The organism is Rhodoplanes sp. (assembly GCF_013377085.1).
Classification (GTDB): domain Bacteria; phylum Pseudomonadota; class Alphaproteobacteria; order Rhizobiales; family Xanthobacteraceae; genus Rhodoplanes.
In genome coordinates, this window is the sequence record NZ_JACAAX010000036.1 from 1 (window position 1) to 57,671 (window position 57,671).

Genomic DNA, 57,671 nt, shown 5'->3' on the forward strand with positions numbered 1-57,671 from the left:
CGAAAGAGCTCGACACCGGAGGGGTGCCGAGCTGCTTTCGCCTCAGACAGCACCCGGTTGCGTGGACTGGATGCACGCCCAATAAGCGCCCCAGACCTTAACGAGATCTGTCCGGGCCAGCGGACCAGTGGCTCTGAAAAATCTCGCAAAATTTACGGTTCGACCGCCAACCGGCTCGATCCGTTGCCGAAACGAAGCCGTGCTGCGGCGGTCCGCCGCGCCGTGCGGCGCGCCGTCGCAGGCGTGTTGCGGGCAGGATCGCGCGTTGCCCGTGGGATCGCCCTTGCGGCGAGCCGCGCCCCGGTCCAATGCTGGGCCATTGCGTCACCAGATCGATCGAACCCATGTCGACATTTCGCGGATTTCTGCATGGCCTGCGCACCGAAGGGCTGCACAGCCTGGTGCGCTTGGCGCGCAACGAGCTCGCCGGCCCCCGCCTCGCCCTGACGCGCCGCATCCGCCGCGCGGTCACGCGGTTCGGCGACCGCTGGCACACATCCACCACGGCGAGCGCCGCCTGGTCGGACGATTGCCTGCAGGTCTGGTGGGACCTCTCGGTTGCCCCGGTCTCGATGGACTTCGCCGCGACGCTGGCGGCGGCCGAGATCGAGCGCCGCATGCGCGGCCTCGCCGGCATCAACGTGATGGTCGTGCTGGGGCCGTTCCACGGGGTCAAGCGCGAGACCCCGGCCCACGAGGTCGCCGACGATCCCGAGACGCGGCTGTGGCGGCTGCGCCACGAGCTGATCCCGATGCTCGCCATGCTGCCGAGCGTGCGCGGCTTCGCCCTGTGCGCCGACCGGCAGCAGGCCTGGTCGTTGATCACCGACGACCCGGCGCGGCTCTATCCGTCCGACTACCGGGTCTTCCTGCCGCGCCGGCCCGACCCCGCCGCGGCGCGGGAGCACGCCAAGCACGGCGGCACCGTGTGGCCGCTGCTCGCGGCGACGCGGCATGGCCACGCGCTCGCCGAGGAGTATCTGACGCGCGTGGCGCAAGGGCGTCGCGCCGTCGTGATCACGCTGCGCAACAGCGAACTTTCGCCGGGGCGCAACAGCCGCATCGCCGACTGGGTGGCGTTCGCCGACGGGCTCGATCCGGAGCGCTACGCGCCGGTGTTCATCCACGACGGCGCCCCGACCCTGCCGCCGCCGCCCGAGCTGGCGCGGCATCCGGTGTGCGAGGCGGCGAGCCGCGACATCGAGCTGCGCATGGGCCTCTACGAGCGCGCCTGGCTGAACATGGGCGTGCTGTCCGATCCGCTGATGCTCGCCTGGTACAACGAGCGCGCCCGCTACCAGGTCTTCGTGCCGGTCGGGGCCGACCGCGACATCACGGCGAAGGCGCTCACCGATGCCGGCCACCGGATCGGCGGCGACATCGAGTTCGCGCGGCCGTGGCAGCAGCTCGTCTGGAAGCCCGACGAGATCGCGGCGATCCGCCCGGCCTTCGCCGTCATGGAGGCTCGCCTCGCAGCGCTCGAGGCGATCGAGCGCACCGATCCGAGCGCGATGGCGCCGGCCGGAACGGTCGCGTCGCCCGCGTGAGCCGATCGAGGCGGCCGGGCGACAGACGGCGCGCGCGGGCCGGGCCCGCGCGGTCGATCTAGCGGCGTTTGGTGTGAGAGCGGCGCCTTTGTGCGGCGCCCAATGGAAGTGCAGCGCCCTATGGGACGCGGCCCGACGACCTGCGAGCCTGCGTCACCCCCGGCAACGAGAGTTTGCCGCGACGAGAGCAGGTGTGGAGGGCAGCGTCAGACCAGGAACGTCAGAAGGGTCGAGATCAGACAGCCGCTCACGAACAGCGTCCAGTCGCCACGATCGAAGCCGAGGAAATGCATGGAACTGGCGGTGTCGTCGTACATGACCGTCCCCGTAAAATACGCATGGCCCATGCGACCTGAACGCACGGGGGCGGACAAAGTTCCATCGTACCGTCGATTTCGGGAGGTCGGGCCGGCCGGGAGAACCGCGACGAGGACAGGGCCGGCCGATCGATCGCCGCCGCCCGGCGGGGCGGACTTATGCGCGCCTGATTATACCAGCCGTCACATACTCCGACTCGTCATACGCGGGCTCGACCCGCGTATCCATCTCTAGAAGAGATCTTATTTTCAGTAGCTTGATGGATGGCCGGGTCAAGCCCGGCCATGACGCGAGGGGACGAAGCCGATGAGGGCTGGTATTACGCCCCCGCTGCGCCCTGGCGGACACTCGTCGCCCCGGGTCACCCGACCGAACGAGATGTCGGCTGCCGGCCCCGTCCGCGCTCTAGGCCTTCGGCCGCCAGTCGACCAGGAAGGCGTCGATGGAGTGCAGCCAATCGGCGTTCTTGGCGAGCAGCTCGGAGGTGCGGGCCATCATGGCGTAATGATCGCGTTCCTGTGCCGATACCGTCGTCTCGGCGCGACCTGCAAAGCTCAATGCATTTCGTCTGTGCTGCTCGGCATCGAGTAGCACGTCTCGCGGCGACCGACGCATGACACGACCCGCCTGATGACACTGACTGCAACTGCGCCAGACTAGCTCGAACCGGCGCGCAGATCCACGGGAAGGTTGTGTCTTTCCACAATACAGCCGGCGCCACGACGAATTCGCGAAATGCGCGAACGCTGTCTTGATCTCGCGAAAAGGTCCGGCTCAAATGGTTTTCATGGACCCCGGCCGGCGCCAAGGGGCCATCTATAATTCATCTGGATCAATCAATCAGTACTTTTGATTTGCTTTCCTGATGAAATGCCGGCGGAATTTGCCCGGGTCCGGGCCCCGCTGCGTGCACGGCCGGTGCACTTCTCGACGGAGACTCCGAATGCTCATCCTTGGTCGTCTGGCCTGCTGCGCCGCCGGGCTGGCGGCGCTGTCGCTCGTCGCCTGGTCCGAGCCGGCAGCCGCCCAGCGCGTCATCCGGGTCGGCCAGGCCGACACCCTGACGGGCCAGAACCTGCCCGAGCTGATCGCCATGGCGAACACCGAGAAGCGGCTCGGCGTGAAGTTCAACGTCATCGCGCTGAAGTCCGACGACGTCGTCTTCCAGGCGGTGATCAACAACGAGATCGATATCGGCATCGGCGACGCCTACAAGGGCATCGACACCCTCAAGGCCCCGGTGCGGCACTTCTTCCTGCTTCGCCGGATCGCCTATTTCCCGGTGGTCAACAGCGAGTTCTACAAGACCTGGAAGGACCTGAACGGCGCCGACATGGCCGTCCACGCGCGCGGCTCGGCGACCGAGGCGATGGCCCTGCAGATGCAGAAGGTGAACGGCATCAAGTTCGGCCAGATCAGCTTCGTGCCGGGCTCCGAGGTGCGCATCATCGCCATGCGGCGCGGCACCATGAAGGCGACGCTGCTCGACCTGCCCAACACCCGCAAGCTCACCGAGGAGGACCCCAAAAAGTTCATCGTGCTGCCGGTGGAGACCCAGTCGGCGAGCGACGAGATCTTCTACGCCACCACCAAGTTCATCGGCGACAACAAGGATCTGGTTCAGGCGCTGTGCGAGGAGCTGCTGCGCTCGCTGCGCGCCGTCAACGCCGACCCGCAGACGCCGGCCCGCCTGCGCCAGCAGCTCGGCCTGCTCAAGGACCTGCCGAAGGCGCTGGTCGACGACATCACGCCCTATTTCGAGATGGCGGTGCCGGGCGGCCTGTTCCCGACCGACGGCGGCGGCGCCGCGGCCGCCAAGGCCGACTTCGACTTTTTGATCGCGGCTGGCCGCTTCACCGGCCAGGGCTCCGACTACAAGGTCGAGGATTTTTGGGATCTGGCCCCGCTGAACTCGGCGCTCGCCAAGGTCGGCAAGAACTAGAGCGATTTTCGATGAAGATGAATCGGCACACGAACTCCGCTCGTCCCCGCGAAAGCGGGGACCCAGGGCGCCGGGCGTGGCCCCTGGATTCCCGCTTTCGCGGGAATGAGCGGAGGTGGGTCGAGATCGCCGGAAAATGCTCTGGGTGGCGCTCTTCCGCGCCCCGGTCATGAACCGATGACACAGATCGAGCCGTCGCGACGGACCGAAGCGGACGCGGCCGCCCTCGCACCCGCGGCTGCGGTCGCCGGGACGGCCCCGCCGATCGCCACCGAGGACGGGGTGATCGGGGCCCGCTCCGACGCCGGCTGGATCTGGCAGCTCGCCTCCTTCGTGCTGGTGCTGGGCGCCTGGGAGATCGCCGGGCGCTGGCCGATCAGCCTCGCCTTCCCGCCCTTCTCGCGCGTCATGACGGCCCTGGTCGAGATGACGGCGGCGGGAGACTTCACCCACGCCTATGCCATCACGCTGCCGCCGCTGGTCGTCGGCGTCACCGTGGTCGGCGTGCTAGGCGTCGCGCTCGGCATCGCCATGGGCCTGTCGCGCGGCTTCGAATGGATCGGCATGCCCCTGATGGTGGTGCTGCAGACCGCGCCGATCGCCGCCCTGATCCCGCTGCTGACCTATTTCTACGGCGTCAGCGCCACCTCGAAGACCGCCGCCGTGATTCTCCTGAGCGCCCCGATCGTGGTGCTCAACTCCTATCGCGGCATCCGCAACACCAACGCCTCGCTCATCGACATGTGCCGCTGCTTCCTCGGCACGAGGCTGCAGCAGGTCACCAAGATCATGCTGCCGCATGCGAGCGGCATGATTTTCGCAGGCCTTCGGCTCGGCATCTCGGCCGGCTTCATCGGCGTGGTGCTGGCCGAGCTGCTGATCTCGCCGACCGGCATCGGCGACCTGATCAGCTACAACCGCTCGATCGCCCGCTACGACAAGATGTTCGCCGCGATCGTCTCGATCCTGGCGCTCGCCACCATCACGCTGTCGGTGCTGCAGCGCCTCGAAAACCGGCTGTTCCGGCCGGATCACGCGGTGTCCTGATGCACGCGGTCCCCATATGAACGCCATGACACGGCCGCTGCCCGCTAAAAGCCCCGACGAAGGCACGCCGATCGTGCGGGTCGAGGGCGTCGCGATGCGCTACGCCAGCGGCGTCACGGCGCTCGACGGCATCGACCTCGATTTTCCGCGCGGCAAGCTGACGACGCTGCTCGGCCCCAGCGGCTGCGGCAAGACCACGCTGCTGAAAATCATCGCCGGCCTGATCCGGCCGACCGCCGGCAGCGTGCAGGTCGAAGGCCGGCCCGTGACGGGCCCGGGCCCCGAGCGCGCGCTGGTGTTCCAGGACTTCGCCCTGCTGCCCTGGGCGACGGTGTTGCGCAACGTCGCCTTCGGGCTCGAGTTGCGCGGAACGCCGAAGGCGGAGCGCGAGGCGATCGCCGAAAAATACATCCGCGAGGTCGGGCTCTCCGGCTTCGAGAACCAGTATCCGAACCAGCTTTCCGGCGGCATGCGCCAGCGCGCCGGCCTGGCCCGCGCGCTGACGGTCAATTCCGACATCCTGATGATGGACGAGCCGTTCTCGGCCGTCGACGAGCAGATGCGGCGCAAGCTGCAGGAGGACCTCCTGTCGCTCCTGCAGGTCGAGCAGAAGACCGTGATCTTCGTGACGCATTCGATCGAGGAGGCCGTCTACCTCTCCGACCGCATCGTGCTGCTGTCGCGCCGGCCGAGCCGGGTCTCCGCCATCCGGGATCCCGGCATCCCGCACGACGGCCCGCCCGACCAGATCCGCCGCGACCAGCGCTATCTCGACACGGTCGACGAGATCTGGGACACGCTGAAGCAGTATCTGCAATGAGCACGGCGCCGAAAAAAGAGTCCGTCATGGCCCGGCCCGTCCACCCGTCATTCCGGGGCGCGAACCGCAGGTTCGCGGGCCCGGAATCCATACGCCCGGTCTCGGTGGCTCACGAAAGACAGGGATTATGGGTCCCGGGCTCGGCGCTGACGCGCCGCCCCGGGACGACCGGAGCATTATCCTGGGCCCGCCCATGACTCCCCGCTCCCTCCTCGACCGCGTCCCGTCCGGCCTCTCGCTCGTGGTGTGGGCGGCCGTCTGGGAGCTGATCGGCCGTTTCGGCGGCGTCGACCTGATCCCGCCGATGTCGAGCATCGCGGTCAAGGCCGTGGAGATCGTGCAGACCGACAGCTTCCTCGAGGCGCTCGCCGTCACGGCGCAAGCCTTCGGCATCGGCATGGCGCTGGCCATCGTGGTCGGCATTCCGCTCGGCGTCGCCATGGGCGTCTGGCGGCCGGCCGAGAAGCTGCTCAACGTGTGGGTCAACATCTTCATCAGCGCGCCGCTGACGGCGCTGGTGCCGGCCCTGATGCCGCTCTTGGGCATCGGCCAGACCACCGTGATCGCCACCGTGTTCCTGTTCGCCGTGTGGGTGCTGGTGATCGACACCCAGGCCGGCATCCGCCATGTCGGCTCGTCGCTCGTCGACATGGCCCGCCTGTTCGGCGGCACGCGAACGCAGATCTTCTTCAAGGTGCTGCTGCCGGGCGCGCTGCCGGAAATCCTCACCGGGCTGCGGCTCGCCGTGGTGCGCGGCGTCAAGGGCGTGGTGATCGGCCAGATCATCATCGCGCTTCTGGGCTTCGGCGAGCTGTTCGAGCTCTATCTCCAGAACTTCCTCATGGAGGAGTTCTGGGCCCTGGTGTTCGTCGTCTTCGCGCTCGCCTTCGTGCTGGTCGAGGCGGTCGGGGTCGTCGAGCGCCGTTTCGATTTTTACGCCGGCTCGCGGTGAGCCGACTCATGGATCCACAATGACCACGAACAACAACCGACTGCTGATCGCCAACGGCCGCGCCCTCCTGCCCGACGGCGATCCCCACCAGGGCGAGCGTTGCGACATTCTTGTGGAGAACGGCGCGATCAAACAGATCGGCGCCGGGCTCGCGGCGAGCCTGACAGCGCAAGGTGTCGCCTTCGAGACGCTGGACGCGACCGACCGGCTGGTGATCCCAGGCTTCATCAACGCGCACTACCACTCGCACGACACGCTCGCCAAGGGCACCATGGACGAGACGCCGCTGGAGACCTGGCGGCTGCTCGCGCTGCCGCCCCAGTATCCCAAGCGCTCGCGCGAAGAAATCCGCGCCAGGACGCTGATCGGCGCGCTGGAATGCCTGCGCTCCGGCATGACCACCGTGCAGGACATGGTGACGCTCTACCCGTTCGACCCCGAGCATTTCGAGGCCGTGATCGAGGCTTACGAAGAGATCGGCGTGCGCGCCGTGGTGGCGCTGCAATACGCCGACATCCGCGGCATCGAGACCATCCCGTACTGGAAGGACGTCTTCCCGGCCGAGTACCACCCGTATCTGTCGACCGCGGCCGAGCCCGACAAGAAGATCGACCAGCTCGCCTGGTTCGAGGAGACCGTGCTGAAGCACCCGACGCCAGGCTCGCGGGTCGGCTGGGCGCTCGGCCCGTCGGCGCCGGAGCGCTGCTCGCGCGCGCTGATCGAGCGCACGGCGGCGCTGGCGAACACCTACGGCCTGCCGATCTTCACCCACATCTACGAGTCGAAGGGCATGGCCCTGCAGGCCCGGCTCGAATACCCGCAGCACGGCGGCTCGCTGATCCGCCGGCTGGAGCAGGAAGGCCTGCTCGGCCCCCGCCTCAACCTCGCCCACTCGGTCTGGCTGCTGCAGGACGAGATCGAGATTCTGGCCCGCACCGGCACCAATGTGGTGATCAACCCGCTCAGCAACATGAAGCTGAAGAGCGGCATCCCGCCGATCCGCGCCCTGCAGGAGGCCGGCGTGTCGCTGGCGCTCGGCTGCGACAACTGCTCGTGCTCGGACGCGCAGAACATGTTCCAGGCCATGAAGCTGTTCGCCCTGCTGGTGCATGTCAGCGATCCCGATCCGGGACCGGACCAGTCGAGCCGCGCGCTCGGTGCGGCGACCACGGGCGGCGCGCACGCAATTCAGCGTGACGATCTCGGCAAGATCGCGCCGGGTGCCCGCGCCGACCTGGTGCTGATCGACCTGAAAGACCCGTCCTATGTGCCGCTCAACAGCGCGACACGCCAGCTCGTCTACACCGAGGGCGGCCGCGGCGTCGACACCGTGGTGGTCGACGGCCAGGTGGTGATCCGGCACGGCCGCCTCGCCACCATGGACCAGGACGCGCTTCTGGACGAGGTGATGGCCGTGGTGCCGAAATTCCGCGAGGACTTTGCCGTCATCGCGGCGCGCGTGGAGACGCTCAAGCCCTGGATCGCCGAGGCGCACAGAAGAATCTGGGCAGCCGATGTCGGCACCAACCGCCTGTTCACGGGCCGCTGACGGGTTTTTTTAGATGAAGCTCGCCGATGTCGAGTATGTGCGGGCCGATACGGTCGAGCACGCGCTTGCGCTGATCGCTGCGCAGGACGCCGAGACCCGCGTGCTCGCCGGCGGTCAGAGTCTGATGCCGCTGCTCGCCATGCGGCTCGCGGCGCCGGCGCGCCTCGTCGACATCAACCGCCTCGCCGAGCTGGAGCGGCTGGAGGTCGTCGACGGACGTCTGGTCATCGGCGCGCTGGTGCGGCACCACCGCATCGCCACCGATCCGCTGGTCGCCCGCGTGGCGCCGCTGCTGGCGCGCGCCGCCCCGCATGTCGCCCATCCGGCGATCCGCAACCGCGGCACCTTTGGCGGCTCGCTCGCCCACGCCGATCCGGCCTCCGAGTTCCCGGCCTGCACGCTGGCGCTGAACGCAGAGATGACGCTCGCGTCCATGTCGGGACGACGAACCGTGCGGGCCGACGCCTTTTTCGAGGGGCTGTACCAGACGGCGGCGCGCCCCGACGAGCTCTTGCTGGAGGTGTCGGTGCCGGTGGCGACCGAGGCATCGCGGTTCGCCTTCGTCGAGTTTTCACGACGCAACGGCGACTACGCGCTCGCCGGCATCGCCGCCGCCGCGACAGCCGACGGCGACCGGCTGACGGGGGTGCGGCTGGCGCTGTTCGGCATCGGCGACACGCCGGTGCTGGCGAGCGAGGCCGCTGCGATCCTGGAGTCAGGCCCCGTCACGGACGCATTGGTGAAACAGGCGGTCGCCACGCTCGACGGGATAGAAGTGCGCGACAGCGCAACCGCGGGAGAACGCTATCGCCGCCATCTCGCCCGCGTCGCGCTGAAGCGCGCCGCTCTCGCGCTCGCCCGCCCCGAGGCCGCCTCATGTCGATGATCACGATCGCCTGCACGATCAACGGCGAAAGAGTGGAGACGACGGTGTCGTCGCGCGAAAACCTCGCCGACTTTTTGCGCGACCGTCTCGCCCTGACGGCGACCCATGTGGGCTGCGAGCACGGCGTCTGCGGCGCGTGCACGATCCTGTTCGACGGCCGTACCGCCCGCGCCTGCCTGCTGCTCGCCGCGCAGGCCGACGGCGCCGTGATCGAGACGCTGGAGGGCGCGACCAGAACGGGCCGCCTCGCCGCGCTCCAAAAGGCCCTCTACGAGCGTGGCGCCCTGCAATGCGGCTTCTGCACGCCCGGCATGCTGTTCACGGCGGCCGAGCTTTTGGAAGAACACCCGGCCCCGAGCCGGGAGGAGATCCGCGAGGCGCTGTCGGGCAACGCCTGCCGCTGCACCGGCTATCAGGCGATCGTCGACGCCATCGAGACGGCGGCAAAGGACGGGCGGGCCGAGCGATGAGGCGCGTGCTCGTCCAATCCCGTCATTCCGGAAACCGACCGAAGGTCGGTTGTCCGGAATCCATAGCCCCTGTCCGTGTGTATGGATTCCGGGCTCGCCGCTGCGCGGCGCCCCGGAATGACGGGCGGAATCACAGGCCATGACATCATCTCCCGCCCTCCCCGCCCCCATCGGCGAGCGCGTGCCGCACCGACGCACGCGGCGGCTGGCGCATGGCCGCGGCCGCTATGTCGGCGACATCAAGATCCCCGGCATGCTGCACGGGACCTTTGTGCGGTGCCCGCACGCCCATGCGCGCATCGACGCGATCGACATGAAGGCCGCGAAAAGTCTGCCCGGCGTCGTCGCGGTGCTCACGAGCGCCGACATCGCGAAGGTGTGCAAGCCGTGGCGCGGCGTGCACGGGCTGTTCCCGTCGCTCAACGCGCCGCTGCAGCACGCTCTCGCCATCGACACGGCGCGCTGGAGCGGCGAGCCGGTTGCGCTGGTCGTCGCGACCAGCCGGTCGATCGCCGAGGATGCGGCGGGACTCGTCGACGTCGAATACACGCCGCTGCCCGCGGTCGCCGACCCGGAGAGCGCCCGCGACGGCACGACAAAAATCCATCCCGAATTCGGCACCAATGTCTGCCTCGCGGCGTCGCACGAGAGCGGCGACGTCGATGCCGCCTTCACCGGTGCCGCGACCGTGGCCGCGGAGACGTTTCGGTTCGGCCGCCACACCGGCGTGCCGCTGGAGCCGCGCGGCCTGATCGCCGAGTTCGATCCGACCGAGCGGCGGCTGACGGTGCACCACTCGCACCAGTGCCCACACCAGATGCAGAACGATTTTGCCGTGCTGCTCGATCTGCCCGAGCACCGCGTACGGGTGATCGCCCCCGACGTCGGCGGCGGCTTCGGGATAAAACAGCAGCTCTACGGCGACGAGATCGCGGTGTGCGCCGCCTCCATGCTGCTCGGCCGCCCAGTCGCCTGGTTCGCCGACCGGCTGGAATCGTTCACGGCCGACATCCATGCGCGCGAGCATGTGGTGCAGGGCCGCGTCGCGCTCTCGGCCCACGGCGACATCCTGGCCTTCGAGGTCGACGACCTGCACGCCATCGGCCCCTACTCGCAGTTCCCGCGCTCCAGCGCCGGCGAGGGCCGCGCCGTGCTGACCCAGACCGGCGCCCCCTACCGGTTCGACGCGTTGCGGGCGCGCGCCACCGCCGTGTTCCAGAACAAGGGCATGTCGGGCCACTATCGCGGCGTCGGCCAGCCGATCGCCTGCGCCGTCACCGAGTTGCTGCTCGACAAGGCCGCGCGAAAAGCCGGGCTCGACCCGATCGACGTGCGCCGCCGCAACATGGTGCGGAGCGCCGACCTGCCGTGGCGGGCACCGACCGGCGTCGTCTATCCGCGCCTCGCGTTCGAAGAATGCTTCGCCACGCTGGAGGCTCACGTCGATCTGGTCGGGCTCCGACGCGACTGCGCCGACGCGCGAAAGAACGGGCGGCTGCGCGGCCTGGGGCTCGCCTGCTTCGTCGAGCAGACCTCGCGCGGCTCCGGCTTCTACGGCGCCGGCGGCGTCGCGGTGTCGAGCCGCGACGGCTGCACGCTGCGGCTGGAACCCAACGGCGCGGTGCGCTGCCTGTCGAGCATCACCGAGCAGGGCCAGGGCACCGAGACCGGCGTCCTGCAGGTGATCGCCGCCGCGGTCGGCGTGCCGCTTGATTCAGTGGACATCCTCACCGGCGACACGGCGACCAGCTTCCACGGCGGCGGCACCTGGGGCTCGCGCTGCATGGCGATCGGCGGCGAGGCGGCATGGCGGGCCGGCCGCGCGCTGCGTGCCGAGATTCTGACAATCGCCGCACACCTGCTGCAGGCGGACAGCACTGCGCTCGACATCCGCTACGGCGTCGTGGTCGACGCCGGCGGCGCCGCCCGCATGACGCTCGCCGAGGTCGGCGCGGTCGGCCATTTCCGCCCGCACGATCTGCCCGGCCTGAACCCGCAGCTCGTCGCCTCGGCGAGCTACGGGCCCGACACGCCGTTCCGGGCCGGCTGCGGCATCCAGCTCGCCGTCGTCGAGATCGACCCCGACAGCGGCATGGTGCGGCTCGATCGCTTCGTCGTGGTGCACGAGTGCGGACTGGTGGTGAACCCGCTGCTGGTCGACGAGCAGATCCGCGGCGGCGTCGTGCAGGGCATCGGCGCGGCGCTGCTCGAGGAGCTGCTGTACGATTCCGACGGACAGCTCCTCAACGGCAGCATGGCCGACTATCTCCTCCCGATGGCGCCGGAGCTGTGCGACATCGAGCTCTTGCACGCCCACGCGGCCGCACAAGGCGGCGACGACCTCGGCATCGCCGGCGTCGGCGAGGCCGGCACCACGGGCGCCTCGGCCGCGGTGCTGTGCGCCGTCAACGACGCGCTTTTCGCCCGCGGCGTGTCGATCGCCCAGATCCCATGCACGCCCGAGCGAGTGCTGACGGCGCTGGGAGTCATATAAACAACTCGTCATTCCGGGGCGCGGGCTGCAAGCCCGCGAGCCCGGAATCCTTAAACACAGACCGGGGTTATGGATTCCGGGTTCGCCGCTGCGCGGCGCCCCGGAATGACCGGTCGGTTTGTTCGACAATCGCCTCAGCTCCCTACCCCCGCCACGCCCAGCCGCATGGCCAACGCCTGCAGGGCCGCGAGCGTCTTCGCCACCACCGGAATGCCGGAGTCGGAGCGGCGCGTCATCTCGCCCAGGGCGCGCTCGCCCGGGAACAGGATCGTTCCGCCCGGCTCGCGCGGCTCGGCCGCCTTGATGGTGTCGAGGAACGTCTCCATCCGCTGCTCGAACGCCTCGCGCGGCTGGAAGGCCGTGATGTCGATCGCCTGCAGCGTGAAGGAGATCCGCATCGGCAGATCGGCGGGCTGAAAGCCGTTGGCGCCCGGCAGGCCGGCGACCGCGCCGCCGAGAATGCCGGTGACGATCTCGTTGACCATGGCGATGCCAAAGGCCTTGTAGCCGCCGAACGGCAGCAGCGACATGCTCTTCAGGGCCTCGGCCGGGTCCGTCGTGTCTCGCCCCTCGCGGTCGAGCGCCCAGCCTTCAGGGATCGGAATGCCGAGGTCGCGGGCGCGAAGAATGCGCTCGACCGCCGCCGAGGTGCAGGCCATGTCGAGGGCGAAGCAGCCGTGCCGGCCGGCCGGCGCGGCCACCGCGACCGGGTTGTTGCCGAGCACCGGCGTCCTGCCGCCCGGCGGCGGCATCACGCGGCGGCTCGCCGTGGTGTAGACGAAGCCGATCATGCCGGCGCGCGCCGCCTGCAGGGCATAGTGCTTGGCCGAGGTGAGCGAGTTGGCGTTGCGCACCGTGACGAGGCCGAGCCCGTGCTCGCGCGCCTTGTCGATGGCGCGGGCCATCGCCCGCACGGCCGTCACCTGGCCGATGCTGCAGTTCGCGTCCCACAGGGCGATGGCGCCGCGATCGCGCACCACCGTGATGTCGGTCGATGCGCGGTCGCCACCGGCCTCGATGCGGCCGAGCACCTGCAGGAACAGCCGCATCCCGTGCGACTCCTCGCCCATCAGTTCCGCCTGGAGAAACACCTCCGCCGTCGCGGCGGCATCCTCCGGCGCCACCCCGAGCGCCTCGACCAGGGCGACGCAGTGCCGCCGCAGCGCCGCCGCATCGATCACGACGCGTTGTTCGTCTCCGGACATGATGCTCACGCGCGTCCTCGCTCCTTGCTGTTCGCGCGTGTTGTCGACGCCGTGCCCGACCTTGTCAATCGAACCGCGACGGCGGCCCGTCACTTCAAGTAATCGACCAGATTGAGGCTCTGGATCTTGTTGATCGCCGAATAGGCGGCCTCGAGCTGGGCCTGCCGGGTCGACAGCTCTGCCGAGGCAGCGGCGACGTCGACGTCGGTCAGGTTGGACTCGAGCGAGCTCGCCTGATCCTGGAAGGTCGTCTGCATGCTGACGGCGCTTTCCATGGTGCTGGCGTTGATCGACAGCTTGGTCTGGATCGACGACACCCCGGACAGCGCCTCCTCGGCCAGCGACAAGGCCTCGGTCAGCGTGTCGCTGTCGAGCGTGCTGCTCGACATGTTCGACATCAGGTTGAAGGCCCGCAACGCCTTCTCGAAGGCCGGATTGTCCGCCGTGACGCCGTACTGCACCACCTGCTCAGAGCTGACCCGGACCGAGGCGATCTCGTCGTCGCCGTTGTAGTAGCTGGTGCTCGCGGTGGAGGGCGTGGTCTGCGCCGGATAGGCCGACGAGGACACGTCGACCGGCTTGGTGTCGGTCATCGCACCGGAGAAGAGATAGCGCCCCTCGTATTGCGTGTTCAGCAGCGAGGCGAACTCGTCCATGTATTCCGACATGGCAGTGGTGAGACTCGCCAGCGTGCCGTCGTCGAGCGTACCGGCGTCGGTGGCCGAGACGATCGAGCTGCGCAGCGTGGTCAGCAGGTCGGTCATCTGCGTGCAGGCCGAGTACATCACCTCGATCCGACTGCCCGTATTGGTCGCCGCATCGCTGTAGGCCGTGGATTGGGCGATCGAGGTCTGCAGATCGAGAACGCGCCGGCTGGTCGCGCCGAGGCCGCCGAACGTGTCCGAGATGTTGCCGGAGGCTTCCTGCAGCTCGATCTCGACCGTGCGCGACTGCGACCGCAGCGCGCTCTGGATCATCTTCTCGCTGAGAGCGAAGGTGGCGACACGGCCCAGCATGGCGGCTTCTCCTCGATCAGCCAGACTGGACCATGTCGATCAGCGTCGAGAAGAGCTGATTGAGCACCGACACGATCTGGGCGGCGGCCTCGTACATGTTCTGCAGCTCGCTCAGCAGATTGGTCTCCTCGTCGACGTTCACGCCGGACTCCGACGACATCGCGTCCGAGACGCTGCTCTGCAGAGAGGTCGCGGTGGTCAGCTCGTCCTCGGCGCTCGAATAGGTCGTCGAGACGGCCCCGACCACCTCCGAGGCATAGTTGGCGAAGGTCGTCTTGGCGCTGCCGAGATTGCCGGCCCCCCCGAAGGTGTGCTTTTGCTCGAAGACGTCGAGCAACGCCGACGAGATGGTGCTCGAGCCGCTCGACAGCACGGTCGATCCCGTGGTCGGCGACGACGAGGAGTCGAGCGTCGACACCGCGAGCAGCGAGGTGTTCGACAGGATGTCGGAGCGCACCGAAAAGTTCGACGCGCTGGTCGCCGTGACGAGATCGTTGAGGCCGAGCCAGTCCGACAGCCCCTGCGCGCTCGTGCCGACCGAGCTGTCCATCTCGTTCACGGCGACGCCGTTGCTCGAGTCGTCCGCCGAGACCACCAGATGTCCGCTCGAATCGATGCTCGCCGACAGGCCGCTGATGCCGTCGATCGCCGTGACGAGATCGCCGACGGTCGCATAGCTCGACAGGTCGAGGTCCGCGTAGGAGACGAGATTACCGTCCGAATCGACCGCCGCGAACCGCACCGTCCCGGTCGCCGACAGCGCGTCGCTGGAGGCGAGCGTCGTCGAGCCGGTGAGGCTGGACGGAGCCGGCAGGGCCGTGCCCTGGTTGTGCACCTCGTTGAGCGCATCGGCGAGCTCGACCGCGAGATTGTCGAGATCGGACTGCGCGGCCGGCAGGGTGTCGTCGCGCAGCGTGATCAGCGCCCCGACCTTGCCGCTGGTGATCTGCGAGGTGATGTCGACGCCGTCGACCGTGATGCCGGAGAAGCCGCTCGGCGGCGTCGCGCTGTAGGTGGTCTGCGACGTGACCGTGGAGGCGCTCGAATAGGAGAGCTCGTGGACCGAGCTGTCGACCAGCACCTGGCCGCTGCTGGTATAGACCTGCACCTCGTTGTTCGAGTTGGTGAACCAGGTCACGTTCGTCAACGAGGCGAGGTTTTCGAGCGCCGTGTTGCGCTGGTCCTCGAGGTCGCCGGTCGCGGCGCCGGAGGCCTGCGCGCTGACGATCCGCTCGTTGTAGGAGTCGATGTCGTTCAGCGCCTGGTTGATCGAATCGACCGAGGTGTCGATGTCCGCGTCGGCGTTCGCCCGCAAATCCTGGATGCTGCTCGACGTGCTGCGGAGCTGGGACGCGAGCGTGTCGAGCGAACTGATCACCTGGGCCTGCAGCGTCTCGCTCTCCGGCGTATCGGACAGCGACGTCAGCGCCGAGCTGAGATCGGCGATCAAGTTGGCGATCGAGGTGCCGGTCTCGGTGTCGTCGCTCGACGAGGTCGACCCGTAGAGATTCTGCAGGAGGCTGGTGTATTCCTCGGTCGCCGTCGCCGCACCGAGCCGCGAATCGGCGGAGACCAGCGACGAGAGCAGCAGCTTGTCGACCTTGCTGGCGATGCTGCTGACCGTGACGCCGGTTCCGACCCCGTCCGTCACGTCGGCCGACTGCGTCGCCACCTTGCGGGTGTAACCGTCGGTGTCGGCGTTGGCGATGTTGGTGGACGTGACGCTGATCCGCGTCTGCGCCGTCAACAGGGCGCTCAAGGCGATGCTGCGAGCGGCGCTGAGCGACATCGTCCGTCTCCCTCCGGTTGGCGCCGCCAGACCCCCTCGTCAGGCCTGGATTCCCTTGCCGCCGAGCGTGCTGGCGACGCGCGGCCCGGCGACCTGGCCGTTCCGTCCGTAGGTCGCCCGCGACGTCACGTCCTCGCGGATCGCCCGCATGATCGCATCGACGCGCCGCTGGCTCGCGGCGATCGCCTGCCGCAGCCGGGTGACGTTCTCGTCCATGACGGTGTTGAGCGTACGGATGCGCTCCACCAGCCGCTCGCGCAGGCCGACGTCGCCGACGGTCTCGCCCAGACGATGGCGCTGGACGTGGAGGGCCCACCGCTCGATGTCCTCGGCGAGCGCGGTCTTGCGGGCCGTCGACGCCGAGAGCTTGGCCGGCATGCCGCGCGCCAGATTCCTGTTCTCCTGCTCGACGAGGGCGATCAGCTCGTCGATGAGCGTGGTCACCTTCGCGACGGACATGTCGGCCGACGAGGCCGGGGCGCCGCTTTCGATCGATGCCGTGGACATGGGCTACTCCTTGATCCTCAAAAACGCTTCGCCTGGGGAGGAAGCGTTCTCAGGCCGCTGGTCGTCCGATACGCGGTCACGGCCTTGCTCTGACGGTCGATGGTTTCCAATTGCGCTCCGAGACGGTTTCGCTCGGCGATCAGCCGGCGCAGCAGCGCCGCCAGATCGGCCATGGTCGCGAGGACCACACGCTCGGATGCGCCGTCCGCGAGTCGGGGTGCCTTGCCGGTCGGCGGCGGGCCGCCCTGAGCAGGCCGCAGCCGGCCGGCTTCGATGGTCGCCCGGCGCGCCTGGTGGAGGAGCGCGTCGTCATCCGGAGCTTTCGGAGGTCGTCGCCGCATGGCTCACCTCACGGCACTGAGCAGCGTGTCGTACATGTCCTTCACGGTGGACACGACCTGCGCGGCGGCCGAATAGGCCTGCTGCGCCGTGATCATGGTGCTGAACTCCGACGTGGTATCGGCCGTGCTCGATTCGAGCTCGCTGCCGTAGATGTCGCCGGCGCCGCCGGCGCCCGCCTCGTGCAGGGTCGCGACGCCCGAGGTGGTGCTCTCCGTGTAGACGCCGCCGCTCGAAGTGGTGAGCCCGTCCGGATTGGCGAAGGTGGCGAGCGCGACCTTGTAGATCGTGTAGGTCTTGCCGTTCGAATAGGTCGCATTGACGTTGCCGCCGTCCGCGATGGCGATGCCGGTCAGGCTGCCGTAGGCGAGACCATCCTGATCGAGAGACTTCAGGTCGATGGCCGGCGTGTCGGAATCCGACGAGTACTGGGTCAGGCCGTCGGCGCCGCCCGCCGTGCCGAGCGACATCGTGATGGTGCTGTCGGCCGCGCCGGTGGTCCAGCCGGTGATCGACAGCGTGGCCGGGCTCGGGCTGGTGCTCGCCAGCGTGCCGCCCTCGTTGAAGGTGATCGAGATGGTTCCGCTCGACGTCCCGGTCGTCACCGTGGAATCGGAGGCGAGCGTCGGATTGCCGAAAGTGGCCGACCAGGTGTTCTCGCCCGTCTTGGTCCAGGTCACGTCGACATTGCTGGCCGTGCCGAGCGAGTCGTACACGTCCAACGTGGTCGAGAACGTGTCGCCCGTCGCCGCATCGGCCGGCAGGTTCGCCTTGATGGTCTCGGTGGTGGTCGCCGCGGCGACGCTCTGCAGCGCGCTGGTGTCGATCTTGGTCAACGTTCCCGCGGTCTCGCCGCCGATGACGTTGCCGTCCTGGTCGGTCGGCCAGCCCATCAGGGTATAGCCGTTGACGGTCAGATAGCCGTTGTCGTCGTTGGTCGCGAAGTCGCCGTTGCGGGTGTAATAGGTCGCGCCCGACGCATCGGTGACGACGAACAGGCCGTTGCCCTGGACCGCGATCGCCGTGTCGCTGCTCGACGCGGCCAACAGGCCCTGGCTGGAGATGTTGTAGCGGGTGCTGACGCTGACACCGCCGGCCGAATAGGACGAGGACGACCCGGAGTCGGTGAGCATGCTTTCGAAGCTCGCCGTGACGGTCTTGTAGCCGGTGGTGCTCGCATTGGCGATGTTGTCGGAGACCACCGAGATCGCCTGGCTCTGCGAGTTCATCGCCGAGACGGCCGAGTAGAGTGCGCCGGTCAGACTCATGATACGCTCCTCGAACCAGATACGCGGTCCGGCTCAGGCCGACGTGGTGCTGCTCGTGGCGGAATAGAGCTTGGAGACGGTGCTGCTGAGCGAGGAGAGCGTGTCGCTCACGCTGGACAGCGTATCGCTCATGCTGGAGAGCGTGTTGAACGTCGCATACGACATGACCTGACTGGTGAACTCGGATGTGTCCGTCGGATCGAGCGGGTTCTGGTTTTCGAGCTGCGTGGTGATCAGCGTGAGGAAATCGTCCGTGCTGATCGAGCTCGAGTCGGTCGACGTGCTGCTCGACGTCGTGCTCGTGGTGCTGGCCGTGGATGTCGTGGAGGACACCGAAGAGACGCTCATGATATGCCTCGACCGTTGTCGCAGCCGCTTTTGCGGCCCGACGTTTGCTGCCGTCGCGATGTCTGGTGTTGTCGTCGTTCGGTAGTAGAACGGCCGGTGCCGGGATTTCCGGCAGGGTTTCTGACCGCAAGCCCGACGATCGAACCCGACACGCGCGACGGCTGGCGGCCGCGCCCGTGCCGGGCCCGGCGCACGGCATCGGACCGGCGCGGAGGCGCAGACCAAAACTCAGGGTATCGTCATGAAACGGCGGCGGCGCGGTCCGGGGTCACGGCCGCGGCCGGCCGATGGGCGGCCTCGTACCGCCAGCCGCGAGCTCCGGCTCGTCATGCCCGCGCTTGTCGCGGGCATCCCCGTCTCGAGGCAGTCCTGCGGCAAGGAAGACGTGGATGGCCGGAACGACAAGCCCGGCCATGACGGAGCGGAGCGGTCAGTCTCTGCCGCCGCTGGGATCAGCGCGGTGGCGGACCGGGAGGCGGGTCGCCCAGCGGCGGCCCCGGCGGGCCCCGTGGCCGCAACACGACCTCGGCCAGCACCTTGCGGTCGGCGACCGGCATTCCGGCGACCACCTCGGCGATGCGCCGGGCAATCGCCCGGTCGTTCTCGGTCCGCGCCGTGATGAACTCGTCGACCGTCCGGGTGAACGTGGCCGTATCGAAGGTGTCGGCCACCAGCAGGCCGCGCATCTGCTCGTCGAGACGGCGCGGATCGGCCGATCCCGACCGGATCCGGCGGTCGATCTCGACGATCAGCGCCTCGACCTTGGCCATGCTGTCGGGGGTGATGCGACCCTGCAGGTCACGCGCGACATTCTGCAGCGGCCCGTGGCCGGGCGGCGGCGGCCAGGCGCCGGGTCGCATCAGGGTGCCGACCCACGATCCGGCGAGGAACAGGTTGATGCCGAGCGACACCAGCACCACGCCCCACAGCATGACGCTGCGCTTGCCGCCGTTAACCTCGGACATCGCCGGCTCCGCCACTCACTGAAGCTCGTTGAAGACCGAGACGGCGAGCCCGAGGCGAGCCTCGTTCCGCGGCTGGTCCGCAGTCAACAGGCTGGAGACGAGACCGAGCAGGAAGCACGCCGAGAGCACGATCGCCGGGCGCAACGGATGCCCCAGCACCGCCGCGAAGGCCGCCCGCCACCGGTTCGCCGGCGGCCGCACGGCCCGCGACGATCCGACCTGCGGCACGGCGTCCGCCTCGCGGGCGGCAGCCAGAATGCGGTCGGTCAGTGATTCGGGAGCGCGGACGGTGGGATCGGGGCCGAGCGCCTTGCGCAGCGCAGCCGCTTCGGCCAGCACCTCGCGGGCCTCCGCCGAGGCCTTCAGCAGCGCCAGGGCCTGGGTGCGCGACGGCTCCGGCCATGCGGAGACGTCCTCGCCCAATCGATCGACCTGATCCTCGAAGTCGTCAATATCCATCCCGGGGCCTTTTCCATCCTGGAAGCGGACTAGTCCGGAGATTCATCCAGATGCCAGATGCTCCTTAACAAAGCCGTAAGTCCACGATGCCGCGGTTTAGCCCCTTTGTCTGCGCTACCGACGGCCGGCCGCGGAGCGCTTCGCCAGCACGGCCTCGACCGGCTGGGCCGCATGCCCGCCGCGCGACGCCGATTCCTGGGCCCGCGTCGGCAGGCCCGCGATCCCGGCCCAGGCGTCCCGCAGCTCGGCCAGCCCCTCCGAAAGCCTGCGATACCGCTCCGGCGCATCGGGCTTCCGGAACGAGTCGAGGACCGCCAGGATGTTTCGCGTGTACATCGTGTACAGCCGTTCGGCAAGCGCCCCGCCCTTCTGGAAATCGATGATGTGGCTGAGCCCGCGCAGGATCGCCGCCGCCTTGAGCACCGCATCGAGCGCCGTGTCCATCCGGCGCGCCTCGATGTCCTGGCCGGCTCGCTGGAGCAGCACCAGCACGCGATCGTAGAGCAGCACGACGGCCCGCGACGGCGGCACCGAGGCGGCCGCCCTCTGGTAGGCAGAGGCCGCTGCCTGGGAATTCTGAGTGTTGGTCATGAGGAGCTCGAGCTTTGGAGCAGGGTTTTCAGATAGGTCAGCATCGACTGCGCCTCCTGGATGGCGGCCTGGTATTTCGCATAGCGCGACGTGATCGTCTCCTTGTAGGACTCGGCCCGAGCCGTGAGCGTGTCGCTGCGGTCCTGCAGCGTCGTGTCCTGGTCGGTGAGATTGTCGATCAGCGTCTGCAGGTTTCCGTCCGTGGTGTCTGCGGCCTTGTCGGACGCGTTGTACAGCAGCTCGGCGATTCCGGTGCTGGTGGTGACGGAGATGGACTGCGAGGTGTCGCCGACATAGACGAACGAGAGCCCCTCGTAGGCCGTGCCCGTCGCGCCGACGATGCGGCTGCCGCTGACCGTGAACAGGGACGTGTCGCCGCCGACCGACACCGAGGACAGGCTTCCCGAGCTGTCCACCGAGATGTCGAGTGTGAACGAGGCCGGTGTCGAGTCGCCGCGGGCGAGAAGCATCAGGTCGCTCGACGACGGCGTACACTGGAACGTCAGCAGCGACTTCACGTTGTCGAGGTCGTCGAGCAGAGCGCTTTCGAGCGTGGTGGTGTCGAGGACGAGCTCGTTGTTGTCGTCGAACGACAGCCCGATACTCGCCATCGACAGACTGTTCACCGTCGCGGTGAGCGCGCTGCCGAGCTCGGAATTGATGTTGCGGAGCGTGCCGTCGCCGTACAGCACGGCATCGGACGACGCGGTTCCGTCGGAGCCGGTCGCCTGCTGGCTCACCGCATATTCGCGGTAGGCATTGTACGCGGTGACCAGCGACTGCACCGCGGTCTCGACCGTACTGAGATTGGTGCCGACCTCGACCGTGACCGAGGTGTCGGTCGGCGTGGTCTGATAGAGATGGAACGTGACGCCGTCGACCAGGTCGTCGATGTCGTTGGAGTCGCGGGTCACCGAGACGCCGTCGAGCGACATGATCGCGTCCTGCGAGGCTTGAAGCTCGTTGGCCCACGCGCCCGTGCTGTTCGTGATGCCGAGCTTGTTGAGGACATCGGTGCCCGAGACCGCCGTCGCCGTGATGGCCTTGCCGGTGTCGCTGGCGCTGAGCACCAGCTTGTACTCGCTGTCGGCGACCTTGATGACCGAGGCCTGGACGCCGCTGGTGTCGGTGGTGTTGTTGATCGCCTCGGCGACCTCGTCCAGCGTCATGCCGCTGTCGATCGTCACGTCGACGGTCGAGCCGCCGTCCACCGCCAGGCTGAAGACGCCGTCATAGGCGAGTTCGGTCGTGCGGCTCGTCTGGGTATCGCTCGACACCTTCTCGGCCTTGGCGAGTTGGCTCACCGTGATCTCGTAGCTTCCGATGTCGGAGCCGTCGTCCACGGTCGCCGACAGCACGTCGCTGGCCGTGACGTCGCCGTTCGCCGTCAGATAGGCCGTCCGCGACTTGAAGACGTCGTCGGACGCCACCGTCGTTCCGGTCGGCGCCCGCAGCGCATTGGCGGCGTCCGCCAGGTCCTGCAGCAGCGACTGCCCATTCTCGTAGGCCGTGATCTTCGCTTCGTTAGCCGTGATCGTGGTGTCGACCTCGGTGGCCTTGGCGAGCTTGGCCTGGTAGGCCGCGTCGATCAAGGAGTCCCAGTCGATCGACGTGGTCGTCGTCGTGCTGGTCGAGCTTGTCGAGAAGGCGCTCGCCGTACTCGTGCTCGTGCTGCTGCCGGTGCTGCTGACCGTCGTCATGTCGCTCGCCCGTTCTCGCTGCGGCGGGGCCGGAGCACGCTCCGGCCCCACGGCTCACTGGTTACTGCAGCAGCTTCAGCAGCTCCTGCGGCATCTGGTTGGCCTGCGCGGCGGCGGCGACGGCGGCCTGGGTCTTGACCTCGGCCGAGGCCAGCTTCGCCTCCTCGGACGCGATGTCGACGTCCTTGATGGCGGAGTTCGCCGACTCGAGGTTCTCCTGCTGGGTGGAGATCGACTCGGACCGGAACTCGAACCGTGACTCGGTGGCGCCGATGTCGGCCCGTGCCTTGGAGACTGTGTCGATCGCAGTGTCGAGCGTCGTCAGGGCCGCGGTCGCGCCGGTCTGGGAGGAGACGTTGAGCGAGTTGACGCCGAGCGCGCTCGAGGTCAGGGTCGCGATCTTCACCGTGATGGTGTCGGATGCGTCGGAGCCGACCATCACCGAGGTGCCGCTGCCCGCGAAGGCGCTCGAGGTGCCGTCGAGCAGGCTCTTGCCGTTGTAGCGCGTCGAGGTCGCGGTGCCGTCGATTTCGGACGTGAGCTGCGTGAACTCGGCGTTGATGTAGGAGCGTTCGGTGTCCGTCACGGTGCCGGACGAGGCCTCCGAGGCCAGCGTCTTCATGCGCTGCAGGATGTCGCTGATGTTGGAGGCACCGCCGTCGGCGGTCTGCAGCACGGCGACGCCGTGCGAGGCGTTGGTCGCCGCCTGGGTCAGCGCGGTGACGTCGGACGAGATGCGGGTCGAAATGGCGAGGCCCGCGGCGTCGTCGGACGCCTGGTTGATGCGCGATCCGCTGGCGAGCTTGGACAGCGAGCTCGATTCGTCCTTGGAGTTCAGGTTCAGGTAGCGGACGGCCGAGTTGGCGGCGGTGTTGGTGGAAATGACGGGCATGACTCTCTCCTCGCGTTGAACTTCTGTCCCGCGCCCGGACCGGAGGGCGTCGGAGCGGCGCGGAACGTCCGCGGCTGAAAGTTCAACGGGAAGGCCCGCGCCGGGCGGGCGGCGAATATTTCGGGGGTCGAGCCGTCTTGGTTAATCTTCCGTCAAGGCCTGGCGGATGTCGGGCTCGGAGCGGCGCAGCAGCTTGCGGAGCTGCTGGCGGGCGCGCTTGAGGAGCGACTCGACGGCCGACACCGTGGTGTCCATCACGTCGGCGATCTCGGCGTTGCTCATGCTCTCGTGATACGAGAGGATGATGGCGATGCGCTGCTGGTCGGGCAGCCGGTTCATGGCGGCGTCGAGCAGCTCGGAGACCTCGGAGCGGTGCATCGCCGTGACGGCGTCGGGCTGGTCGTCGGCGACCTCGCCCACCGCCTCGACGTCCTCGTTGCGCGGACGCCGGCGCAGATCGATGCAGCGGTTGGTGACGACGCGGTAGAGCCAGGTCGAGAACTTGGCGCGGCCGAACTCCCAGCGGTGCCGGTGCGTCCACACCTTCAAGAGCGAGTCCTGCACGACGTCGTCGGCGTCGGCGCGGTTGTCGAGGATGCGCAGCGCCAGTGCGAAGGCGCGGTCGACATGGCGCTCCACCAGAATGCGGAACGCCGCCTCGTCGTTGTCGACGATGCGGTGGAGAAGGTCGTCGTCGTCGGGCTCCGGGACCACCACCGGGACGGGCCGGGATGTTGCTTCGCCCCGCTCCGGCAAATTCCGGGCGGTCGAGTCGTCCCAGGACACGCACGCGTACGTCATAACGGTTCTCCCCAGCGACCGTGGTCAACCCGAGGTCGGTGCCCCGCACGAGGCTTCGAGCATTCAACGCGCGAGCGGAACTATTCGGGCGGAGGATTTCTGGTCTTTCTGGGCTTTCGTGAGCTGAACTACTAGGAAAATTCTGCCGAGCGCTAGGAAGAAATTTCCTATTACAGTGTAGATTCGTATTCTTAAAGAATTACTCAGATCACGAAAGGATCTGCATCCGGCAAGGATGACCGCTTCGGCCGCGGAGACACGGCCCCACGGCAGCGACAACGCAGCCTCGTCTGTCGCGCATGCGGCGCCGACGGCCCGCGGGGCGCCCGCAAGCCGCGGGCCGTCGGCCTCATCGCACCTCCACGCCCTGCCCGTGCGGCGGGCGGCAGGCGGCGCGCGCACGGGCACCGTGATCGATCCGGGGCGAACCTCGCTTTTCTCGCCGGATCGATTCAGGACTTTTATGCAGCATGACCCAGGTCAATCAGCCCGCCGACGGGGTGGGCTAGGTTGCGGGCTTCTTTTGGTGAGAGCGGAGGCGTTCATGCACGGATCGGGGCGGCCAGCCACGGAGGGCGAGAACGTTGTTCGCACACGCTCCATCATGGACGGCAACGAGGCGGCGGCCTCGGTCGCCTACCGGCTCGCCGAGGTGATCGCGATCTACCCGATCACGCCATCCTCCAACATGGGCGAGTGGGCCGACCAGTGGAAGTCGGAGGGCGCCCGGAACATCTGGGGCACCGTCCCCGACGTCATCGAGATGCAGAGCGAGGGCGGTGCCGCGGGCGCCCTGCACGGCGCCCTGCAGGGCGGCGCGCTGGGAACCACCTTCACGGCCTCCCAGGGCCTGCTGCTGATGATCCCCAACCTCTACAAGATCGCCGGCGAGCTGACCTCGGCCGTGATCCATGTGGCGGCCCGCACGGTCGCAACCCACGCGCTGTCGATCTTCGGCGACCATTCGGACGTGATGGCGGCGCGCCAGACCGGCTTCGCGCTGCTGAGCTCCGCCTCCGTCCAGGAGGCCGCCGACCTCGCCCTGATTTCCACCGCCGCGACGCTGGAATCGCGGGTTCCGTTCCTGCACTTCTTCGACGGATTCCGCACCTCGCACGAGGTCAACGTCATCGACCTGCCGACCGACCAGGACCTGCACGCCATCATCGACGACACCCATGTGCGCGCCCACCGGGCCCGCGCGCTGTCGCCCGACCGGCCGGTGCTGCGCGGCACCGCCCAGAACCCGGACGTGTTCTTCCAGGCGCGCGAGGCCTGCAATCCCTACTACCGCGCCTGCCCGGGCATCGTGCAGGATGCGATGGACCGCTTCGCCCAGCTCACCGGGCGGGCCTATCGGCTGTTCGACTATGTCGGCGCACCCGACGCCGAGCGCGTCGTGATCCTGATGGGGTCGGGCGCCGGCGCCGTCGAGGAAACCGTCGAGGCGTTGCGCGAAAAGGGCGAGAAGGTCGGCCTCCTCAAGGTGCGGCTGTTCCGCCCGTTCGCCACCGAGACGTTTTTGGCCGCCCTGCCCGCGACGGTGAAATCCATCGCCGTGCTCGACCGCACCAAGGAGCCCGGCAGCGTCGGCGAGCCGCTCTACCAGGACGTGCTGACCACCTTCGCCGAGCGGGTCTCCTGCGGCGCCGCCACCGGCATGCCGCGGGTGATCGGCGGCCGCTACGGACTGTCCTCCAAGGAGTTCACGCCCGCCATGGTGAAGGCGGTGTTCGACGAGCTGTCCAGCCCGACGCCGAAGAACCACTTCACGGTCGGCATCACGGACGACGTCTCGCACACCAGCCTGGCGGTCGACGACGCGTTCTCGACCGAGCACCCGAAGACCGTGCGGGCGCTGTTCTACGGCCTCGGCGCCGACGGCACGGTCGGCGCCAACAAGAACTCGATCAAGATCATCGGCAAGTATACGCCGAGCTTCGTGCAGGGTTACTTCGTCTACGACTCGAAGAAATCCGGCTCCGGCACGGTGTCGCACCTGCGCTTCGGGCCGGATCCGATCCGCTCGACCTACCTGATCAGCCGCGCCAACTTCGTCGCCTGCCACCAGTCGCAGTTCCTCTCCCGCATCGACATGCTCGCCGCGGCGGAGGACGGGGCCACGTTCCTGCTCAACATCCCGGGCGCGCCCGAGGAGGTGTGGAGCAAGCTGCCCCGCGTCGTGCAGGAGACCATCATCAGGAAGCGCCTGCGCCTGTTCGCCATCGACGGCTACGCGGCGGCCCGCGAGGCCGGCATGGGCAGCCGCATCAACACCATCATGCAGACCTGCTTCTTCGCCATCTCGGGCGTGCTGCCGCGCGAGGAGGCGATCGCCAAGATCAAGACGTCGATCGAGGAGACCTACGGCAAGCGCGGCGCCGCCGTCGTGCAGAAGAACTTCGCCGCCGTCGACACCACGCTCGCCCGGCTCCATGAAATCCCGGTGCCGACCACGACGACCGCGACCCTGGAGATGCTGCCGCCGGTATCGCCGCGCGCACCCGCCTTCGTGCGCGACGTGCTCGGCGAATCGATCGCCGGCCGCGGCGACGCCCTCCCGGTCAGCGCCATGCCGGTCGACGGCACCTTCCCGACCGCCACGGCCCAGTGGGAGAAGCGCAACATCGCCCAGCAGATCCCGGTGTGGGACACCGACATCTGCATCCAGTGCGGCAAATGCGTGCTGGTCTGCCCGCACAGCGTCATCCGCGCCAAGGTGGTCGACCAGGCGGCGCTCGACGGCGCCCCGGCGACCTTCAAGTCGGCCAAGGCCAAGTGGCGCGAGTTCGACGGCATGCGCTACCTCCTGCAGGTGTCGCCGGAGGACTGCACGGGCTGCAGGCTGTGCGTCGAGATCTGCCCGGTGAAGAGCAAGAGCGAGGTCAAGCACAAGGCGCTCAACATGGCCGCGCAAGAGCCGCTGTGCGAGGCCGAGAACGCCAACTGGGACTTCTTCCTGTCGATGCCGGAGATCGGCCGCGAGCGGGTGCGCCACGACAACGTCAAGGACGTGCAGCTCCTCGAGCCGCTGTTCGAGTTCTCCGGCGCCTGCTCGGGCTGCGGCGAGACGCCCTACATCAAGCTGCTGACCCAGCTCTTCGGCGACCGCCTGATGATCGCCAACGCCACCGGCTGCTCGTCGATCTACGGCGGCAACCTGCCGACCACGCCCTACACGGTGAACCACCACGGGCGCGGCCCGGCCTGGTCGAACTCGCTGTTCGAGGACAATGCCGAGTTCGGCCTCGGCATGCGGCTCGCCGCCGACAAGCAGATGGAGTTCGCCCGCGAGCTGCTGACCCGCCAGAACGGTCGCCTCGGCGACGTGCTGATCGGGGATCTCCTGCAGGCCGACCAGACCAGCGAGGCCGGCATCGAGGCGCAGCGCGCCCGCGTCGTCGAGATCAAGCGGCTGCTCGCCGGCGCGGACGCCGACGAGGCCAAGGCCCTGCTCGGCCTCGCCGACAGCCTGGTGCGCAAGAGCGTGTGGCTGCTCGGCGGCGACGGCTGGGCCTACGACATCGGCTACGGCGGCCTCGACCACGTGCTCGGCTCGGGGCGCAACGTCAACGTGCTGGTGCTCGACACCGAGGTCTATTCCAACACCGGCGGACAGATGTCGAAGTCGACGCCGCGCGCCGCCGTCGCCAAGTTCGCCGCGGCGGGCAAGCTGACGAGCAAGAAGGACCTCGCCATGGAGGCGGTGAGCTTCGGCTCGGTCTACGTCGCCCGCATCGCCATGGGCGGCGGCGACATGCACACGGTGCGGGCCTTCCAGGAAGCCGAGTCCTACGACGGGCCGTCGCTGATCATCGCCTACAGCCACTGCATCGCCCACGGCTACGACATGGCCATGGGGCTCGACCAGCAGAAGGCCGCCGTGCAGTCGGGCTACTGGCCGCTGATGCGCTTCGACCCGCGCGTGTGGGAGGAGGGCAAGAACCCGTTCCAGCTCGACTCCAAGGCGCCCACCATCCCGTTCAAGCTGTACGCCTACAACGAGGCGCGCTACACCATGCTGGTGCGCTCGAACCCGAAGGCCGCCCGCACGCTGCTCAAGCAGGCGCAGGACGACGTCGAGCGGCAGTGGCGCGTCTACGCCGACCGCGCCGCGATGGCGGGCCGGGCCGAGGCGCCGGACGTCACGCCGCGATCGCCCGACGACGACACGGCGCCGACCACTCCGGAAGGAGGCGACGAGTGACGCGGGAGAGCCGTCATTCCGGAAGCCGACCGAAGGCCGGCTGTCCGGAATCCATAACCCCAGTCCGTGTGTATGGATTCCGGGCTCGCCGCAGCGCGGCGCCCCGGAATGACCGGGCGGCGACGTTCGGCGAAGCGGCCCGTCAAGGAGCGATCTGATGAGTGACCTGACCACCCGCTATCTCGGGCTGACCCTGAAGTCGCCTCTGGTGGCATCGGCCTCTCCGCTGTGCGACTCGATCGAGGGCATCTGCCGCCTCGCGGACGCCGGCGTCGCCGCCGTGGTGCTGCCCTCGCTGTTCGAGGAGCAGCTCACGCTGGAAAGCCTGTCGGTCCATGCCGACCTGGAGCGCGGCACCGACACCTTCGCCGAGGCGGCCGGCTTCTTCCCCGATCTCCACACCTACAATCTCGGGCCCGACGGCTGCCTGGAGCTGATCCGCGAGGCCAAGCGCCGCGTCGACATCCCGGTGATCGCCAGCCTCAACGGCGTCACGGTCGGCGGCTGGATCGACTACGCCAAGCTGATGCAGGAGGCAGGCGCCGACGCGCTCGAGCTCAACACCTACTCGATCGCGGTCGACCCCTCGCGCAGCGCCGAGGCGATCGAGCAGGGCTATGTGGATCTGCTCACCGCCATCAGGGCGCAGGTGAAGATCCCGGTCGCCGTCAAGCTGTCGCCCTTCTTCAGCGCACCCGCCAACATCGCCCGCCGGCTCGGCGAGGCCGGTGCCGATGCGCTGGTGCTGTTCAACCGCTTCTACCAGCCGGACTTCGACATCGAGGAGCGCGAGGTGGTCGCCTCGCTGGCGCTGAGCCGGCCCGAGGAGCTGTTGATGCGGCTGCACTGGGTGGCGATCCTGCACGGCCGCGTGAAGGCCGACCTCGCCATAACGGGCGGCGTCCATTCGGCCCCCGACGTGGTGAAGAGCGTGATGGCCGGCGCGCGCGTCGCCTGCATGACCTCGGCGCTGCTCAATCACGGGCCCGGCTACGCCAAGACGGTGCTGCGCGATCTCGACCGCTGGCTCGACGCCCACGAGTACGAGTCCGTGCAGCAGATGTGCGGCAGCATGAGCTTCGACGCGGTGCCGAACCCGTCCGCCTACGAGCGCGGCAACTACATGAAGGTTCTGAGCTCCTACACGCTGCGCGACGACATCTTCGCTTGATCCGGCCTTCGCCGGACGCATGACGCGACCCGCGCGGCGCCCCCCAGGGGGCGCCGCTTTGGTATGCGACCGGCCGATTTTTACCATGCAGCCCAGGCAGTTCGGCCGGATCTTCGGCTGCCACGCCCGCGCCGCAATGATGGGTCACGGTTTCGTTACCGCCCCTGGGGAGGGGAGGTTGATTGTGCGGTGCGGTTAACCCCACGCTAACCCTGCAGGACGAGGATGAAATCGTCGTGCAGGCTGTGGGGCCCCCGTCATCGCAACGGGCAACCGGCGCCGATCGGCGCTGTCTTTAGAGACTCCAGTATCGGGTTCGAAATGCGGTGCTCCTACGCCACGCCGTCAGGCGACACTGTCTCGTTCTGGTCGGCCTTGATCGCTGGCGTCGGGTGCAGTGGGCTGATGTTCTTCGTCGCCCTGCCGCTGGCGCTGTCGAGCCCCTACCCCACCCCGAAGGAGCGCGCCTGGATCGTCGACGGCGGCCTGCTGCGTACCGTGGCGCTCGCGCCGATCGGCCGCGACGAGGCCATCGAGGCGGAGGCCGACGTCGAATCGGAGTCCGGTCCCGAGGGCGGGCACGGCAGTCTGGCCGACATCCTCTCCTGGGAACCGACCTTCACGCTCGCCTCGCTGTCGATCGACCCCGATGCCGACGTGACCGGCAGCCTCGGTTCGGCCGGCGCCGCCGCGATCGGGCCTGACGCGGTGCTGCGCGTTCGCCCCGGCGAGCCCGCCGACGAGGTCGACGACTATCTGTGGGACGTCTACCTGCGCAATCCGATCAAGAAGGACGGCTCGGGCGACTTCACCTGGAAGGATCCGGCCGCCGCCAAGCGCGCCGGCATGTCGCTCAAGGATTACGTCATCCGCGGCATGGACCGCGACTTCCGCGAGACGCTCTATCACATGGGCAAGGCGCTCGACGCCGACGGCTACAACTGGTCGATGCTCTCGGCCTTCCGCGACGATTTCCGCCAGCGCCTCGCCTCCGGCTTCAAGGCCTCGGTCGGCAACTCGCTGCACGGCGGCAGCCGCCGCACCGGCGGCTACGGCCACGGCCGCGCCATCGACATCACCACGGCCGACGGCCACGACGCCGAGAGCGTGTGGCACTGGATCGACCGCAACGGCGCCCGCTTCGCCATGAGCCGGCCGATGCCGGGCTACGACCCCGCCCACATCCAGGCGCGCGGCAACTACCTGCAGATCGCCGCGACGCTGCGCGGCAAGCGCTCCCGCTACGCCACCGCCGTCGCCCACGACTGATACCAGCCTTCGTAGCTCGTCATTCCGGGACGACGCGAATGCGCCGGACCCGAAATCCAACCAAGACCTCCGAATTCAACGTTGGATTCCGGGTTCGCGGGCTGATGGCCCGCGCCCCGGAATGACCGCCCGAATTTGGACGGCGCAGCTCACGCTGCCTAATCCCGCAGCCCCTCGTCCAGCCGCGCCAGCACGTCGGACCAGTCTCTCGCACGGGATTGGCGGATCAGCCGCATGGTCGGATACCACGGGCTGTCGGCGCGATCCCGCAGCCAGCGCCAGTCGAGCGCATGGGGCGTGAGCAGCCAGGTCGGCCGCGCCAGCGCACCGGCGAGATGCGCGACCGCGCTGTCGACCGTGACGACGAGGTCGAGCGCCGCGACGGCCGCGGCCGTGTCGGAAAAATCGCCGAGCGCGTCCGACAGGTCGACGATGTCGGGCCGCTCGGCGAGCGACGCCCGATCCTTCGGCCGCGGATCCTTCTGCAGGCTGTAGAGCGCGACGCCCTCCTGCGGCAGATGGGGCAGCAGCGCCGCGAGGGGGATCGAGCGCCGTTGATCGAATCGGTGCTTCGGATTACCGGCCCAGACGAGCCCGACCTTGAGGCCGGGTCGGGCGGCGAAGCGCTCCCGCCAGGCGGCGAGCTTGCGCGACGCCGGAAACAGATACGGGACGTCGGCCGGCAGCGTCGCCAGCGTGGTGCCGAGCCTGAACGGCAGGCTCATCAGCGGCAGGTGCCAGTCGAACGGCGGCGCCGCCTCGCCGGCGACGATCACCCGGACACCCGGAAAGGCCTGCGCGAGAAGAGCGACCAGCGGCGCCTGCACCTGCAGCACCACGGCGGCCGCATCGGCCGCGACGGCGGGGACGAACCGTACGAACTGCAGGGTGTCGCCGAGCCCCTGCTCGGCATGGAGCAGGATGGTGCGGCCGGCGAGCGGCTCGCCCTGCCATTCGGGCTCCTCGAAACGCCGCATCGCGGCACTCAGCACGCCGCGCTTGCGGCGCCATTCGTATTCGGCGAAGCCGCCGGCGAGGTCGCCGTCGAGCAGCATCGCCGTGGCCCGGTTGAACCGCGCCGTCGCATTCGTCGGATCGCAGGCGACGGCCTGCTCGTGCAGGCTCCGCTCCTCGTCGAGCCGGCCGAGATCGTGCAGCACACGCGCCAGATTGCTGTAGGGCTCGACCCTGTCGGGCGCGATCGCGATGGCCTCCCGGTGCGCCGCGATGGCGGCGTCGAAGGCATCGCATGCGTGAAGGGCGGTGCCGAGGTTGGTCAGTGCCGCGGGATTGCGCGGATCGATCTCGAGGGCGCGGCGGTGGCAGCGCAACGCGTCGTCGAGCCGGCCGAGATCCTTGAGGACCATCCCGAGGCTCGAATGGGCGTTCGACCAGTCGGGCCGCAGCGCGATCGCCTGCTTCAACGCGGCCGCTGCGGCGCCATCGTCGCCGCGGTCGCGCAGCACGCGGGCCATGCCGAAATTGGCCTCCGCCAGCCACTCGCCGGCATGGAGCGGCGCGAGCGCCACAGCCGACGCGTAGGCGCCGATCGCCTCGTCGAGTTTTCCGTCCTTCATCAGCGCCGCGCCGCGATCGGCTTGGGCACGCCCGGCGTCCACGGGACCGACCTCGGCACGGCCGATCGGCGTCCGGCCGTCTCGTGTCCGACGCACCTGGGTGCGGCCACCATGTCCCATGCTCGAGCTCGTCCCCGATTGCGGTCGAGCTTGATACGGGCCGGGCACAGCTTTCCGGCGGAAAGCCTTCGTCACGAGCCGAACGGTGTCAGCCCGTGCCGCCCGGCTGGCGCGGAATCGGCCCGAAGGCCGGCGGCGGGATGCGTCGCCGCGACGCCGCCTCGTACGAGGAGGCGATCCGCAAGATCACGTCCTCCTTGCCGGGCTCCGCACGGAACACCAGCGAGAACGGCAGCCCGGGCGCAGGGATCGTCGTCGGCGTGTGCGAGGGCGCCGACACGTAACGCGCGCCGTCCGGCGTCAGCGCGAACACCGGATCGTAGACGGTCGTGACATAGCCGGCCGGAACCAGAACCTCGGTCAGCCCGGCGTTCGGACCCATCAGCGACTCGGGCGCCAGATTGTGCGGGATATCGTACTGGTGCGGATGGCCGATCAGCCCGGGCGGCCACGGCGTGTGCAGCCGCACCAGTGCGTCCAGCTTGTTCTCCAGCATCACCATCATGTCGACGCGGCGCAGAAGCTCGCGCAGCATGATGCGTTCGTCGACGCCCTGGCGACCGCCCAGCGGATTGCGCGGATCGGCGATCTCCTCCCAGTTCCTGAAGGCGGCGCGCTGGTCGTCGCCCCAGAATTTCGAGCGCGCATTGAGGGCAGCCCAATCCGACAGCGTCTCGGTGACGCCCTGCTCGGCCCAGTCGGCGGCGCGGCGCATCAGGTACTGGCTGATGTGGAAGCGGAACGCCATCGCCATTTCCTGCTGCTGGATCGTTCCGATATCGAGATTTTTGGGCGGCGCGATGCGCCCCTCCGCCATCGCGACGAGGTAATCGATCGGCGCCATGGTGCCGTTGCCGAACACCTTGCCGGGCGAAAACTCGGTCGGCACGATGGCGTCGGCGAACTCCTGAAAGAGCGGACGGCCGTCGCGGCCGAGCCGGAACATCAGGTCCGGCATGAACACCGGCACGAGGCGCGTCAACGCCGTGGTGAAGTCGACCGTCATCGGCGCGATGTCGGGATCGGGCGCAAAAGTCGGCTCGCGCGACTCGACCAGCGTGACGCCGAGCCGACCGCCCAGGATCTCCTTGATCTCGCGCGCCGCCGCCTCGACGATCGGCACCTCGGTCAGCGAGCCGGGCGGCACCCGCATCGACTCGCGGATGATGCCGAGCCGCAGGCCCGCCAGCTCACCCGCCCGGCCGGTGCCTGTCGCGTGGCTCGCGTAAGGCGTCGCCAGCACCGAGGGGCGCGGCACCGTCGTGTAGACGTCGCGCGGATCGTAATAGCCCTGCTCGGGATCCTTCAGCGCATCGAGAATCTTGGCGCAGTCGCCGATGGTGCGGGCGTGGATGCCGCTGCGGTCGCAATAGATGTCGGCCCCGATGGCGCCGCCCTCGAAGCCGAGCATCGCCTTGTGGGGCAGGATCAGCGCCACCGCGTTGTGGTTCGACGGGCCGCGGCAGGAGGCGCGCGTCTCCTCGCCGAGGCTCGCCATCACCATGTTGGTCGACACCGACAGGGCCGAGCCGGAGCTCGATCCGAGCGAGGCCGAGCGGCGCGTGTCGTAGGGGTTCGACGGGTTGCCGCCCCAGGTGGTGCGCTGATAGCCGAGCGTCGACGGCAGCACTTTGTCCGGCGCGTGACGGCCGCCCGGATTGCCGGCGCGGCCGTTGTACTCGGTGCACACGGCCTTGGCGAAGATGATGGCGCCCCTCTTGCGAAGCTGGTCGACCAGCACATGGTCGCGCGCCGGCACGTCGATGTCGTAGGCGGCGTCGCCGCCGCCGGTCGAGCGCATGTCCTTGGTGTCGAACGAATCCTTGAACGAGAACACGACCCCGTAGAGCGGCAGTTTTTCCAGATCCGGATCGCGGCCGTACTGCGCGTCGAGCGCGGCCGCCTGCTCGAGCGCGTCGGGCCAGCGGCGGAAAATCTCGGCGCCGGGCGGCGCGTCCGGCGGCAGCGGGCCGTCGTCGGGATGGCGGTCGAAGTCGCCCGAAAACGTCACCGAGCGCTCGCCCCGGATGTTGAGCGTGGCGAGCGCGTTGACCTGGCCGGCCTCCGGGATGCCGACGATCATGCCGAACTGCTGCTTTACGCGCGGATCCGAGGCGGTCGGCTCCATGCGGCCGTATTCGAGCGGCGGCCCCGTGTAGCGATCGAGATCGGGCAGCACGGTCGCGGCTTTCACGGTCGCGGTCGCGAAGGTGAGCGGCGCGCCGCCCCGCAGCGGGCCGGTCGCGGCCGGCACCGGCGCGCCGTCCGCCGTCACCAGCATGCTCGACACGCCGTTATAGGCGCGCACCCGGTCGATATAGTGCCGGACGATCTCGACGCAGGTGATCTCGCCGGCCCGGATGGCGGCGTGCATCGCGTCGATGGTCGCTTCCTCGAGCCTGAACGGCGTCCGCGCCTCGGCCTGCCCGGTCATGACGGCTCCGTCTTGTTGTTGTGGGTTGGTCGTCTCGGTGGGTCGTCTTCGTCGACCCCGAGTAGAGCGCGGCCCGGCGTTTCGGGCAATGGGCCCCCGCCGTCATGCCGGGCCGGCCGCAGGCCGAGACCCGGCCATCCATCCCGTTCGCAAGAGCCCTTCTTTCGAACGGGATGGATGCGCGGGTCTGCGCCCGCGCATGACGCCGTGGGGTATTCCAAGCCACGCATGACGACAGGCCTGCCACCCGCCCCTGTGCGCCGCCCCCGCTCGTCCGCTATGGTCCCGAATCGAGACGAGACCGCCGCGCGAGGACCCCATGACGACCCCCAAGGACCCTTCCCCCGAACCGGTCGCCGTCAAGCTGGCGAGCACGACGACGCTGATCGAGCGGGGGACGGCGCTGGCGGCCTTCGTCGCGCTGATGATCGGCGTCGCGCTGATCGTCAAGCCGTTCGTCACCGGCATCCTGTTCGGCGGCATTCTCGCCATCGCCACTTGGCCGATGCGCGACGCGCTGGTGCGTCGCGGCGTGTCGGGCGGGGTCGCCGCGACGATCCTGCTCATGGCCGCAGTCGCCACCATCGGGGTTCCGGCCGTGTCGCTGGCGCCGGGCCTCGCCGAGCGGCTGGTGAAAGGGGCGCAGCAGATCCAGGCCTATTTCGCCGGCATGCCGGAGCTGCCCACCTGGCTCGCCAACATCCCGTTCGTCGAGGAACCGCTGCGGCGGCTGTGGGCCGACCTCGCCGACCCGAGCAGCATCGTCCAGGAGGTGTTCAAGTCTTATTCGGCGGAGCTGCAACGGGCCCTGGTCGAGATCGCGAAGGCGTTCGCCGACGGCATCTTCCAGCTCCTGGTGTCGCTCGCCGTCGCCTTCGGCTTCTGGCTGCGCGGCGACACCATCGCCCGCACGTTGCGCGAGATCGCCGAGCGGCTCGGCGGCGCGACGGCCGGGACGGCGCTGGAATCCGCCGCCGATTCGGTGCGCGGCGTCGCCTACGGCATCGTCGGCACGGCGGCCGTGCAGGCCGTGCTGATGGCGATCGGGCTGTTGATGGCCGGCGTGCCGGGCGCCGGTCTGCTCGGCTTCCTCGCCCTGCTGATCGCGCTCAGCCAGTTCGGCATCCTCTTGGCCTTCATCTGGGGCGGCGCCGCCTGGTGGCTGTTCGGGCTGGGCTCGACCGGCTGGGCGATCTTCATCATCGCCTGGGGCATCATGGTCTCGACCGTCGACAATTTCATCCGGCCCTGGCTGGTCAGCTTCGGGGCGGCGCTGCCCTTCACGCTGATCTTCCTCGGCGTGCTGGGCGGCTTTCTGGCCTTCGGGTTTCTGGGCCTGTTCATCGGCCCGACGCTCTTGGGCGTGTTCATCAACATGCTCGACGCCTGGCGCCGCGCCTCCGCCCCACCGGTCGTCGCCCTGGTCACGCCGCCGGCCGTGAAAGGGTAGTCGAGCCGTCATGGCCGGGCCGGCCGAAGGCCGTGACCCGGCCATCCATCGTCTCGCATAAGCCCTTCTTTCGAGGACGATGGATGCGCGGGTCTTCGCCCGCGCATGACGCCGAGCTACGATGCCGGCCTTGCACCACTTCGGATTTCGATCATGAGGTGCTTCTGGGTTTACATCCTGGCGAGCCGTCCCGGTGGCACGCTCTATGTCGGCATCACCAACGACTTGGTTCGGCGCATCTACGAGCACCGAGAGGGCTTCGTCGCTGGTTTCACGAAACGGTACCGCGTCAAGTCGCTCGTCTATTACGAGCAGCACGACACCGCGGTCGCTGCGATCCAACGCGAGAAGAACATCAAGCACTGGCCGCGCGAGTGGAAGATCGACCTGATCGCGTCACTCAATCCGGATTGGCAGGATCTCTACGACGAGATCACACGCTGATACAGCTCCCACCACCCGTCATGGCCGGTCTGCGCTGCGGCATTCATCAGTCCGTCATGGCCGGGCCGGCCCGAAGGGCCGAGACCCGGCCATCCATCCCTTCGCATAAACCCTTCTTTCGAAGCATGATGGATGCGCGGGTCTTCGCCCGCGCATGACGGGGCAAGCGTGATGCCACTCGATCACGGTCGCTGCCAAGCCGACACCCCGGCATCGGCAGCAGCCGACCGGAACGGCACCGCGGCGACGATCGCGTCTGCCGCCCGCTCACGAAATTCGGGATCGCGGCGCAATTCGTCGATGCTGCGGGCAGCCGGAAATGGGCTACCGTCGAGGGCCGACCAGTCCACCGCCGCGAAGGCCAAGACCTCGGCGGCATTCCGCATAGCCTCGTCGATGGTGTCGCCGGCCGTGATCACGCCCGGCACGTCCGGAAACGACACGCCGTAGCAGGTGTCGGGCTCCTTGTGGATCAGGGCGATGTAGTGGGGCATCGGCGTCAATCCTTCGACCAACCGGCTTGCTTGTATATGGCGCGGACCGTGCCGGCCGGAAGGTCCTTCTTCGGATGGGGCACGATCACGCGTCGTCGCTTTGCAGAGTCGATGAATTTGTGGTGCGAGCCGCTGACCGAGACGAGATCGAAACCTTCCTCTCGAAGGCGGCGAATGATGTCACGACTGTCACGCAGCATGGCGGCTGACCCGCGTCGCGCTTGACTACCTCACCAGCTCCCGCATCGCCCGGTCCAGCCCGTCGAGCGTCAGCGGGAACATGCGGCCGCCCATGAGCTGGCGGACCATGCGAATGGACGACGTGTACTCCCACTGCTCCTGCGGCACCGGGTTGAGCCACACGCAGGCCGGATAGGTCCGCGTCACCCGCTCCAGCCACACTTGCCCGGGCTCCTCGTTCATGTGCTCGACCGAGCCGCCCGGAGTCACGATCTCATACGGGCTCATCGAGGCGTCGCCGACGAAGATCACCTTGTAGTCGTGCGGATAGGTGTGCATCACGTCGAAGGTCGGCGTGGTGTGGTCCCAGCGCCGCTTGTTCTCCTTCCACACCCGCTCGTACAGGCAGTTGTGGAAGTAGTAATATTCGAGGTGCTTGAACTCCAGCCGCGCCGCCGAGAACAGCTCCTCGGTGAGCGCGATGTGCCAGTCCATCGAGCCGCCGACGTCGAAGAAGGCCAGCACCTTCACGGCGTTGTGGCGCTCGGGCCGCATGTGGATGTCGAGATAGCCCTTGTGGGCCGTGCCCTTGATGGTGCCGTCGAGATCGAGCTCTTCCGGCGCCCCGGTGCGGGCGAATTTTCGCAAACGTCGCAGCGCAATCTTGATGTTGCGGGTACCGAGCTCGACGGTGTCGTCGAGATCCTTGAACTCGCGCTTGTCCCACACCTTGACGGCGCGGAAATTGCGGTTGGTCTCCTGGCCGATGCGGATGCCTTCGGGGTTGTAGCCGTAGGCGCCGAACGGCGAGGTGCCGCCGGTGCCGATCCACTTGCTGCCGCCCTGGTGCCGCCCCTTCTGCTCGGCGAGACGCTGCTTGATCGTCTCCAACAGCTTGTCGAGGCCGCCCAGCGCCTCGATCTGCGCCTTCTCCTCCTCGGTGAGGTATTTTTCCGTGAGCTTCTTGAGCCAATCGGCCGGGATCTCCGCCGCCGCGGCGTCGCCCGTGGTCTCGAAGCCCTTGAACACGGTGCCGAAGACGCGGTCGAACTTGTCGAGATTGCGCTCGTCCTTCACCAGCAAGGCGCGGGACAAATAATAGAAGTCCTCCACCCGGCGCGCGGCGAGGTCGGCATCCATGGCCTCCATCAAGGTGAGGTACTCGCGCAGCGTCACCGGCAGGCCGGCGCTCTTGAGTGCGTGGAAGAAGCTCACGAACATCACGCTCTCCTGGCAAGCGACCGGGCTGGCGAAGGACCGAGGCGCCGGGGCCGATCGGCCGCCAGTATAGCGGCGCCGGCCGGCCGGTCGAGCAAGGCCGGTCGCACCGATCGCACCGCGCCGGCCGATTGCCGCACGGGCTCGCCCGCGGCTAGGATGGGATACGCCTCGGTTCCCGTGGCCAGCCTCACTGGCGGCACCCTCCTCCATGCTCGACCTCTCCACGATCCTCGCCACGCTGGCGATCATCCTGTTCGCCGGCACCGTGAAGGGCGTCGTCGGGCTCGGCCTGCCGGCGCTGTCGATCGGGCTCCTGGGCCTGATCATGCCGCCGGCCGAGGCGGTCGCGCTGGTGATGGTGCCGGCGCTGGTCACCAACATCTGGCAGATGTGTGCCGGCCCGCATTTGTCCGCGCTGACGCTGCGGCTGTGGCCGCTGCTCCTCTCCGGCTTCCTCGCCACGCTGGTCGGCCTGTGGACCGGGTTCCTCGCCGCCGATCACGGCGGCGCCGCCAGCGCGGCGATCGGCGCCGTGCTGGTGACCTACGGCGCGCTGGGCCTGAGTCCGCTGCGGCTGTCGGTTCCGCCCCGGCGCGAGCCGTGGCTCGCCCCGGTCATGGGCGCCGTCTCGGGCCTGGTCGCCTCGTTCACCGGGATCGTGATGGTTCCGGCCGTGCCCTACATGGAGGCGCTGGGCCTGCGCCGCGACGAGCTGGTGCAGGCGGTCGGGCTGTTCTTCACGGTGTCGAGCGCCGCCCTGCTGCTCGGCCTCGCCCAGGCCGGCGTGATGGGGACCTCGGTGGCGGCCCTGTCGGTCGCCTCGCTGGTGCCGGCGGTCGCCGGCATGGCGGCCGGCCAATGGGTGCGCCGGCGCATCCGGCCGGACGCCTTCCGGGTGGTTTTCTTCCTCGGCCTGATCGGGCTCGGCATCCACCTCCTGGCGCGCGTTGTGCTTTGAACGGCCATGCCCTTTGGCCCGCTGGCGCGCCCACGACCTCGTCGGCGACACGGTTCCGCCTCGATCTTGCCGCGCCGGCGTAGTGAACGAGGCGCAGGCTGGGCACAGCCGGCAGGAGATCGATATGCGTTCGTGGCAAAACGGGCTTTTGGGGATGGCGCTCGCGGTGGGCGTCGCCTCCGCCGTGACGGCGCCGGCCATCGCGCAGACGCCGCTCGCTCCGCCCCCCGCCGCCACCCAGGTGCCGCTCGCCCCGCCCCCGACCGACGCTGCACCGACCGACACCGCGCCGCCCGCCGCCCCCCTGCCGGAGCCGGCTGTCGGCGTGTCCATCGACTGGCAGGTCCGCAACGGCTTCCGGCTGTTCCGCGACGAGCGCGACTTCGTGCGCCATGCGGCGGCCGAGCGCGGCCGCACCGTGCTGGCGGCCGAGCAGACGCTGGCCGTCGACACCGGCGGACGCGGCTGGGCGCGCGACACCGTGGTGCGGCTGTGCACGGACGCGGCCGGCCGCGTCATCGACGAGTGCATGCGCGACGGCGTGCGCGAATCCTACCTGAACCCGGCCGACCACCGCATCGAGGCCCGCGTCACCGGCGCGGTCGAGCCCGAGGCCCAGTGCAGTTGGACCTTCGAGGACGGCGACAGCCTGCCCCGCAGCCTGACGGCGAGCTGCCGCGAGCCCGTGAACCTGCGCGCCGGCTACGGCAAGCCGACCGTCGCGGTGGTCGACATCGCGGTGCCGGGCGGCGTGCCGCGCCGGGCCACCACCGAGATCCTGGTGCAGGACCTGCTGATCGCCGGGATCGGCGACTCGATCGCCTCGGGCGAAGGCAATCCGGACCGTCCCGTGGTGCTGTCCGACGAGGGTTTCTGCTTCCGCCGCTTCATCGCCTCCGGCCGCAACGAGTTCTTCCGCCCCGGCCGCTACGGCTTCAAGGGCGACAAGGCCTGCGACTCGGGGCGCGGCGCCGACAACGACCGGGCCGAATGGGCCCGCCTGTCGGCCCGCTGGATGAGCGCGCCGTGCCATCGCTCGCTCTACAGCTACCAGCTCCGTGCCGCGCTGGCGCTGGCGATCGAGAACCCGCGGATCGCCGTCACCTTCCTGCCGCTCGCCTGCACGGGCGCGACCATCGAGGTGGGCCTGTTCGGCGGCCAGGCGGCGCGCGAGCTCAACTGCGGCGCCAACGGCGCCACCGCCTGCCCGAGCCGGGTGCCGGGACAGATCGCCCAGCTCCGCGACCTGCTGGCCAAGGCGCAGAAGACCCAGCCGCAGCGCGCCCTCGACCTCGTGTTCCTGACCGTCGGGGCGAACGACGTCGACTTCTCGGGGCTGGTCGCCGATGTCATCATCGAGTCCGCCGGCGAGCGCGGGCTGTTCCGGCGCGCCGGCGTCATCGGCAGCATCGAGGCGTCCCAATCGGCCATGGACACCACCCTGCCGACCGGCTTCCACAAGCTGCGCGGGGCGCTGAAGCCGCTCGTCGGCGGCAACCTCGACCGGGTCGTCTACGTCTCCTACGGCCATCCGGCCCTGAGCCCGAACGGCGGCGCCTGCCCGACCAGCCGCGACGGCTTCGACGTCCACCCGGCCTTCGGGGTCGATGCCGACCGCCTCGCCCCGGTGGCGCAGTTCGTCCAGAGCCGCTTCTTCCCCCGCCTCAAGGCGCTCGCCACCTGCTCGGGCGGCGTCGTGTGCGGCGATCCGGGCCGCGAGCGCATGACCTTCGTCGACGCCCACCAGAGCGCCTTCGCCGACCACGGGTTCTGTGCCCGCTCCGCCAACGACCCGGCCTTCGACCAGGAATGCTTCTCGCCGGCCGGCACCAGCTTCGCGGCCGGGCCGGTCGAGGGTGCGAGCGCGCCGCTCGGCTGCGGGGCTCGGCCGAGCGACTTCCGCCCCTATGCGCCGCGCGCCCGCTGGATCCGCACGGCCAACGACAGCTATTTCGCCGCCATGACGTTCCCGGAGGGCGTCTCCGCCACCATGCAGCCGAACGACCTGCACGACGCCACCTGGGGCGTGCTGTCGGCCGTCTATGGCGGCGCCGTCCACCCGACCGCCGAGGGCCATGCCGCGATGGCGGACGCCGCCCTGCCGGCCGCCCGCGCCGTGCTGCGGCTGCCGCAGCCCGACACCTCGATCGTCGCCGAGCCTCTCCCGGCGCCCGCGCCCGGCCCCGAGCCGATGGTGCCGCAGACCGCCGGCCAGCCGCCGCGCTGAGGCGGCGCGCCGCCGCGCCGAGGCGCCGCCGGCCGTCGTTCTGATATTTACTGATTTCTCTGAATGCGGGAATTCAGTCTTTCTGATTCTCCTGAGTTCTGATTTCGCCGAACTGAACAAACGAGCGCCGCCCCTTTCATTCGCGTGCCGGTCGACACGAGACGTCATGTAGCCCCCTCCGGCTATACCTGTCTCGCATGCCTGCCCGTGCAAACCGGTTCCGCGGCCCCCGAGGCCTTGCCTTCATGGCGCGCCGCCGTCACTGCTGCGGTCACCCCCCGACACGTCCGCAGGGGCGGGCCGACCGGCCCGCTCCCTCGAACGGAACCTTCACGGCCCTCCCGTCGATCGCGACCGGCCTGGCGACGGTCGCGTGTCGACGACGAACCGCGGGTTCCCCCGGATTTAAGAGACGGCCGACCGGAGTATGGTGGTCGCATCGCGGCCGACAGACTCGAGGGCCGGCCGGGCGCCAGAGAAACGGGCAGCCCATGACCGAAGTCAGCTACGGCGTCTGGGACGGCGTCGTCTACGACAGTCGCGACGGCACATCGTCGCGACGGGACAGCGAGCTCCCCCCGCTCGCCAATTTCGACGTCTTCGACGAGCACAACCGCATCCGCGCCTTCTTCGGCGACCGCGGCTTCTTCATCTTCGACGAGAGCGTCAGCCTCCTCGACGCGCTGTGGCGCCAGATGGTGGAGGCGGCGGACCAGTCCTGCGGCAAGTGCACGCCGTGCCGGATGGGCACCGTGCTGGTGCGCGACGCGCTCGACGCACTGCGCCGGGGCGAGAGGAGCCGGCTCGGGCTCGCCGACATCGAGATGCTGGCCGAGCAGATGACGGCGACCTCGATGTGCGGCCTCGGCCAGACCTGTGCGCGCGCCCTGCTGGCGGCGCTGCGCAGCTTCCGCGAGGTGATCGAGGCCGAGCTCGCGCGCGGCCCGCAGCCCGAGCAGCACGGCATGGCCTACATGACGGCCCCCTGCATCGAGGCCTGCCCGTCGCGCATCAACGTGCCGCGCTACATCGACTACATCCGCGACGGCAAGCCCGAGCACTCGCTCGGCGTGATCCTGCAGAAATACCCGATGGCCGCCACCTGCGGGCGCGTCTGCGTGCGGTTCTGCGAGATGGCCTGCCGGCGCAAGTTCGTCGACGAGGCGGTCGGCATCAAGACGCTCAAGCGTTACGTCGCCGACCAGCAGTCCGGACCCAACGCGCTGACCTTCGGCCGCGAGCTGATCTCGCAGCCGCTCGGCGCCGACATGCGGGTCGCGGTGGTCGGGGCCGGGCCGGCCGGCGTCTCCTGCGCCTATCACCTGCTGCTGCACGGCTACCACGTCGACATTCTGGAGGCGATGAGCGAGCCGGGCGGCATGGCGGCGATCGGCATTCCGGCCTACCGCCTGCCCAAGCACGTGCTGCACGCCGAGACCGACATCATCACCGAGCTCGGCGGCCGCTTCTTGTTCGACCGTGCGCTCGGCAAGGACTTCTCGATCGACGACCTGTTCGCCCGCGGCTACCGCGCCGTGTTCCTGGCGATCGGCTGCCAGCAGGGCATCAGCCTCGGCGTCAGGGACGAGGATCCGACCATGCCGGGCTACAAGTCCGGCATCGGCTTCCTGCTCGAGGTGCACGACCACGTCGCCAAGCTGCGCACGATCGCGCTCCATGGCGAGGTCATCGTGGTCGGCGGCGGCAACGTCGCCATGGACTGCGCCCGCTCGGCGCTGCGCATGGGCGCCGAAAAGGTCCACGTCGTCTACCGCCGCACCCGCGAGGACATGCCGGCCGACTCGGAGGAGGTCGAGGCCGCGATCGCCGAGGGCATCGTCTTCCACTTCCTCACCAACCCGGTGCGCGTGGTTTCCGAGGATGGCCGCATCGTCGGCGTCGAGGTCGCCACCATGCAGCAGACCGCGCCCGACGGGCAAGGCCGCCGCAATGTCGCGGCGGTGCCCGGCACCGAGCGCATCATGGGCTGCACGACGCTGATCGCGGCGATCGGCCAGCAGGTCCGCAAGGGCTCGCTGACGACCGAGGACGGCATCAAGTTCGACCGCTGGAACTGCGTCGCCGTCGACACGGTCGACCTGTCGACGTCGCGGCCCGGCGTGTTCGCCGGCGGCGACTGCGCCTCCGGCCCCTCGACCCTGATCCACGCGATGGCCAACGGGCTGAAGGCGAGCCGCAGCATCGACGACTGGATCCGCCTCGGCCATATCGCCTTCCAGCCGCGCACCCGCATGCGCGAGCTGCTCAACGACAACCGCATGCTCGCCGACGACGCCGTCGAGGTGCCGGTCAAGCCGCAATACCGCGTGCATCACCCCGAGCTCGACCCGTCGGTGCGCAAGCAGATGTTCGAGGAGGTCGAGCAGACCATCAGCCCCGAGCAGGCCTATCGCGAGGCCAAGCGCTGCATGCGCTGCTACCGCACCTATTCGGTCATCACCGAGAACGCGATCGCCAACATCTCGAACGGAGCATGACGATGGACACCAGGGACATGGTCATGCCGGCCGCGACGGAGCTGACTGCGACGATCAACGGCACGGCCGTGACGGGCCGCAGCAACGAGACCATCCTGGAATGCGCGCGGCGCCACGGCGTCTACATTCCGACGCTGTGCGAGCTGCACGACATCGACCACGCGCCCGGCACCTGCCGGGTCTGCCTGGTCGAGATCAAGGTAAAGCACGCCGACAAGACGCACCTGGTCGCCTCGTGCACGACGCCCATGCAGGAGGGGCTCGACATCCACACCCGCACGCCCGAGCTGCGCGAGATGCAGCGCCTGCAGGTCGAGCTGCTGCTCGCCGACCACGACCAGGACTGCGCCACCTGCATCCGCCACGGCAAATGCGACCTGCAGGACGTCGCCCAGTTCGTCGGGCTGCGGCAGAACCGCTTCTACGATCCCGCCCGCGTCGCGGCGCGGCCGGTGGACGAGTCGTCGCCCGCCCTGATCCGCAACATGAAGCGCTGCATCCGCTGCCAGCGCTGCATCGCCATCTGCCGCGACGGCCAGGGCGTCGACGCGCTGATCCAGATCAACAGCGGGCTGGAGACCGCGGTCGGGCTGCGACATGGCCTGACCCAGAAGAATTCCGCCTGTGTCACATGCGGCCAGTGCGTGCTGGTCTGCCCGACCGGCGCGCTCGGCGAGCGCGACGAGACCGACCGTGCGCTGGAGATGATGTACGATCCCGAGCTGATCACGGTCGTGCAGTTCGCCCCCGCCGTGCGGGTCGGCTTCGGCGAGGAGTTCGGCCTGCCGCCCGGCACCAATGTCGAGGGCCAGATCATCACGGCGCTGCGCCAGCTCGGCGCCTCGATCGTGCTCGACACCAACTGGGGCGCCGACCTCGTGATCATGGAGGAAGGCACCGAGCTGCTGCATCGGCTCGCCGAGCGCAAGCGCCCGACCTTCTCGTCGTGCTGCCCGGCCTGGATCAATTTCGTCGAGCGGCACTATCCCGACATCATGCCGATGCTGTCGTCGACCAAGTCGCCGCAGCAATGCGTCGGCGCGCTCGCCAAGACCTATCTGCCCGAGAAGATGGGGATCGACCCGGCGCGCATCCGGGTGATCTCGATCATGCCCTGCATCGCCAAGAAGGACGAGATCGTCCGCCGCCAGCTCGTCCATGACGGCGTGCCCGAGGTCGACGTGGTGCTGTCGACGCGCGAGTTCGCCCGGATGCTGCAGCGCGAGCGCATCGACCTGAAGTCGCTCGAGCCGTCCACGTTCGACAACCCCTACATGAGCGAGTACTCGGGCGCCGGCGCCATTTTCGGCACCACGGGCGGCGTCATGGAGGCGGCGATCCGCACCATGTACTACGTCGTCAACAGCCGTGAGCTCGAGCACATCGAGATCGAGCAACTGCGCGGCTTCGAGGGGGTGCGCACCGCGACGGTCGAGCTCGGCGGCGAGATCGGCCCCGTGAAGATCGCCATGTGCCACGGCCTGAAACCCACCCGCCAGATCGTCGAGCAAATCCGTGCCGGCAAGTCGGATCTCGATTTCGTCGAGGTCATGGCCTGCCCGGGCGGCTGCGTCGACGGCGGCGGCACGCTGCGCTCCAAGAAGGCCTATCTGCCATACGCGCTGAAGCGCCGCGAGACCCTGTTCGCCATCGACCGCAACCGGCCGGTGCGCCAGTCGCATCGCAACGAGCAGGTCCAGGCGCTCTATCGCGACTATCTGGGCGCGCCCAACTCCGAGAAGGCGCACCACCTGCTGCACACTTATTATACCGACCGCAAGATCGAGATGACCCAGACGGTCCGCGAGGTGTGGGCCGACATCAAGATGATCGGCAAGGTATATTAGGCCGGCTCTCGACGGAGATGAATCGACCGACAAGCCCCGCTCGTCCCCGCGAAAGCGGGGACCCGGAGTTCTGGGCGTGGCCCCTGGATTCCCGCTTTCGCTGGAATGAGCGGAGTGTGGGTCGAGATCGGCGAAGAGTGCTTCAGGCGGAGCGAGCAGAGCCGATTCACGGCGCGGCAGACGCGGCGGCGCAGTGCCACAGCGTCATGTTTCGCGCAGCGAATTCGAATCACGACATGCAGCGCTCTCCGGCGCGCGCTTTGCCGCACCGACAGGCGGCTTGTCATGCGCTCCGGGCGGTGACACTTCTTCAAGTCCCCCCGACGGAGCGCAACGCCGCTCCACCCCGCACGATCAGGAGCAGACCATGTCGCTGCGCCACCGTCTCGTCGCTGCCGCCGTCGCCGCCGTCGCGGCAGCCGCCCTCCTCGCCGCAGCCGCCGCGCCGGCCGGCGCACAGGACTTCCCGAACCGCACCATCAAGATCGTCGTGCCGTTCGCGGCCGGCGGCGGCGTCGATACGCTCGCCCGGCTGCTGGCCGAGCGGATGCAGGCCCGGCTCGGCGTCAACGTGATCGTCGAGAACCGCGCCGGCGCCAGCGGCACGCTCGGCGGCCAGAGCGTCCAGCAATCGACGCCGGACGGCTATACGCTGCTGTTCTCCTCGAACACGCATTCGATGACCAAGCAGGTGATGGCCAAGCCGCCCTACGACCCGGTCACCGACTTCGTCTCGATCGCGCGGGTCGGCGCGGCGCCGCTGCTCACCGTGATGTCGACCAGGATGCCGCAGAAGACGCTCGCCGAGGTCGCCGCCGCCGCCAAGGCCAATCCCGACCAGTGGACCGCCGGAACCCCGGCGCTGGGGTCGCCCGGTCACCTCGCCACCATCGAGTTCATGCGGCTCACCGGCACCAAGCTGACCGTGACGCCCTATCGCGGCACCGCGCCGGCGCTCACCGACGTCGCCGGCGGCCACATCCAGCTTCTCACCGACGCCATGGTGGTGCTGCTGCCGATGGCGCGCGACGGTAAGGTCAAGGCGATGGCGATCACCACGTCGAAGCGCAGCACGCTGGCGCCCGACATCCCGACCGCGGCCGAGAGCGGCGTTCCCGGCCTCGAGGTGATCTCGTGGTACGGCGTGTGGGGGCCGCTCGGCATCCCGGCCGACGTGGTCCAGAGCCTCAACAAGGCCATCCAGGACGCGACGCGCGAGCTCGCCTCGTCGGGGCGGCTCACCGAGATCGGGGTCGAGCCGATCTACGAGACGCCGGAGGCCTTCGCCAAGTTCATGGCGACCGACGTCGCCCACAATGCCGAGCTGCTGGCCTCCGTCGGCTTCCAGCCGCAGTGAGGCGATGACGAGACGCGCGTCTCGATCGTTCGCTCGTCCCCGCGAAAGCGGGGACCCAGGGCATCGACACGACGCGCCACGCATATGAAGCGTCATGCGCGGGCTCGACCCGCGCATCCATCACACTTCGCGAAAACGCCTTGTTCGCAGAATGATGGATCGCCGGGTCGAGCCCGGCGACGACGCCGAGACAAGACGTCGTGCCTCGCCTGACGATGCGCCTCGTCCCGCGCAAAAATCCTCCGCCGCCGACCTGCAGAGAGCCCTCCCATGACCATGTTCCGCTACTTCCCGGGCCACGACGGCTGGTCTTATCACTTCGCCGCCCGCATCGTGAATGTCTGCCAGATGGGCGGCGCCGACTTCCATCGCTGCCACCGCATCGCCGAGCGCATCACGGTCGGCGACGGCGAAAGCTGGTTCACCGAATGGAACGCCGCCGGCGAGGAGCGCGAGGCGAAGGCGCACGAGGAGCACGCGCGCGGCCGCCCGCTGACGGCGCGCGAGGCCTTCCTGCACGCCCACAACTATTTCCGCACCGCGCAGTTCTTCCTGCCCGGCACCGATCCGCGCAAGGCCGAGGCCTATCTGCGCTGCGTCGCCTGCTTCCATGCGGCGCTGCCCTTCTTCGACAATCCGCCCGAGCGCGTCACCTTCCCGTTCGAGGGCTCGCATCTGTCGGGATACTACTGGCGGCCGCTCGGGCCGGCGCGAGCCCGCCACGCCGCGGTCGCCTATCTGGGCGGCGTCGACATCATCTCCGAGGAGCTGTGGTTCTTCGCCGCCCGGCAGATGCTGGAGCGCGGCTTCGGCGTGCTGTGCTTCGACGGCCCCGGCATGGGCGAGCCCCTGCGGGTGCGCGGCATCACGGCGCGGCCCGACTACGAGGTCGCCATCACGGCGGCGGTCGACTATCTGGTCGGCCGGCCGGACGTGGATGCCGGTAAGATCGCCTTGGTCGGGCAATCGATGGGCGGCTATTACGGTGGACGCGGCGCCGCCATGGAGCCGCGCCTGCGCGCCGCCGTCCTGTGGGGCGCCTGCTACGACATGCTCGACGACATCTACGATTTCTGGCCGGCCGTGCGGCCCCAGATCGAATGGGTGATCGGCGCCAGCAACGAGGCGGAGGCCCGGGACAGACTGAAGGCATTCACGCTGAAGGGCGTGCTGAAGAACGCCACATGCCCCGTGATGGTGACGCATGGCGAGGCCGACACGCTGGTGGCCGTGCAGGCTGCGCAGAAGACCTATGCGGATTTGCCCGAACCCAAGCATCTTCGGATCTGGACCGAAGCCGAAGGCGGGGCCATTCATTTGATGAACGATAATCGGACCGACGCGGTGCCTTACATGCTCGATTGGCTGCGAGATGAGGTCGACCGCCCGCGCGGCACAACAATATTCCCGTAAATCCCTTTCCCCGCCCCCTTCGGAGCCCGCCGCATGCACAAGGTCGTCATTCCTGAAAAGGTCGTCGCCCGGGTGATCAAGCGTCAGGGACGCTGGAACGTACACGACGACGTCCCGCCGAACCGGACCACCTTCGTGGTGATCGACATGCAGAACTATTTCATGGCGCCCGGCCAGCAGGTGGAGATCCCGGCGGCGCGCGACATCGTGCCGAACGTCAACCGGCTCGCGCAGGCGCTGCGCCGCGCCGGCGGCCTGGTCGTCTGGATCCGCACCGTCTCGAACGAGGACTCGTTCACCAACTGGTCGCACTTCCACGACGTGCTCAACACGCCGGAGCGCCGCGCCCGGCGCGCCGCCGCGTTGGCGGAGAACGCGTTCGGCTCGCAGCTCTGGCCGGGGCTCGACGTGCAGCCCGGCGACCTCGTGGTGCGCAAGACCCGTTACAGCGCCTTCATCCAAGGCTCCTCGCCGCTCGAGCTCGAGCTTCGCAAGCGCGGCATCACGGCGGTGTGGATCGGCGGCACCTCGACCAACACCTGCTGCGAGAGCACGGCGCGCGACGCCATGCTGCTCGACTTCCGCACCACCATGGTGAGCGACGCCAATGCCGACCACACCGACGACGAGCACAACGCGACGCTGATCAATTTCTGCATCAATTTCGGCGACGTCGCCGCGACGGACGATTTGGTCGGCCGGCTGCAGAAGGTCCAAGCGGCGGAGTGACCGCGGCGCGATGATGCAGCGTCGGCCCGGACACCTCATACCGACGGCCCGAACTCTCGACTCGTCATTCGCGGGCTCGACCCGCGAATCCATCCTCGAAAAAACTCCGTGTTTCGAAGAGATGGACCGCCGGATCAAGTCCGGCGGTGACGACCGAGACGGGTCGGCACCACTTGCCCTTGGTATCACCAAGCGACGCTGAGCGAGCCCATGCCGGACCAGACCTGGGCCGAGCCGGCGAACTGACCGTCGAAGCTGCCGCGCAACGTGATGCCGCGTGAAAGCTTCAGTTCGGCACCGGCCGAGACCAGCGCCGCATCGCGGCCGGCGGAGGCGCCGAGCACCGTGAAGCCGCTCGCCGGGCCGAGCGTCACGAAGCTCGCGGCGATCGACCGCTCGGTCGAGTAGTCGTGCGCCCAGCCGAGCCGGCCACGCAGCGTCAGCGCCGCGTCGACGCTGCGCCAGGCGAGCGCATCGAAGCGCGCGCCGAGCTCGCTGCGCGTGTCGACGGTGCGGTTCTGGTCGTAGCGCAGCGCGAAGGCGGCGAGGCCGGTGGCGTCGGTCTCGGCGTAGGTCGGCGTGCGGAACGCCTGGGTTCGGATCGCCGCGAATGGCGTGATGCCGATGTCGGACGGCAGTGCGAGGCGCCAGCCGGTCTCCAGCCGGCCGCCGATCGCCTGGCCGGAGAAGTCGGCGAGCAGCCGGTCGGTGACGCCGGGGATCGCGACGATGCGGTCGGTGTGCAGGTCGTGCCAGCCGGCGGCGAGCGCGGCCGAGACATAGCCCGGCCCCGCCCGGTACGAGCCGTAGGCGCCGAGCTGGATGCTCTCGCTGCGACCCGAGCCGATCGAGCCGAGCCGGTAACTGGCCTCGCCGCCCGCCAGCGCGACGCCGAGCACGGCGTTCGGCGCGACCAGATAGTCGGCGCCCCCGGCGATGCCCCAGTTGCGCACGCCGAGGTCGTGGCTGCCGACCGTGCTGTCGCCCCGGAACGTGGCGTCGCCGCCATAGCCTCCGGCCCAGACGCGCCAGCGCGGCGCGACGTCGGGCACCAGCGACGGCGCCTTGACGAACGTGCCGATCGCGGCGACGGCGGGGCTCGTCGGACGCGCCGGGCGCGAGGGCTCCGCATAGGCGAGTGCCGGCCCGACCCCGCCGGCGCCGGTCGCCCGGCCGCCGGCGAACGGATCGAGCATCAGCTCGAGGAACTGGTCGGTCTGGCGGAACGCGGCCTGCGCCGCGCCGGTGCCGATCTCGCCGGAAAGCTGGGTCAGCCCGCCCGGCACGGCGGAGGAGAGCAGCAGCGCGCTGAAGGCACCGCTCATCCCGGCGCCGCTGTTGAACACGCGGTCGAGCGCCACGCCGACCGCATGCTGGTTCGTGTTGAAGCCCGGAGCGCCGCCGAGGTTCAGGGTCAGGGTCAGGCTCACATCGGTCGGCGTGTAACCGAGGCTGGCGGCGAAGAAGGCCGGCAGGTTGTTGGTGATCAGGCTGCCGAACGTGCCGCTGCGGCCGCCGTCGGCATGCAGGATCGTGTAGCTGCGCGGCACATAGGCGCCGGGAGAGAACACCGCCTGCACCGTCCCGGCGAGCGTCGCCGTGCCGGCGACGTTGGTGCGGTCGGCGGCGCTCGGCGACACCTCGACCAGATAGGTGCTGCCCGACCCGAGGGTGAGGTTGCCGGCGATCGTGATGGTGCCGATCGAGTTCCCGGGCGACAGCGTGCCGTTGGTGATCGCCGTGGTGCCGACCGTGCCGCTGCCACCGAGCGCGCCGCCGTCGAGCGTGACGGCGCCGACCGTGCCGTTCACCACCAGGGTGCCGCCCTGCACCGTGAAGGGCGAGGCGGCGAGCGTGCCGGCGACGATCAGGGTGCCCTGCTGGACGGTCCAGGGCAGCGCGGCGGCGTTGGTGCCGGTCAGTGTCCAGGTCGACGCGCCGACCTTGGCGAAGGTGCCGAAGCCGTCGTACTGGGCGCCGACGCCGATCAGGCCCGCGTCGAAGGTGCCGATGCCGGAGCCGCCGAGCCGCAGCGTCTGGCTGCCGGTGCCGAGCACGCTGCCGACGATCACGCTGGTCGGGGCGAGCGTGAGCGTCCCGCCGCTGCTGCAGCCGCAGAACTCGATGGCGGCGAAGCCGCCCGTGATGGTGCCGCTGTTGTAGATGCTGGTGCCCGTTCCGGCCGAGATGCCGAAGGTCGTGCCCGCGATGGTGCCGGCATTGACGATGGTGCTGTAGTCGCCGGCGCTGACGGCGTAGTCGCCCGAGATGACGCCGGTCGCCGTGTTGGTCAGCGTCAGCGGCCCGATCGTGGCGACGCCGGCCCCGAACGACGCCCCGCCCGCGATGGTGCCGCTGTTGGTCACGGTCGTGTTGCCGAGGACCTGGATCGCCACGCCGTTCGCCGTGATGCTGCCGGCATTGACGACCGTCATGTCGCCGAAGGACGCGATCGCCTGTGCATCCCCCGCGATGACGCCCGAGGCCGTGTTGGTGACGCTGCCCGTGTAGGTGAAGATCGCGGCTCCGCCCGAGCCGGTCCCGGTGATCGAGCCCGAATTGGTGACATCGACCTGGTTGCCGAAGATCGCAGTCCCGCCGGGGCCGGTCGCGGAGATCGTGCCGTAATTGGTGACGGTGAGGACCGGGGACTGCGAGCCCGACACGGCCGTGTAATCGGCCGTGATCGTGCCCGAGGCGTAGTTGGTGAGGGTCAGCGCATTGGCGCTGATGGCCGTTCCGCCGGAGCCGGGGACAGCGGCCGAGATGGTGCCGTAGTTTTCGATGGTCGCCGTGTTGGCGCTGATGGCGTAGCCGTCGGCCGTGATCGTGCCGGTCGCGGTGTTGGTGAGGTTGACAGTGTCGCCGAAGATCCCGGTGCCGCCGCCGCCGACCACGCCCGAGATCAGCCCGGAATTGCTCACCGTCATGGTGCTCGGGCTACCGGCCGCCTGGATCGCGGTCACGCCCTGGATGACCCCGGCCGCCGTGTTGGTGACGACCAGAGTGCCGCCCGAGATGTTGATGCCGGCCTGGTCGGTGTTGGACGGAATGACCAGGTCGACGCGGCCGATCGTCCCGGAGTTGACGACCGTCAGGTCGCCGGCCGCGTTGATCGCGTAGAGGTTGCCGATCCCCGAGCCGCCGGTCGTGATGGTCCCGGCATTGGTGATGGTGTTGCCGACGCCGACATCGACGCCGATCGAGGTGCCGGTCACCGAGGCGCCGGACTGCACGGCGATGGTGACGCCGGTCTGGGTGCCGCCCCCGTAGCCGGTGTTGGAGCCCGGTCCCTGGTCGGTCGTCGTCCCGGTGCAGGTCACGGCGACGCCGTCGCCGGTCGGTGGCGAGCAGATCGCATGGGCGGGGCGATCCGCCACGACCAGGCCGGCCCAGACCATCAGCGCGGTGGCGCAGACGCTCCGCGCCGGCGCGGCCGCCGCACGATCGCCAGGGTAATTCCATCGAACACGCACCATCGGACGCCCCCCGAGGCTGTCGGCGCGGCGTTGACCGCCGCACCCGCCCCAATGTCCCGCCGGCACAACTAGCCCGCCCGCCTAGTAGGAATGGAACGGGACATCGAGACAACCCGATCGGAGTAGGTCCGAGTCGAAATTCGCCCGAATGTGGTATTGAGGTCACGCCTCGCCCAAGACGTGCCGACCTCCGACGAGATCGACGCGGCGGCAGCGGAGGGTGACGGCCGGGCTCGTCGGCTCGGGGCGGGATCAGGTGGGGGGCGGATCGCGCGCGGCGCTCAGGCGACGCCGAGCTTCTTCTGCAGGCTGGTCGACGAGGTCGTGTACTGGAAGACGACGCGCTTCTCCGGGAAGACGTAGCGGGCGGCGGCCTGCGCCATCAGGGCGCCCTCGTGAAAGCCCGACAGGATTAGTCGAATATGGTAAGAGGTCAAAAGAAGGGCCGGGCAACTATGGTGACAACAAAACTCACACCGCGCGTGCCGCGGAGTCATCTGTCCGTCCGTGTGCCCTGGCACGATGCCGCCTGGGACGGCACGGTCTGCCGCGCACCGCGCCACAACTCGAGTTGCTTGGCGCTCAATCGCATTGGCGCTGCCAAGAACGATGAAGTTGAGGAGCCGCATGCCGGCCAGTTTCTTGATTCGGTTCCACGTGACGAAGCTCCGCCATGTTTCTCGGAGCGCGTGAGCTTTCTGTCGGCCAGACCACAGCATCGTCTCGCACGCCATGCTTACGCGCGAACCAGCGATGATCATCGTCACATCCGTGACACCCTCTTTCTTCATCCGGCCTTTTCGGCGGCCGCCACCCCCTTCGGCTGGCTTCTGAAGGACCGCGCATGGGGTGAAAAGTGGAAGAAGGGCTCGATCGACGCCAATGCTCTGGCCGAGCGTTGGGGCATCGACTCCCATCCCGAATATGAACCTGACACTCCTGACTGGCTTTACGATCGGCCCTGGATCCAAGGCCATCGCAACCAGCAGGGCCTGCTCGACGCATTCTTCTCGGCCCTTGAGCCGAAAGAGAGTCTCGTCTTTTTCTACGCCAAGCGAACACCTCTGCTCGACGACGATCAATGGATGATCGTGGGAGCCGCCAAGGTGACGTCGATCGGCGACTTGCGCGAGTGGGATTATGAACCCGGCGCCACCAGCCCGATCCGCTCCTATCTGTGGGAGCGAAGCGTCTGCCATACGTTGCGCCCAGACGGGTCGGGCGGAGTTCTCCTTCCCTTGCACGAGCTGCTTAAGCACGCCGAGGCCGATCCCGCCCTCGACATAAGTGACTGCATCGCCTTCGTGCCGCCTGAATATCGGTCGGAATTCTCCTACGCGAGCGAGTTGGTCTCGCAGGGCACCGCGATCTCAGCGCTACTGGCAATGAAAGAGGCGCTCGCGACCTTCGGCCGTCGCTTCGGCGGCGCTTGGGGATCGCAACTGAAATGGATAGATGAACGACTCGGCGAACTATGGGAGCTTCGCGGGCCGTATCCGGGACTAGGATCGCTTCTCACGGCGCTCGGCGTGCCGCACGGCCATCAACTCGCTCAGCACGCCTGGTCGCTCGCCGGCAAAAACGGCGACACTTGGACCGCGCTCGGCAAGCTTGTTGCGGCACCGGCTACAGCGCCGCGTGATCTGGCACCGCAGCTTGCCGCGCTCAAGGATATTTGGGCCTACCTGCATTCAAGTATAGGCGCCAGACGGCGAACGCTGGCCAAGCTGCTGGCCCGGGTCAATCTGTCATCGGAGCAAGCAGCACGCTGGTGGGATCCAGCCGCGCGCAGCGCCGCTGATTTGAGCTATGTCGGTAAACCGATTGCGGACGATGCGATCGTCGCCAATCCCTATCTCTTCTTCGAATGCGATCGAGGACAGGTCGATCCGATAGCCTTCCGCACGGTCGACCAGGCGGTTTTCCCTCAAGCCGCCGTGCTCGACGCCCACCCGGTGCCGGCGCCGTCCGCCATGACAGGCCCGGTCGATGGTCGGCGTCTGCGCGCAGCGACCCTCTCGGTGCTCGAAGAGGCCGCCAACGATGGGCATACGCTCCTGGGACGCGACATGGTCCTCGCCGCGGTCAAAGGCCTCGCCATCGAGCCTCCGCTTCCAGCGACCACCGATCATTTCGAGATTCATAGCGAGGCGCTCAAGCCGCAGATCGAGCATTGCACGCTTGATGATGGCGCCCCGGCATTCCAGCTTGACCGCCTCGCGGCGGCGCGGACGCTCATCGAGCGAACGGTCGTCAAACGTGTTCGACAAGGCAAGCGCCTCGACGTTCCGGTCGATTGGCGAGCCATGCTGGATAGCAATCTGCCAGGTTCCGCGCCCAATGGGTCGCTCGAAGACCAGGGCCGCCACGAGAAGGCAGCGGCGCTTCGGGAACTTGCAGCGTCCCGGCTGTCGGTCCTGATCGGCGCCGCCGGCACCGGCAAAACAACTCTGCTAAGGTTTCTCTGCCAGGCGGATCCGATCAAGAACGCGGGCGTGCTGCTGCTTGCGCCGACGGGCAAAGCGCGAGTCAGACTGCAAACGCAAACCGGGATTTTGGCGAAGACTCTCGCCCAATTTCTGCGGCCTCGGCGATATCGCGAAGCGACGCAAAGCTACCACGTGATTGGCGATCTGGAGCGCTCTTCAGGGCATAAGACGGTGATCGTCGACGAGGCGTCGATGTTGACTGAAGAGCAGTTGGCCGCACTCATCGACGCATTGAGTTCTGTCGACCGCATTATATTGGTCGGCGACCCCAGCCAGTTGCCGCCAATCGGTGCGGGTCGGCCGTTCGTCGATATCGTCTCGTTGCTCGCCCCGGAAATCGTCGCACCAAGAGCGCCAAAGGTTGCGCCAGGCTACGCGGAACTGACCGTTGGTAGTCGGCAACGCGGCGCCGACCGCAGGGACTTAGAGCTTGCCGACTTGTTCAGCGGGCGAGCTTCGGGACCCGCGAGCGACGAGATCATTTCGCACCTCTACACCGGCTATAATGGAGACCATTTGCGTCTCTGCCTGTGGTCGTCCCCCTCTGACCTTGCATCACTTCTTCCCAAGATCGTGGCGGAGGAACTCTGCATCGACCCGGCCGATCGCGAGGCGTCTTTCTCCGAGCTTGCGCTCGGAGGCACGCGCAGCGGTGCCCATGTCTATTTCAACTTTTGGTCGTCCGGGCCGGCCGCCGACAAATGGCAGATCTTATCGCCGCTGCGAGGTGACGCCGCCGGCACGCTGCTGACCAACCGGCTCGTCCAGAAATATTTTCGCGGCGAGACCCGCAAAGCCGCCGAACTGGCTGATCGTCGCTACGCCAAGGTTTCCCCGCCTATGGGCAAAGACGGCATCATATACGGCGACAAGGTGATCAACCTTGGCAACCACCGGAGGACCTGGGTTTATCCGGACGCGGACTCGGACGGCAACGCTTCGCTTTGCTACGTCGCGAACGGCGAGATCGGCATCGCGACCGGACCCTTTAGAAAGAAGGGCAAAAAAACGAACCTCAACAACGTCCGCGTCACTTTCTCCTCGCAACCAGGCTTTGAATACACCTATTGGCCCAGCGATCTCGGCGAAGACGGCAGCCTGCTCGAACTAGCCTACGCGCTGACCGTCCATAAGGCTCAGGGTAGCGAGTTCGACACGGTGTTCGTAGTTCTGCCCAATCCCTGCAGAATCCTGTCTCGAGAGCTTCTCTACACAGCGCTGACCCGTCAAAGCCGACGACTCGTGATCTTGTGTCAGGGCGACCCGCATCGGCTGGTTGATTTCCGACACCTGTCCGACGCGGCCCGCCGCCTCACCAATCTATTCGGACCACCTCGACCGATCGTCGTTGGCACGCAGATTTTTGATGGCAAACACATTCACCGCTCAAGCCGCGGCGAATTGATGATCTCCAAATCGGAAGTGATAATCGCCAACGAGCTGCAAAGCGCCGGTCTTGATTACGCCTATGAACGTCCACTCATCGTCTCTGACGGCAGCCGTCGATATCCCGACTTCACGATCGAGGACGCGGAAACCGGGAGCATCTGGTATTGGGAGCATCTCGGCATGAAGGGAGATGCCGAATATGATCGGAAGTGGGCGCTAAAGCTCCAGTGGTATCGGGACAATGGGATCCTGCCAGAAGAGGCGGGCGGTGGCCCCAACGGCATCCTGGTAACTACCGAAGAGCTCGATGGTATCCAGACCGACCAGATCATGGCGCTGATCGCCAAGATCAAGGATGGTGCCTAGGGTTGCCCACCTTACTCGCACGTAGGCGATCATCGCGGCCTTGGAGAGCCTCGGATAGTCGCGGCGGCATTCGCGGGCCGACGGCGAGAATGTCATAGCGCTCAGCTTCAGCTTGCCAGGACAGGTGTCGATGGCGTCGACGACGAACAGGCCGGGCACACTGGTCTCGAACTCCTCGGTGTCGACCGCGACCAGATTGTCCTTCAGGGCGACGCCCCGGTTCGCCACCGGGCCGAGCTTCATGGTGAGGCCGAGAGGAACCGCAGCATCGCCTCGCACGGCACCTCGCGCCGGCGCCGTGGTCCCGGCGCCGTCGTCCCCGTCAAAACGCTTGGATGTGGTTGAAAATTGTCCGGTCGAGTTCGTAGGGATCACGCCGCTCGATGGCATCGACCATGGCGAAATGTTCTGCTGCACTCGCCGCAAGTCCCTCGCGGGTCCCCCACC

At 68.4% G+C, this 57,671-nt stretch carries 43 protein-coding genes and 2 pseudogenes (1 of these 45 running past the window's edge); 22 read left to right on the top strand and 23 right to left on the bottom strand.

Annotated elements, in window-relative coordinates:
- Positions 1-344 precede the first annotated feature (344 nt).
- On the top strand, positions 345-1,547 hold the full coding sequence (locus HXX10_RS21610) for a hypothetical protein (protein ID WP_296525137.1): 1,203 nt from the start codon (positions 345-347) through the stop codon (positions 1,545-1,547).
- A gap of 723 nt (positions 1,548-2,270) precedes the next feature.
- Here HXX10_RS21610 and HXX10_RS21615 read toward each other — a convergent pair.
- On the bottom strand, positions 2,271-2,423 hold the full coding sequence (locus HXX10_RS21615; protein ID WP_296525139.1) for a hypothetical protein: 153 nt from the start codon (positions 2,421-2,423) through the stop codon (positions 2,271-2,273).
- 385 nt (positions 2,424-2,808) lie between these two features.
- Here HXX10_RS21615 and HXX10_RS21620 point away from each other — a divergent pair, with 385 nt between their 5' ends.
- The 8 genes from HXX10_RS21620 to HXX10_RS21655 all read left to right on the top strand — a co-directional run bounded on the left by HXX10_RS21620 (position 2,809) and on the right by HXX10_RS21655 (position 12,025).
- The gene (locus HXX10_RS21620) at positions 2,809-3,807 is read left to right on the top strand and encodes an ABC transporter substrate-binding protein (RefSeq protein ID WP_296525141.1); all 999 of its coding nucleotides are present in this window, start codon (positions 2,809-2,811) and stop codon (positions 3,805-3,807) included.
- A 177-nt stretch (positions 3,808-3,984) separates the two neighbouring features.
- Entirely contained in the window at positions 3,985-4,854 is an 870-nt protein-coding gene (locus HXX10_RS21625; protein ID WP_296525143.1) for an ABC transporter permease, read from the top strand.
- A gap of 16 nt (positions 4,855-4,870) precedes the next feature.
- The gene (locus tag HXX10_RS21630) at positions 4,871-5,674 is read left to right on the top strand and encodes an ABC transporter ATP-binding protein (RefSeq protein WP_296525144.1); all 804 of its coding nucleotides are present in this window, start codon (positions 4,871-4,873) and stop codon (positions 5,672-5,674) included.
- Positions 5,675-5,867: 193 nt separating this feature from the next.
- Entirely contained in the window at positions 5,868-6,626 is a 759-nt protein-coding gene (locus HXX10_RS21635; protein ID WP_296525146.1) for an ABC transporter permease, read from the top strand.
- 19 nt (positions 6,627-6,645) lie between these two features.
- Positions 6,646-8,175: an amidohydrolase family protein gene (locus tag HXX10_RS21640; protein WP_296525148.1), complete on the top strand. Its 1,530-nt coding sequence runs from the start codon at positions 6,646-6,648 to the stop codon at positions 8,173-8,175.
- Positions 8,176-8,188: 13 nt separating this feature from the next.
- Positions 8,189-9,061, top strand: coding sequence for an FAD binding domain-containing protein (locus HXX10_RS21645; protein ID WP_296525150.1), 873 nt, complete (start codon positions 8,189-8,191; stop codon positions 9,059-9,061).
- Positions 9,058-9,531 carry a (2Fe-2S)-binding protein gene (locus HXX10_RS21650; protein WP_296525221.1) on the top strand — a complete coding sequence of 158 codons (474 nt, stop codon included), beginning with the start codon at positions 9,058-9,060 and terminating at the stop codon, positions 9,529-9,531. The genes HXX10_RS21645 and HXX10_RS21650 overlap by 4 nt, the downstream gene beginning before the upstream one ends.
- Before the next feature lie 139 nt (positions 9,532-9,670).
- Positions 9,671-12,025: a xanthine dehydrogenase family protein molybdopterin-binding subunit gene (locus tag HXX10_RS21655; RefSeq protein WP_296525152.1), complete on the top strand. Its 2,355-nt coding sequence runs from the start codon at positions 9,671-9,673 to the stop codon at positions 12,023-12,025.
- Positions 12,026-12,159: 134 nt separating this feature from the next.
- Here HXX10_RS21655 and HXX10_RS21660 read toward each other — a convergent pair whose 3' ends face one another.
- From HXX10_RS21660 to HXX10_RS21720, 13 genes are all read right to left on the bottom strand, one after another.
- Positions 12,160-13,230 carry an Ldh family oxidoreductase gene (locus HXX10_RS21660; RefSeq protein ID WP_296525224.1) on the bottom strand — a complete coding sequence of 357 codons (1,071 nt, stop codon included), beginning with the start codon at positions 13,228-13,230 and terminating at the stop codon, positions 12,160-12,162.
- 89 nt (positions 13,231-13,319) lie between these two features.
- Positions 13,320-14,246, bottom strand: a complete 927-nt coding sequence (locus HXX10_RS21665; protein ID WP_296525154.1) for a flagellin — start codon at positions 14,244-14,246, stop codon at positions 13,320-13,322.
- A gap of 16 nt (positions 14,247-14,262) precedes the next feature.
- Complete coding sequence (gene flgK, locus HXX10_RS21670) at positions 14,263-16,035, bottom strand: flagellar hook-associated protein FlgK (protein WP_296525156.1); 1,773 nt, start codon at positions 16,033-16,035, stop codon at positions 14,263-14,265.
- Between the two features lie 39 nt (positions 16,036-16,074).
- A complete protein-coding gene (locus HXX10_RS21675; RefSeq protein WP_296525158.1) occupies positions 16,075-16,542 on the bottom strand; it encodes a flagellar protein FlgN in 468 nt (155 codons plus the stop codon).
- Between the two features lie 17 nt (positions 16,543-16,559).
- Positions 16,560-16,883, bottom strand: a complete 324-nt coding sequence (locus HXX10_RS21680; protein WP_296525160.1) for a hypothetical protein — start codon at positions 16,881-16,883, stop codon at positions 16,560-16,562.
- Between the two features lie 3 nt (positions 16,884-16,886).
- Positions 16,887-18,149, bottom strand: coding sequence for a flagellar hook protein FlgE (flgE, locus tag HXX10_RS21685; RefSeq protein WP_296525162.1), 1,263 nt, complete (start codon positions 18,147-18,149; stop codon positions 16,887-16,889).
- A 33-nt stretch (positions 18,150-18,182) separates the two neighbouring features.
- The gene (locus tag HXX10_RS21690; protein ID WP_296525163.1) at positions 18,183-18,497 is read right to left on the bottom strand and encodes a flagellar hook capping FlgD N-terminal domain-containing protein; all 315 of its coding nucleotides are present in this window, start codon (positions 18,495-18,497) and stop codon (positions 18,183-18,185) included.
- Positions 18,498-18,949: 452 nt separating this feature from the next.
- Positions 18,950-19,462: a periplasmic heavy metal sensor gene (locus HXX10_RS21695; RefSeq protein WP_296525165.1), complete on the bottom strand. Its 513-nt coding sequence runs from the start codon at positions 19,460-19,462 to the stop codon at positions 18,950-18,952.
- A gap of 15 nt (positions 19,463-19,477) precedes the next feature.
- Positions 19,478-19,921, bottom strand: coding sequence for a hypothetical protein (locus tag HXX10_RS29025; RefSeq protein ID WP_367142014.1), 444 nt, complete (start codon positions 19,919-19,921; stop codon positions 19,478-19,480).
- A gap of 114 nt (positions 19,922-20,035) precedes the next feature.
- Positions 20,036-20,512 carry a flagellar protein FliS gene (locus HXX10_RS21705; RefSeq protein WP_296525167.1) on the bottom strand — a complete coding sequence of 159 codons (477 nt, stop codon included), beginning with the start codon at positions 20,510-20,512 and terminating at the stop codon, positions 20,036-20,038.
- Positions 20,509-22,212, bottom strand: coding sequence for a flagellar filament capping protein FliD (gene fliD / locus HXX10_RS21710; RefSeq protein WP_296525168.1), 1,704 nt, complete (start codon positions 22,210-22,212; stop codon positions 20,509-20,511). Before fliD ends, HXX10_RS21705 begins: the two co-directional genes overlap by 4 nt.
- 61 nt (positions 22,213-22,273) lie before the next feature.
- A complete protein-coding gene (locus tag HXX10_RS21715; protein ID WP_296525170.1) occupies positions 22,274-23,104 on the bottom strand; it encodes a flagellin in 831 nt (276 codons plus the stop codon).
- A 141-nt stretch (positions 23,105-23,245) separates the two neighbouring features.
- On the bottom strand, positions 23,246-23,905 hold the full coding sequence (locus HXX10_RS21720) for an RNA polymerase sigma factor (RefSeq protein WP_296525171.1): 660 nt from the start codon (positions 23,903-23,905) through the stop codon (positions 23,246-23,248).
- A gap of 604 nt (positions 23,906-24,509) precedes the next feature.
- Here HXX10_RS21720 and nifJ point away from each other — a divergent pair.
- From nifJ to HXX10_RS21735, 3 genes are all read left to right on the top strand, one after another.
- A complete protein-coding gene (nifJ, locus tag HXX10_RS21725) occupies positions 24,510-28,112 on the top strand; it encodes a pyruvate:ferredoxin (flavodoxin) oxidoreductase (protein WP_296525174.1) in 3,603 nt (1,200 codons plus the stop codon).
- A gap of 157 nt (positions 28,113-28,269) precedes the next feature.
- Complete coding sequence (locus HXX10_RS21730) at positions 28,270-29,283, top strand: dihydroorotate dehydrogenase-like protein (protein ID WP_296525176.1); 1,014 nt, start codon at positions 28,270-28,272, stop codon at positions 29,281-29,283.
- Positions 29,284-29,688: 405 nt separating this feature from the next.
- Positions 29,689-30,552, top strand: a complete 864-nt coding sequence (locus HXX10_RS21735; protein WP_296525178.1) for a hypothetical protein — start codon at positions 29,689-29,691, stop codon at positions 30,550-30,552.
- A gap of 158 nt (positions 30,553-30,710) precedes the next feature.
- Here HXX10_RS21735 and HXX10_RS21740 read toward each other — a convergent pair whose 3' ends face one another.
- A complete protein-coding gene (locus tag HXX10_RS21740; protein ID WP_296525179.1) occupies positions 30,711-32,249 on the bottom strand; it encodes a tetratricopeptide repeat protein in 1,539 nt (512 codons plus the stop codon).
- Positions 32,250-32,337: 88 nt separating this feature from the next.
- On the bottom strand, positions 32,338-34,683 hold the full coding sequence (locus tag HXX10_RS21745) for an amidase family protein (protein ID WP_296525180.1): 2,346 nt from the start codon (positions 34,681-34,683) through the stop codon (positions 32,338-32,340).
- Positions 34,684-35,002: 319 nt separating this feature from the next.
- On the opposite strand from HXX10_RS21745, the gene HXX10_RS21750 reads away from it, so the two are divergent.
- Positions 35,003-36,133 (top strand): AI-2E family transporter, encoded by a 1,131-nt coding sequence (locus HXX10_RS21750; protein WP_296525182.1) that lies wholly within the window; start codon positions 35,003-35,005, stop codon positions 36,131-36,133.
- Positions 36,134-36,286: 153 nt separating this feature from the next.
- Complete coding sequence (locus HXX10_RS21755; protein WP_296525184.1) at positions 36,287-36,577, top strand: GIY-YIG nuclease family protein; 291 nt, start codon at positions 36,287-36,289, stop codon at positions 36,575-36,577.
- Between the two features lie 182 nt (positions 36,578-36,759).
- Here the strand turns inward: HXX10_RS21755 and HXX10_RS21760 are convergent, their stop codons facing one another.
- The 3 genes from HXX10_RS21760 to HXX10_RS21770 are packed head-to-tail and all read right to left on the bottom strand — an operon-like array spanning position 36,760 to position 38,472.
- The gene (locus HXX10_RS21760; protein WP_296525186.1) at positions 36,760-37,071 is read right to left on the bottom strand and encodes a type II toxin-antitoxin system HicB family antitoxin; all 312 of its coding nucleotides are present in this window, start codon (positions 37,069-37,071) and stop codon (positions 36,760-36,762) included.
- A gap of 5 nt (positions 37,072-37,076) precedes the next feature.
- On the bottom strand, positions 37,077-37,271 hold the full coding sequence (locus HXX10_RS21765; RefSeq protein ID WP_296525188.1) for a type II toxin-antitoxin system HicA family toxin: 195 nt from the start codon (positions 37,269-37,271) through the stop codon (positions 37,077-37,079).
- A gap of 25 nt (positions 37,272-37,296) precedes the next feature.
- Positions 37,297-38,472 carry a VWA domain-containing protein gene (locus HXX10_RS21770; protein ID WP_296525190.1) on the bottom strand — a complete coding sequence of 392 codons (1,176 nt, stop codon included), beginning with the start codon at positions 38,470-38,472 and terminating at the stop codon, positions 37,297-37,299.
- Between the two features lie 208 nt (positions 38,473-38,680).
- Between HXX10_RS21770 and HXX10_RS21775 the strand changes: the two genes are divergently transcribed.
- From HXX10_RS21775 to HXX10_RS21805, 7 genes are all read left to right on the top strand, one after another.
- Positions 38,681-39,430 (top strand): sulfite exporter TauE/SafE family protein, encoded by a 750-nt coding sequence (locus HXX10_RS21775; protein ID WP_296525191.1) that lies wholly within the window; start codon positions 38,681-38,683, stop codon positions 39,428-39,430.
- 124 nt (positions 39,431-39,554) lie between these two features.
- Complete coding sequence (locus HXX10_RS21780; protein ID WP_296525193.1) at positions 39,555-41,657, top strand: hypothetical protein; 2,103 nt, start codon at positions 39,555-39,557, stop codon at positions 41,655-41,657.
- Between the two features lie 491 nt (positions 41,658-42,148).
- Entirely contained in the window at positions 42,149-44,155 is a 2,007-nt protein-coding gene (locus tag HXX10_RS21785) for an FAD-dependent oxidoreductase (protein WP_296525195.1), read from the top strand.
- A 2-nt stretch (positions 44,156-44,157) separates the two neighbouring features.
- Positions 44,158-46,002 (top strand): [FeFe] hydrogenase, group A, encoded by a 1,845-nt coding sequence (locus HXX10_RS21790; RefSeq protein ID WP_296525197.1) that lies wholly within the window; start codon positions 44,158-44,160, stop codon positions 46,000-46,002.
- 367 nt (positions 46,003-46,369) lie between these two features.
- Positions 46,370-47,359, top strand: a complete 990-nt coding sequence (locus HXX10_RS21795; protein WP_296525199.1) for a tripartite tricarboxylate transporter substrate binding protein — start codon at positions 46,370-46,372, stop codon at positions 47,357-47,359.
- A gap of 270 nt (positions 47,360-47,629) precedes the next feature.
- On the top strand, positions 47,630-48,772 hold the full coding sequence (locus tag HXX10_RS21800) for an alpha/beta fold hydrolase (RefSeq protein WP_296525201.1): 1,143 nt from the start codon (positions 47,630-47,632) through the stop codon (positions 48,770-48,772).
- Between the two features lie 33 nt (positions 48,773-48,805).
- Positions 48,806-49,501, top strand: coding sequence for an isochorismatase family cysteine hydrolase (locus HXX10_RS21805; RefSeq protein ID WP_296525202.1), 696 nt, complete (start codon positions 48,806-48,808; stop codon positions 49,499-49,501).
- Between the two features lie 185 nt (positions 49,502-49,686).
- Here the strand turns inward: HXX10_RS21805 and HXX10_RS21810 are convergent, their stop codons facing one another.
- Positions 49,687-52,980: an autotransporter domain-containing protein gene (locus HXX10_RS21810; RefSeq protein WP_296525204.1), complete on the bottom strand. Its 3,294-nt coding sequence runs from the start codon at positions 52,978-52,980 to the stop codon at positions 49,687-49,689.
- Positions 52,981-53,261: 281 nt separating this feature from the next.
- Positions 53,262-53,402, bottom strand: a pseudogene (locus HXX10_RS21815) (ferredoxin--NADP(+) reductase); the annotation flags it as partial.
- 153 nt (positions 53,403-53,555) lie between these two features.
- On the opposite strand from HXX10_RS21815, the gene HXX10_RS21820 reads away from it, so the two are divergent.
- On the top strand, positions 53,556-57,224 hold the full coding sequence (locus tag HXX10_RS21820) for an AAA family ATPase (protein WP_296525206.1): 3,669 nt from the start codon (positions 53,556-53,558) through the stop codon (positions 57,222-57,224).
- A gap of 102 nt (positions 57,225-57,326) precedes the next feature.
- Here HXX10_RS21820 and HXX10_RS21825 read toward each other — a convergent pair.
- Together HXX10_RS21825 and HXX10_RS21830 are read right to left on the bottom strand one after the other, a co-directional pair.
- Positions 57,327-57,485 (bottom strand): annotated as a pseudogene (locus HXX10_RS21825) (ferredoxin--NADP(+) reductase); the annotation flags it as partial.
- A gap of 61 nt (positions 57,486-57,546) precedes the next feature.
- A protein-coding gene (locus tag HXX10_RS21830; RefSeq protein ID WP_296525208.1) for a GntR family transcriptional regulator crosses the window boundary here: on the bottom strand, positions 57,547-57,671 show its 3' portion. It continues 499 nt past the right edge of the window; 125 of the gene's 624 nt are visible here — the last part of the coding sequence; its start codon lies off the right edge, out of view; its stop codon occupies positions 57,547-57,549.

Excerpts from the sequence above, each read along its gene's own strand:
- HXX10_RS21610 (WP_296525137.1), top strand. The coding sequence starts at position 345 with ATGTCGACATTTCGCGGATTTCTGCATGGCCTGCGCACCGAAGGGCTG.
- HXX10_RS21620 (WP_296525141.1), top strand. The coding sequence starts at position 2,809 with ATGCTCATCCTTGGTCGTCTGGCCTGCTGCGCCGCCGGGCTGGCGGCG.
- HXX10_RS21625 (WP_296525143.1), top strand. The coding sequence starts at position 3,985 with ATGACACAGATCGAGCCGTCGCGACGGACCGAAGCGGACGCGGCCGCC.
- HXX10_RS21630 (WP_296525144.1), top strand. The coding sequence starts at position 4,871 with ATGAACGCCATGACACGGCCGCTGCCCGCTAAAAGCCCCGACGAAGGC.
- HXX10_RS21635 (WP_296525146.1), top strand. The coding sequence starts at position 5,868 with ATGACTCCCCGCTCCCTCCTCGACCGCGTCCCGTCCGGCCTCTCGCTC.
- HXX10_RS21640 (WP_296525148.1), top strand. The coding sequence starts at position 6,646 with ATGACCACGAACAACAACCGACTGCTGATCGCCAACGGCCGCGCCCTC.
- HXX10_RS21645 (WP_296525150.1), top strand. The coding sequence starts at position 8,189 with ATGAAGCTCGCCGATGTCGAGTATGTGCGGGCCGATACGGTCGAGCAC.
- HXX10_RS21650 (WP_296525221.1), top strand. The coding sequence starts at position 9,058 with ATGATCACGATCGCCTGCACGATCAACGGCGAAAGAGTGGAGACGACG.
- HXX10_RS21655 (WP_296525152.1), top strand. The coding sequence starts at position 9,671 with ATGACATCATCTCCCGCCCTCCCCGCCCCCATCGGCGAGCGCGTGCCG.
- HXX10_RS21660 (WP_296525224.1), bottom strand. The coding sequence starts at position 13,230 with ATGTCCGGAGACGAACAACGCGTCGTGATCGATGCGGCGGCGCTGCGG.
- HXX10_RS21665 (WP_296525154.1), bottom strand. The coding sequence starts at position 14,246 with ATGCTGGGCCGTGTCGCCACCTTCGCTCTCAGCGAGAAGATGATCCAG.
- flgK (WP_296525156.1), bottom strand. The coding sequence starts at position 16,035 with ATGTCGCTCAGCGCCGCTCGCAGCATCGCCTTGAGCGCCCTGTTGACG.
- HXX10_RS21675 (WP_296525158.1), bottom strand. The coding sequence starts at position 16,542 with ATGTCCACGGCATCGATCGAAAGCGGCGCCCCGGCCTCGTCGGCCGAC.
- HXX10_RS21680 (WP_296525160.1), bottom strand. The coding sequence starts at position 16,883 with ATGCGGCGACGACCTCCGAAAGCTCCGGATGACGACGCGCTCCTCCAC.
- flgE (WP_296525162.1), bottom strand. The coding sequence starts at position 18,149 with ATGAGTCTGACCGGCGCACTCTACTCGGCCGTCTCGGCGATGAACTCG.
- HXX10_RS21690 (WP_296525163.1), bottom strand. The coding sequence starts at position 18,497 with ATGAGCGTCTCTTCGGTGTCCTCCACGACATCCACGGCCAGCACCACG.
- HXX10_RS21695 (WP_296525165.1), bottom strand. The coding sequence starts at position 19,462 with ATGTCCGAGGTTAACGGCGGCAAGCGCAGCGTCATGCTGTGGGGCGTG.
- HXX10_RS29025 (WP_367142014.1), bottom strand. The coding sequence starts at position 19,921 with ATGGATATTGACGACTTCGAGGATCAGGTCGATCGATTGGGCGAGGAC.
- HXX10_RS21705 (WP_296525167.1), bottom strand. The coding sequence starts at position 20,512 with ATGACCAACACTCAGAATTCCCAGGCAGCGGCCTCTGCCTACCAGAGG.
- fliD (WP_296525168.1), bottom strand. The coding sequence starts at position 22,212 with ATGACGACGGTCAGCAGCACCGGCAGCAGCACGAGCACGAGTACGGCG.
- HXX10_RS21715 (WP_296525170.1), bottom strand. The coding sequence starts at position 23,104 with ATGCCCGTCATTTCCACCAACACCGCCGCCAACTCGGCCGTCCGCTAC.
- HXX10_RS21720 (WP_296525171.1), bottom strand. The coding sequence starts at position 23,905 with ATGACGTACGCGTGCGTGTCCTGGGACGACTCGACCGCCCGGAATTTG.
- nifJ (WP_296525174.1), top strand. The coding sequence starts at position 24,510 with ATGGACGGCAACGAGGCGGCGGCCTCGGTCGCCTACCGGCTCGCCGAG.
- HXX10_RS21730 (WP_296525176.1), top strand. The coding sequence starts at position 28,270 with ATGAGTGACCTGACCACCCGCTATCTCGGGCTGACCCTGAAGTCGCCT.
- HXX10_RS21735 (WP_296525178.1), top strand. The coding sequence starts at position 29,689 with ATGTTCTTCGTCGCCCTGCCGCTGGCGCTGTCGAGCCCCTACCCCACC.
- HXX10_RS21740 (WP_296525179.1), bottom strand. The coding sequence starts at position 32,249 with ATGGGACATGGTGGCCGCACCCAGGTGCGTCGGACACGAGACGGCCGG.
- HXX10_RS21745 (WP_296525180.1), bottom strand. The coding sequence starts at position 34,683 with ATGACCGGGCAGGCCGAGGCGCGGACGCCGTTCAGGCTCGAGGAAGCG.
- HXX10_RS21750 (WP_296525182.1), top strand. The coding sequence starts at position 35,003 with ATGACGACCCCCAAGGACCCTTCCCCCGAACCGGTCGCCGTCAAGCTG.
- HXX10_RS21755 (WP_296525184.1), top strand. The coding sequence starts at position 36,287 with ATGAGGTGCTTCTGGGTTTACATCCTGGCGAGCCGTCCCGGTGGCACG.
- HXX10_RS21760 (WP_296525186.1), bottom strand. The coding sequence starts at position 37,071 with ATGCCCCACTACATCGCCCTGATCCACAAGGAGCCCGACACCTGCTAC.
- HXX10_RS21765 (WP_296525188.1), bottom strand. The coding sequence starts at position 37,271 with ATGCTGCGTGACAGTCGTGACATCATTCGCCGCCTTCGAGAGGAAGGT.
- HXX10_RS21770 (WP_296525190.1), bottom strand. The coding sequence starts at position 38,472 with ATGTTCGTGAGCTTCTTCCACGCACTCAAGAGCGCCGGCCTGCCGGTG.
- HXX10_RS21775 (WP_296525191.1), top strand. The coding sequence starts at position 38,681 with ATGCTCGACCTCTCCACGATCCTCGCCACGCTGGCGATCATCCTGTTC.
- HXX10_RS21780 (WP_296525193.1), top strand. The coding sequence starts at position 39,555 with ATGCGTTCGTGGCAAAACGGGCTTTTGGGGATGGCGCTCGCGGTGGGC.
- HXX10_RS21785 (WP_296525195.1), top strand. The coding sequence starts at position 42,149 with ATGACCGAAGTCAGCTACGGCGTCTGGGACGGCGTCGTCTACGACAGT.
- HXX10_RS21790 (WP_296525197.1), top strand. The coding sequence starts at position 44,158 with ATGGACACCAGGGACATGGTCATGCCGGCCGCGACGGAGCTGACTGCG.
- HXX10_RS21795 (WP_296525199.1), top strand. The coding sequence starts at position 46,370 with ATGTCGCTGCGCCACCGTCTCGTCGCTGCCGCCGTCGCCGCCGTCGCG.
- HXX10_RS21800 (WP_296525201.1), top strand. The coding sequence starts at position 47,630 with ATGACCATGTTCCGCTACTTCCCGGGCCACGACGGCTGGTCTTATCAC.
- HXX10_RS21805 (WP_296525202.1), top strand. The coding sequence starts at position 48,806 with ATGCACAAGGTCGTCATTCCTGAAAAGGTCGTCGCCCGGGTGATCAAG.
- HXX10_RS21810 (WP_296525204.1), bottom strand. The coding sequence starts at position 52,980 with ATGGTGCGTGTTCGATGGAATTACCCTGGCGATCGTGCGGCGGCCGCG.